51 protein-coding genes and 1 tRNA gene (1 of these 52 running past the window's edge) are annotated in these 57671 nt (G+C 50.2%); 15 read left to right on the top strand and 37 right to left on the bottom strand.

The annotated features are described in order from the left end of the window. Window positions 1-330: the end of an acyl-CoA dehydrogenase family protein gene (locus C5S61_RS23700; RefSeq protein ID WP_110519563.1), read on the top strand. 831 nt of this gene lie to the left of the window's left edge; only the last 330 of its 1161 coding nucleotides appear in the window; the start codon falls outside the window, past its left edge; the stop codon is at window positions 328-330. An 83-nt stretch (window positions 331-413) separates the two neighbouring features. Continuing rightward, complete coding sequence (locus C5S61_RS23695) at window positions 414-839, top strand: hypothetical protein (protein ID WP_110519561.1); 426 nt, start codon at window positions 414-416, stop codon at window positions 837-839. A gap of 175 nt (window positions 840-1014) precedes the next feature. On the opposite strand, the gene cobS is transcribed toward C5S61_RS23695, so the two are convergent. Together cobS and topA are read right to left on the bottom strand one after the other, a co-directional pair. Beyond that, window positions 1015-1767, bottom strand: coding sequence for an adenosylcobinamide-GDP ribazoletransferase (cobS, locus tag C5S61_RS23690; RefSeq protein ID WP_164689751.1), 753 nt, complete (start codon window positions 1765-1767; stop codon window positions 1015-1017). A 70-nt stretch (window positions 1768-1837) separates the two neighbouring features. Next, entirely contained in the window at window positions 1838-4219 is a 2382-nt protein-coding gene (gene topA / locus C5S61_RS23685; RefSeq protein ID WP_110519559.1) for a type I DNA topoisomerase, read from the bottom strand. Window positions 4220-4768: 549 nt separating this feature from the next. Between topA and C5S61_RS23680 the strand changes: the two genes are divergently transcribed. The 4 genes from C5S61_RS23680 to C5S61_RS23665 all read left to right on the top strand — a co-directional run bounded on the left by C5S61_RS23680 (window position 4769) and on the right by C5S61_RS23665 (window position 8240). Next, window positions 4769-6844, top strand: coding sequence for a DUF8754 domain-containing protein (locus C5S61_RS23680; protein WP_110519557.1), 2076 nt, complete (start codon window positions 4769-4771; stop codon window positions 6842-6844). A gap of 118 nt (window positions 6845-6962) precedes the next feature. Further along, window positions 6963-7382 (top strand): zinc ribbon domain-containing protein, encoded by a 420-nt coding sequence (locus tag C5S61_RS23675; RefSeq protein ID WP_110519555.1) that lies wholly within the window; start codon window positions 6963-6965, stop codon window positions 7380-7382. Between the two features lie 116 nt (window positions 7383-7498). Continuing rightward, a complete protein-coding gene (locus tag C5S61_RS23670) occupies window positions 7499-7801 on the top strand; it encodes a hypothetical protein (protein WP_110519553.1) in 303 nt (100 codons plus the stop codon). Between the two features lie 61 nt (window positions 7802-7862). Continuing rightward, a complete protein-coding gene (locus tag C5S61_RS23665; protein WP_110519552.1) occupies window positions 7863-8240 on the top strand; it encodes a PH domain-containing protein in 378 nt (125 codons plus the stop codon). A 47-nt stretch (window positions 8241-8287) separates the two neighbouring features. Here C5S61_RS23665 and C5S61_RS23660 read toward each other — a convergent pair whose 3' ends face one another. Then, window positions 8288-10039, bottom strand: a complete 1752-nt coding sequence (locus tag C5S61_RS23660; RefSeq protein ID WP_164689750.1) for a PA domain-containing protein — start codon at window positions 10037-10039, stop codon at window positions 8288-8290. A 23-nt stretch (window positions 10040-10062) separates the two neighbouring features. Then, window positions 10063-10896, bottom strand: a complete 834-nt coding sequence (locus tag C5S61_RS23655) for an alpha/beta fold hydrolase (RefSeq protein ID WP_164689749.1) — start codon at window positions 10894-10896, stop codon at window positions 10063-10065. A 153-nt stretch (window positions 10897-11049) separates the two neighbouring features. Here C5S61_RS23655 and C5S61_RS23650 point away from each other — a divergent pair, with 153 nt between their 5' ends. Together C5S61_RS23650 and C5S61_RS23645 are read left to right on the top strand one after the other, a co-directional pair. Continuing rightward, the gene (locus C5S61_RS23650; RefSeq protein WP_110519546.1) at window positions 11050-11730 is read left to right on the top strand and encodes a hypothetical protein; all 681 of its coding nucleotides are present in this window, start codon (window positions 11050-11052) and stop codon (window positions 11728-11730) included. A 124-nt stretch (window positions 11731-11854) separates the two neighbouring features. Then, window positions 11855-12214 (top strand): single-stranded DNA-binding protein, encoded by a 360-nt coding sequence (locus C5S61_RS23645; protein ID WP_110519544.1) that lies wholly within the window; start codon window positions 11855-11857, stop codon window positions 12212-12214. Window positions 12215-12261: 47 nt separating this feature from the next. Here the strand turns inward: C5S61_RS23645 and C5S61_RS23640 are convergent. Continuing rightward, window positions 12262-12336: transfer RNA gene (locus C5S61_RS23640), tRNA-Thr, on the bottom strand. A gap of 220 nt (window positions 12337-12556) precedes the next feature. On the opposite strand from C5S61_RS23640, the gene C5S61_RS23635 reads away from it, so the two are divergent. Further along, window positions 12557-12772: a KTSC domain-containing protein gene (locus C5S61_RS23635; protein WP_110519542.1), complete on the top strand. Its 216-nt coding sequence runs from the start codon at window positions 12557-12559 to the stop codon at window positions 12770-12772. A 64-nt stretch (window positions 12773-12836) separates the two neighbouring features. Here the strand turns inward: C5S61_RS23635 and C5S61_RS23630 are convergent, their stop codons facing one another. Both C5S61_RS23630 and C5S61_RS23625 read right to left on the bottom strand, forming a co-directional pair. Then, the gene (locus C5S61_RS23630; protein WP_110519539.1) at window positions 12837-16403 is read right to left on the bottom strand and encodes an ATP-binding protein; all 3567 of its coding nucleotides are present in this window, start codon (window positions 16401-16403) and stop codon (window positions 12837-12839) included. A gap of 11 nt (window positions 16404-16414) precedes the next feature. Beyond that, window positions 16415-17368, bottom strand: a complete 954-nt coding sequence (locus tag C5S61_RS23625; protein ID WP_124033499.1) for a hypothetical protein — start codon at window positions 17366-17368, stop codon at window positions 16415-16417. 527 nt (window positions 17369-17895) lie between these two features. On the opposite strand from C5S61_RS23625, the gene C5S61_RS23620 reads away from it, so the two are divergent. Further along, on the top strand, window positions 17896-18774 hold the full coding sequence (locus C5S61_RS23620) for a CPBP family glutamic-type intramembrane protease (protein ID WP_164689748.1): 879 nt from the start codon (window positions 17896-17898) through the stop codon (window positions 18772-18774). Continuing rightward, window positions 18774-20324: a PP2C family protein-serine/threonine phosphatase gene (locus tag C5S61_RS23615; protein ID WP_110519533.1), complete on the top strand. Its 1551-nt coding sequence runs from the start codon at window positions 18774-18776 to the stop codon at window positions 20322-20324. Before C5S61_RS23620 ends, C5S61_RS23615 begins: the two co-directional genes overlap by 1 nt. Here C5S61_RS23615 and C5S61_RS23610 read toward each other — a convergent pair. The 26 genes from C5S61_RS23610 to C5S61_RS23485 all read right to left on the bottom strand — a co-directional run bounded on the left by C5S61_RS23610 (window position 20321) and on the right by C5S61_RS23485 (window position 49330). Further along, a complete protein-coding gene (locus tag C5S61_RS23610) occupies window positions 20321-22837 on the bottom strand; it encodes an ATP-binding protein (RefSeq protein ID WP_110519531.1) in 2517 nt (838 codons plus the stop codon). The two genes, C5S61_RS23615 and C5S61_RS23610, sit on opposite strands and share 4 nt — an antisense overlap. Window positions 22838-22846: 9 nt before the next feature. Beyond that, window positions 22847-24631 carry an ATP-binding protein gene (locus C5S61_RS23605; RefSeq protein WP_124033498.1) on the bottom strand — a complete coding sequence of 595 codons (1785 nt, stop codon included), beginning with the start codon at window positions 24629-24631 and terminating at the stop codon, window positions 22847-22849. A gap of 3 nt (window positions 24632-24634) precedes the next feature. Then, the gene (locus C5S61_RS23600) at window positions 24635-25720 is read right to left on the bottom strand and encodes a tetratricopeptide repeat protein (RefSeq protein ID WP_110519527.1); all 1086 of its coding nucleotides are present in this window, start codon (window positions 25718-25720) and stop codon (window positions 24635-24637) included. Window positions 25721-25790: 70 nt separating this feature from the next. Next, window positions 25791-26309, bottom strand: a complete 519-nt coding sequence (locus tag C5S61_RS23595) for an adenine phosphoribosyltransferase (RefSeq protein WP_110519526.1) — start codon at window positions 26307-26309, stop codon at window positions 25791-25793. Beyond that, complete coding sequence (locus C5S61_RS23590; protein ID WP_012191904.1) at window positions 26306-26743, bottom strand: hypothetical protein; 438 nt, start codon at window positions 26741-26743, stop codon at window positions 26306-26308. Before C5S61_RS23590 ends, C5S61_RS23595 begins: the two co-directional genes overlap by 4 nt. A gap of 65 nt (window positions 26744-26808) precedes the next feature. Then, the gene (pxpA, locus tag C5S61_RS23585; RefSeq protein ID WP_110519524.1) at window positions 26809-27549 is read right to left on the bottom strand and encodes a 5-oxoprolinase subunit PxpA; all 741 of its coding nucleotides are present in this window, start codon (window positions 27547-27549) and stop codon (window positions 26809-26811) included. Further along, on the bottom strand, window positions 27546-28334 hold the full coding sequence (locus C5S61_RS23580; protein ID WP_110519522.1) for a mechanosensitive ion channel family protein: 789 nt from the start codon (window positions 28332-28334) through the stop codon (window positions 27546-27548). Before C5S61_RS23580 ends, pxpA begins: the two co-directional genes overlap by 4 nt. Window positions 28335-28354: 20 nt before the next feature. Continuing rightward, window positions 28355-29011 carry a DUF4230 domain-containing protein gene (locus tag C5S61_RS23575; protein WP_110519520.1) on the bottom strand — a complete coding sequence of 219 codons (657 nt, stop codon included), beginning with the start codon at window positions 29009-29011 and terminating at the stop codon, window positions 28355-28357. Between the two features lie 21 nt (window positions 29012-29032). Further along, window positions 29033-29734, bottom strand: coding sequence for a DUF4230 domain-containing protein (locus tag C5S61_RS23570; protein WP_110519518.1), 702 nt, complete (start codon window positions 29732-29734; stop codon window positions 29033-29035). 133 nt (window positions 29735-29867) lie between these two features. Then, window positions 29868-31544, bottom strand: a complete 1677-nt coding sequence (locus C5S61_RS23565; protein ID WP_110519516.1) for a C40 family peptidase — start codon at window positions 31542-31544, stop codon at window positions 29868-29870. A gap of 453 nt (window positions 31545-31997) precedes the next feature. Beyond that, window positions 31998-33134, bottom strand: a complete 1137-nt coding sequence (locus C5S61_RS23560) for a glycosyltransferase family 4 protein (protein WP_164689747.1) — start codon at window positions 33132-33134, stop codon at window positions 31998-32000. A 64-nt stretch (window positions 33135-33198) separates the two neighbouring features. Beyond that, the gene (locus C5S61_RS23555) at window positions 33199-33513 is read right to left on the bottom strand and encodes a hypothetical protein (protein WP_110519512.1); all 315 of its coding nucleotides are present in this window, start codon (window positions 33511-33513) and stop codon (window positions 33199-33201) included. A 59-nt stretch (window positions 33514-33572) separates the two neighbouring features. After that, entirely contained in the window at window positions 33573-34340 is a 768-nt protein-coding gene (locus C5S61_RS23550) for a 3-hydroxyacyl-CoA dehydrogenase (RefSeq protein WP_110519510.1), read from the bottom strand. 192 nt (window positions 34341-34532) lie between these two features. After that, the gene (locus tag C5S61_RS23545; RefSeq protein WP_110519508.1) at window positions 34533-35687 is read right to left on the bottom strand and encodes a thiolase family protein; all 1155 of its coding nucleotides are present in this window, start codon (window positions 35685-35687) and stop codon (window positions 34533-34535) included. A 404-nt stretch (window positions 35688-36091) separates the two neighbouring features. Beyond that, window positions 36092-37363, bottom strand: a complete 1272-nt coding sequence (serS, locus tag C5S61_RS23540) for a serine--tRNA ligase (RefSeq protein ID WP_110519506.1) — start codon at window positions 37361-37363, stop codon at window positions 36092-36094. 19 nt (window positions 37364-37382) lie between these two features. Further along, a complete protein-coding gene (locus C5S61_RS23535) occupies window positions 37383-37964 on the bottom strand; it encodes a hypothetical protein (protein WP_110519504.1) in 582 nt (193 codons plus the stop codon). Next, window positions 37961-38422 carry a hypothetical protein gene (locus C5S61_RS23530; protein ID WP_110519502.1) on the bottom strand — a complete coding sequence of 154 codons (462 nt, stop codon included), beginning with the start codon at window positions 38420-38422 and terminating at the stop codon, window positions 37961-37963. The genes C5S61_RS23535 and C5S61_RS23530 overlap by 4 nt, the downstream gene beginning before the upstream one ends. Further along, window positions 38419-38934 carry a hypothetical protein gene (locus C5S61_RS23525; protein WP_110519500.1) on the bottom strand — a complete coding sequence of 172 codons (516 nt, stop codon included), beginning with the start codon at window positions 38932-38934 and terminating at the stop codon, window positions 38419-38421. Before C5S61_RS23525 ends, C5S61_RS23530 begins: the two co-directional genes overlap by 4 nt. A gap of 508 nt (window positions 38935-39442) precedes the next feature. Continuing rightward, window positions 39443-40054 carry a 5-oxoprolinase subunit PxpB gene (pxpB, locus tag C5S61_RS23520; RefSeq protein ID WP_164689746.1) on the bottom strand — a complete coding sequence of 204 codons (612 nt, stop codon included), beginning with the start codon at window positions 40052-40054 and terminating at the stop codon, window positions 39443-39445. Window positions 40055-40557: 503 nt separating this feature from the next. Beyond that, window positions 40558-42450, bottom strand: coding sequence for a glycosyltransferase family protein (locus tag C5S61_RS23515; RefSeq protein WP_110519496.1), 1893 nt, complete (start codon window positions 42448-42450; stop codon window positions 40558-40560). After that, window positions 42444-43601 carry an iron-containing alcohol dehydrogenase gene (locus tag C5S61_RS23510; RefSeq protein WP_110519494.1) on the bottom strand — a complete coding sequence of 386 codons (1158 nt, stop codon included), beginning with the start codon at window positions 43599-43601 and terminating at the stop codon, window positions 42444-42446. The genes C5S61_RS23515 and C5S61_RS23510 overlap by 7 nt, the downstream gene beginning before the upstream one ends. A 326-nt stretch (window positions 43602-43927) precedes the next feature. Continuing rightward, window positions 43928-44875: a CpXC domain-containing protein gene (locus tag C5S61_RS23505; RefSeq protein ID WP_110519492.1), complete on the bottom strand. Its 948-nt coding sequence runs from the start codon at window positions 44873-44875 to the stop codon at window positions 43928-43930. Window positions 44876-44887: 12 nt separating this feature from the next. Further along, window positions 44888-45520 carry a CpXC domain-containing protein gene (locus tag C5S61_RS23500; RefSeq protein WP_110519490.1) on the bottom strand — a complete coding sequence of 211 codons (633 nt, stop codon included), beginning with the start codon at window positions 45518-45520 and terminating at the stop codon, window positions 44888-44890. Window positions 45521-45540: 20 nt separating this feature from the next. Beyond that, window positions 45541-47277, bottom strand: a complete 1737-nt coding sequence (locus C5S61_RS23495) for a long-chain-fatty-acid--CoA ligase (protein WP_110519487.1) — start codon at window positions 47275-47277, stop codon at window positions 45541-45543. A gap of 66 nt (window positions 47278-47343) precedes the next feature. Beyond that, the gene (locus tag C5S61_RS23490) at window positions 47344-47532 is read right to left on the bottom strand and encodes a hypothetical protein (protein WP_110519485.1); all 189 of its coding nucleotides are present in this window, start codon (window positions 47530-47532) and stop codon (window positions 47344-47346) included. A gap of 364 nt (window positions 47533-47896) precedes the next feature. Next, on the bottom strand, window positions 47897-49330 hold the full coding sequence (locus tag C5S61_RS23485) for a glycosyltransferase family 39 protein (RefSeq protein ID WP_110519483.1): 1434 nt from the start codon (window positions 49328-49330) through the stop codon (window positions 47897-47899). 218 nt (window positions 49331-49548) lie between these two features. On the opposite strand from C5S61_RS23485, the gene C5S61_RS23480 reads away from it, so the two are divergent. From C5S61_RS23480 to C5S61_RS23465, 4 genes are all read left to right on the top strand, one after another. Beyond that, a complete protein-coding gene (locus C5S61_RS23480) occupies window positions 49549-50502 on the top strand; it encodes a TIGR00266 family protein (RefSeq protein ID WP_110519481.1) in 954 nt (317 codons plus the stop codon). Between the two features lie 372 nt (window positions 50503-50874). Continuing rightward, window positions 50875-51318: a GNAT family N-acetyltransferase gene (locus tag C5S61_RS23475; protein ID WP_110519479.1), complete on the top strand. Its 444-nt coding sequence runs from the start codon at window positions 50875-50877 to the stop codon at window positions 51316-51318. Between the two features lie 83 nt (window positions 51319-51401). Further along, window positions 51402-52436 (top strand): hypothetical protein, encoded by a 1035-nt coding sequence (locus tag C5S61_RS23470; RefSeq protein WP_124033497.1) that lies wholly within the window; start codon window positions 51402-51404, stop codon window positions 52434-52436. Window positions 52437-52632: 196 nt separating this feature from the next. After that, complete coding sequence (locus C5S61_RS23465) at window positions 52633-53076, top strand: hypothetical protein (RefSeq protein ID WP_110519475.1); 444 nt, start codon at window positions 52633-52635, stop codon at window positions 53074-53076. A gap of 100 nt (window positions 53077-53176) precedes the next feature. On the opposite strand, the gene C5S61_RS23460 is transcribed toward C5S61_RS23465, so the two are convergent. The 4 genes from C5S61_RS23460 to C5S61_RS23445 all read right to left on the bottom strand — a co-directional run bounded on the left by C5S61_RS23460 (window position 53177) and on the right by C5S61_RS23445 (window position 57595). Continuing rightward, window positions 53177-53773, bottom strand: coding sequence for an ANTAR domain-containing response regulator (locus C5S61_RS23460; protein ID WP_054532812.1), 597 nt, complete (start codon window positions 53771-53773; stop codon window positions 53177-53179). A gap of 744 nt (window positions 53774-54517) precedes the next feature. Continuing rightward, entirely contained in the window at window positions 54518-55054 is a 537-nt protein-coding gene (locus tag C5S61_RS23455) for a bifunctional nuclease family protein (RefSeq protein ID WP_110519473.1), read from the bottom strand. Window positions 55055-55220: 166 nt separating this feature from the next. After that, complete coding sequence (locus C5S61_RS23450) at window positions 55221-56291, bottom strand: quinone-dependent dihydroorotate dehydrogenase (RefSeq protein WP_110519471.1); 1071 nt, start codon at window positions 56289-56291, stop codon at window positions 55221-55223. Window positions 56292-56656: 365 nt separating this feature from the next. After that, window positions 56657-57595, bottom strand: coding sequence for a 5-oxoprolinase subunit C family protein (locus C5S61_RS23445; protein ID WP_164689745.1), 939 nt, complete (start codon window positions 57593-57595; stop codon window positions 56657-56659). Window positions 57596-57671: the final 76 nt, after the last annotated feature.

The following is a 57671-nucleotide window of genomic DNA, read 5'->3' as shown; positions in this document are numbered from 1 at the left end:
CAAGCAATTCAGATTAAGCTGGCTGAAATGCGAACCAAAATCTATGCGATGGAGCAAATGGTGTATCACTGCGCAGCATTGGTTGATGCCAAAAAACCAGCCACGCTTGAATCATCAATGGTCAAGTTGTTCTGCACCGAGGCAGCTTCGCAAATTATTGACGAAGCGATTCAAATTTACGGCGGCATGGGCTTTAGCCGCGAAGTACCGCTCGAACGTATGTATCGCGATGCGCGGGTCACACGGATTTTTGAAGGCACCAACGAAATTCAAAAATATGTGATTGCTAGCGAAGAACTTAAAAAACTGGGCCATAAAATCAAGATGTAGTAACCCAGTTGGTTGCTCGTAACGCTACAATGCCACCATGAATTGAATCATGGTGGCATTTGTTTAACCATAGAGGAGCAGGAATGCGTCGAAGTTGGCAGTTGGGATGCTTGTTGGCGCTTGGTTTATTGGCGAGTTGTGGCGAGACAACTGCCGTGAGTTTTGCTGATGCCTGCCAAGCAAGCAATAGCGGCAAACGCATCAAAACGGAAGGCTATTTGGCGGTTAATTCGTCTATCTTTTGCTCGAATATCAGCAGCAGCCACGTTCAATGTGGGTTGGAGTTTGTGGCTGAACCGAGCCAAAACGAGGGTTTTACAGCAGATATTAACGAAGGCACTGGCAAAAATCAGATTTTAGTGCCAGAAGATTACACCAAAGAGACCATTGTTGTTCACGATGCAACGGGAGCGGTCGTCAAGCTCGGCGAAAAAGTACAGCTTGAAGGCAATATGTTGATTGGCGAGGCTTGTCTGATCAAGGTTGACACCATCACCAGCATCCCATAAGCAGCGAACCATAGCTCAAATTAGCCAAATCTCTCAATCGTAGCTTGAAAAGTTATGGTTTTTTGAGTTTGCTGCAACATTTGCTAACAAAGTCCGTAGATATATCCGAGCAGAAGCGGGTTCAGCAATGAATTCTCGCACTTACCCGCGCCACGGTTTTTGGCGCGGTAGTATTTTAAAGCACGTGATGATTAACTAAGGCTGCAACCACGGCCAAAACCAGCATTTCGGCAATTTCGCAGAGCGCGCCATAAGTATCACCAGTGAGGCCGCCAAGCGAGCGCACCATCCAGCGGGCAATAATGATTGTTGCCACAATCACCACGCCAAAAATCAAGCCAGCCCACCACCAGAGCAAGCCCGCAGCAACCAAACCAGCCCAAATCGTCGCCCACCAAAAATCGCTACGCCGCGTATGATCGTGGAATGTACGCCCAAGCCCACCTTCAGCAGCAGGCGGAAACCAAAAAATGCCAATAATATCGACCCAACGGCCAAGCGTTGGCGCAACAATCAATGCCCGCCAAGCAAGATCGCCACAGCCAAGTGCAAATAGCCATTTCAGCAACAAGATGCTAATTAACGCAATTGCTCCCATCGTGCCAATGCGGCTATCTTTCATAATTTCGAGCTTGCGCTCACGCGAACGCCAGCTAAACAGCGCATCAGCACTATCAGCAATGCCATCTAAATGCAAAGCGCTGGTAATTGCGCCCCAAGTTAAAATTGCAGCCAAACTGCCAGTTGTCGCGCCCCACAGCCAAGTTGCACCAAACCATGTCGCCGCCACCAAGCCACCAATCAGCGTGCCCGCCAAGGGAAAAGCCACCATCGAACGCACAAGCGCTTGTTCGCTCATGGCTGGTTTGCCGGGCACAGGCAAGATGGTAAGAAAGCGCAAGGCTTCGGCAAGATGCTTGAGCACCATGATCTCCTTGGTTAAACAGCAACGCAAGGCTTTATCGAACAACGATAAAACCCTGCGTCAAACAAAAAGCTTAGGCTACTTCTTCCGAAACGGCAACTGGCAGCGCATTGCTGGCATAGGTGCAATCGGGGTAGCGGGTGCACGAATAGAAAGTGCGGCCACCACGAGCACGCTTGGCAACCACTTTGCCCTCGCCACATTGCGGGCAGGTTGGCGCATCGTTGGGCGTTAGGCGCACAATCGAACGACATGTGGGGTAGCCGGTACACGACAAGAATGGCCCGAATTTGCCCTCTTTTTGGACCATTGGGCGGCCACATTTGGGGCATTTTTCTTCGGTTGGCTTGGGCGGCGGAATCACCACAAAATCTTTGCCTTGAGCGCGAACTTTGCGAATGCCTTTGCAGGTTGGGTAGTTGTTGCAGGCCAAGAACGGGCCAAAACGGCCTTTTTTGAGGCTCATCGGGTTGCCACATTCTGGACAGGTAGTGTTGCCGAAGATTTCGGGCTGTGTGGCAATGTGAATCCCACCTTCGCCATCACGCTCCAAATCACCAGTCCAACTACATTCGGGGTAGTGCGAACAAGCCAAGAATTCGCCATTGCGGCCCCATTTGATCACCAAATGATTGCTACATTGAGGACATGGCAGCTCGGTTTTGATTTCTTCGCGCTTGACATTGCGCATCTCGGTTTCGGCAGCGTGCAAGCGCACTGCAAACGGATCGTAGAATTCGCGCAGCACAGGCACCCAACGGCGCTGGCCTTCAGCAATATCATCAAGCCGCTGTTCCATATCCGAAGTAAAGTTGTAATCGACAATATCTTTGAAGTGCTCGACCAGCAAATCGGTGACCACGCGGCCCAAGGTGGTTGGCAGCAATTTCTTTTCAACCAACTCAACATACTCGCGAGCAACAATCGTCGAAATCGTTGGTGCGTAGGTTGATGGGCGGCCAATGCCTTCGCTTTCCATCTGCTTGACCAAGGTTGCCTCGGTGTAGCGCGGTGGTGGCGTGGTAAAGTGTTGCTCGCCAAATAAATCGTGCAAATCGAGGGCTTGGCCTTCGTTGAGTTGCGGCAACAAGGCCTCTTTGTCTTCGTCCTCGTCACCTTCATCAAGGCTCACGTTATAGACCGCCAAAAAGCCATTGAATTTGAGCACCGAGCCAGTTGCACGAAAAGTAAACGGCGCGCCAGTAGCGGTTTTGATGCCAACCCCAGCGCCAATATCAATGCTTGTACTATCAAAAATTGCCGCAGCCATTTGCGAAGCCATAAAGCGCTTCCAGATCAAATCGTATAAGCGCAGCTCATCGCGGCCAATCGTGGCTTTTAATTGATCAGGGCGACGCATCACGCTGGTTGGGCGAATTGCTTCGTGAGCTTCTTGCGCCCCTTTGGCCTTAGTTTTGTAGATATTGGGTTTGGCTGGCGCATATTCCTTGCCATACAGCTCGGTGATTAGGCTGCGAGCCTCATTTTGCGCATCGACCGCAACGTTGGTCGAGTCGGTACGCATATAAGTAATCAAACCAACTGTGCCATCCTTGCCGCCAACATCAACCCCTTCATAGAGCTTTTGAGCCACTTGCATGGTGCGTTTGGAGCTAAAACCAAGCTTGCGGCTGGCCTCTTGTTGCAAGGTACTGGTGATAAATGGCGGCGAAGGCGAGCGGCGTTTATCTTTGCGCGTAATCGCCCCGACAATATAATTTGCGCCTTCCAAGGCATTCAACACAGCATCAGCATCGTCTTTGCTGGGAATTGCAAATTTATCGAGCTTTTTGCCATTGCGGGCATGGAGAATTGCGCGAAAAATATCGTTTTTGGCCAGCTTTTTCAAGCCAGTTGGCGATAAATCGGCTTCGATCGTCCAATATTCTTTGGGTTCGAAGCTTTCGATTTCGCGTTCGCGCTCGACGACCATGCGCACGGCAACCGATTGAACGCGACCAGCCGAAAGCCCGCGGCGCACTTTCGCCCACAAAATCGGTGAAATTTTGTAGCCGACTAAGCGGTCGAGCACGCGCCGAGCTTGTTGGGCATCGACCAAGTTAGCATCAATTTCGCGTGGATTACGAATTGCGCTTTGAATCGCATCCTTGGTAATTTCATTAAAGGTAATCCGATAGACTGGTTTGCGTTTGCCAATATTGGCTGCTTGCAAAATATGCCAAGCAATTGCTTCGCCTTCGCGGTCGTGGTCAGTTGCGAGGTAAATTGCAGTAGCCGCTTTGATTTCGCGCTTTAAGTCGGCAATGAGCTTATCTTTGCCCGCGCTAATTTCATAGACCGGGGTAAAATCATTGTCAATATCAATGCCAATTTTACTCTTGGGCAAATCGCGCACATGGCCCATGCTCGCGGTGACGCGATAGCCAGCGCCCAGATATTTTTGAATCGTTTTTGCTTTAGCTGGCGACTCAACAATCACCAATTTAATATCCATAGGGTTTTCCTTAAAAGTTCACACTGTGCCACCAACCGACGCATTCGAAACGCGGCGAATCAGTTCAAAGTTGACGTGTACTGGAGCAGCGTCGCTTAGGTGGCCTCGTTGAGGCACGAGCGGGAATTCGTGCGGCGTGAAGTACAGTGCCACAACTATCCACTTCTGTCAATATAGCGCAGAGCGAAAGTATGAAGGATGAGGGATGAGGGATGAAGGATGAAAGCCAATAGCCAAAAGCCAAAAGCCATGAAATTTTGAGCCACAGATTGGCACAGATTTTCAGGATTAGGTTTATGCTGCCCGATAGCCAATAGCCCAAAGCCCGATCCCCGATCCCCAGCCCTTGATCCCTACAACTTAATTTCTGCCTTTTGACTTTTGCTTTCTGACTTCTGATTTGTGACTTTTCCCCTTGCATTGCCTTGGCAAGCAATAATCGGCTATAATCCATCTATAAACATTGCTGTACTTCGCTATGCTCACTCCCTAATCTCAAGCGCGATAGATCCAACCTCCGATTCGCTAGGCTTGCAATGAGGATTCACTATGAAAGAAGTAGTCTGTATCACGCTCGGTCGTTCGCGGCGTGACTTTAGCTTTACAACAACGCTGTTGGGCGAAGAAATACGGGTGCGCCGCATTGGAGCCGATGGCGATGTCGAACGGGTCAAGCAGTTGATTCGCGAACACGATGGCAAGGTCGATGCAATTGCGCTTGGCGGGGTGATTGCTGATTTTCGGGTTGGCAAGGCCAGCTATCAACACAACCAAGCCTATACCATCGTCAATCAAGCTCGCACCACACCAACCGCCGACGGCGTACTCCTCAAATCGACCCTCGAACGCTGGACGGTTGCCCAAGCAGTTGCCCGCGAACCAGGCCGTTTCAATTATCGGCGGGTTTTGGTTTTTTCGGGCATCGAACGCTATTCGTTGGCCGAATCGCTGAGCAACCATAACGTCGATTTGCGCTTTGCCGACCCCAAGGTGCATTATGGCTTGCCGTTTACCCTCAGCTCGCTAAGCCAATTGGAGCGCTACGCCAAATTTGCCATGCCCGATTTGGCCAAAAAGCCCTATCGGCGGATTCACCCAATTGGCAAGGGCGCAACCCACGATAGCCGGCTTGAAAAAGATTGCGCTTGGGCCGATGTGTTGGCTGGCGATTTTGCCTTCATTCGGCGCTACGCCCCCCAAGATTTGCGTGGCCGCACGATTTTGACCGACGATCCCTCGCCTGCTGAGATTGAAGATTTGCGCCAACGCGGAGCGCATACCTTAATTACGCTTACGCCAAAAATTAGCGAAGAGCATCCGTTTGTTTCAGCAGATGTACTTGAGGCCATGATTTTGGCGGTGACGGGCAAGCGCGAGCTTGATGAAGCCACCGTTTTGCAAATTACTGCCGATGCCAATTGGGAGCCGCACATTCAGCGCCTCACCAACGACGAAGAATTAGAAAAATTTGCCTTTGTGATTCACCCACTTTCGACCAAATTTATCTATAAAGATCCGCGCTTCAAAGTGCTCAAATATGTGCCGCAACGCTTGGTCGAACGCGCTATGGCTCATTTGCCACCAATGTATCTTTCGAAAATGAAGGGCATCAAATCGACTGGCACTGGCAAAGAGATTGAGGGCATTTTGCTGACCTTGGGCGCTACGCCACGCGAATTAATGCGCCGCCCGACTGCATTTACCTATCGCCGCTTGATCAAAGCAGCGCGCATGGCCGAACGCATGGGTGCAAAGCTGATGGGCTTGGGCGCGTTTACCTCGGTAGTTGGCGATGCGGGCATCACAGTGGCCCAAAAATCCGATATTGGCATTACCTCGGGCAACTCGCTGACCGTTGCCGCAACCCTCGAAGCTGCGAAACAAGCAGTCATTCTGATGGGCGGGCGGGTTGATCAAGGTACTGCTGTGGTGATTGGGGCAACTGGCTCGATTGGCGCGGTTTGTTCGCGCTTGCTGGCTCAAGCCATTGGCGATGTGGTACTGATTGCGCCACGGCCTGAGCGCTTGATCGCCTTGAAAAAGCAAATTGAGGCCGAAACGCCCAATGCCAAAGTGACAATTGCCACCAAGGCTGATGATTATGTTGGCAGCGCCGACTTAATTGTTACCACCACAACCGCCCTCAACACCAAAATTGTCGATATTGAACGCCTAAAACCAGGTGCGGTGGTCTGTGATGTGGCTCGCCCACCAGACATCAAAGAAGATGATGCTGCCAAACGCCCAGATGTTTTGGTGATCGAATCGGGCGAAATTACCTTGCCCGGCGAGGTCGATTTTGGCTTTGATATTGGCTTGCCAGCAGGCACAGCCTATGCCTGCCTTTCTGAGACAGCACTCTTGGCGCTTGATGGTAAGTTCGACGATTATACCCTTGGCCGCAACATCGAAATGGATCGGGTCAAGGAAATGTATCGTTTATTCAAAAAGCATGGTCTGAAATTAGCTGGTTTGCGCACCTTCGACGAGTATGTCACGCCCGAAATGGTTGCCGAAAAACGCCGCTTGGCCGATCAGCGGCGCAGAGATTTGGGCTTGCCAGTAACCACCGAGGCCGAAACCCTGACCAGTGAAATGCCACTCGAAGTTGGTGGCAGCAGATAATGACCGTCAACGGCGTAAGCATTGAGCTTGCGCCGTTATTTTTGCGCATTGCAACACTCGCTTGCTGGCAGCGTATGGTTTTTGCTCGAAACAAGCATCTACTAGCGAGAGATTGATCATGCAAGCATGTACCTATTGTGGCAACGATGTACCCGACGATTGGGAAGAGTGTAAAACTTGTGGCTGGCTGCGCGATGGTTCCTTGGCACTGCCGCTTGAGCCTGCCAAATGCCCGTATTGTGGCGATGAAGTACCAGAAGATTGGGAAGAATGCCCAAGTTGTGGCTGGCTGCGCGATGGCTCGCTGAGCATTGCTCCGCCAGAACCGCCACCGCCAAGCGTGCGCCAATTGGTTTGCCTGCGCTGTCAGGCTCAAATGACATTTTTGGGCTTCAAACAATTTCGCGAAAGCTCGAATTCAATGGATATTTTGCAAGGTCGGTTTGGCTCGTTTCGCCACGATTTTCAAATTTTAGAATTACACGGCTGTGGCTATTGTGGCTACGCAGAATTGGCCTTGCCGCATATTGGTAGTTAATTACGAATTAGCAACCGCAAAGAACGCGAAGGCGATCCATCGTAGTGAAAAAGCCATCTTTTAATAATACCAAAGAGCGATTCACAAGAATTTAATTGCGTTGAAGGGAGTTGAGAATGCAACATTGTAGTTATTGTGGTGCTGATGTCGCCGACGATTGGCAAGAATGCGCAACCTGTGGCTGGCTGCGCGATGGCTCGTTGGCCTTAGCAAGCCCAATTGGCGAGCGCCAAGTCGCTTGTTTGCGCTGCGATACGGCGCTCGAATTTCGCGGCGTAAAGTATTTCCACGAAGGTCTATCCTTAGCTGGAGCCTTGGTTGGCGCAGTTGGCAACTTCACTAAGCGCGAACGGCTGGAAATGTATGTTTGCCCGAATTGCGGTAGCTGCGAATTATTCGAGCCTGAGCTAGGCCGCTAACGCAACAATCGCCAGCTTGCGGCGTATAAACCCATAGCGAACCACAACAGGAGGAACTACTATGGGCTTATTTGATGGATTAATGGGCAATGCTTCGGAAGTCGATCCGCAAGTAGCGCAACGCGATTTTGCCCAACTGCTGGCGTGGGGCGAACAAGTTCAACGAGCCTATCAACTCATTCGGGATTTCTTTATTTTTACCGATAAACGCTTGATTTTGGTCGATAAACAGGGTATTACTGGCAATAAGGTCGAATATCATTCGATTCCTTATCGCAGTATCACCCACTTTAGCATCGAAACCGCTGGCCATTTTGATCTCGATGCTGAGTTGAAAATTTGGATTTCGGGCAATCCTGTACCGATTCAAAAACAATTCAACAGCCGCATTAATATTTATCAATTGCAAGCTGTTCTAGCAGCTTTCGTTGCTCGTTAAATCAAAAGCTGCTGGCATAAACATTCATGCCAGCAGCTTTTGTTAATTTATTCGGCGTGAAACTCCAAAATATAGAGGCCATAACTAAAATCGCTAACATAGACATAGTGATCACGCACTTGCACACCCCACAGATTGACACTCGGCGAGTTGCCGTTTGGCCAAGCGGCAACCTCTTTTGGCTGGCTGGGGTCGCTAATGTCGAGCATGCGCAAGCCATCGCGATACCACGAAGCATACAGATATTGGCCCTGCACCTCGGAGTTATGCACGGTTGGATTGGTAGCGCGCTTCGCATCGATTGAATTTGGCGTGTTATAACGGCCAATTTCCACGGGCTTGCTCGGATCGCTGAGATCAAAGAATTGAATTGCCCCGCCACCATCAAAATACTGTTCGATTGTGGCCTTGGCCTCAGGCTGGCTCAACAAAGCCGCAGCGGTTGTGCTGCTCAGCAAATACATCGGCAAATTAAACTCAGTGACCAGATCAATATCATCACCAAATGCTAACTCCTGATAAGGCTTGTTGGCGTAGAGCAACAGCCCTGCTGCCTTGCCATTTTGGGCCACGATAAACTTACGCTCAATCGAACAACCAGCCATGTCGACTAACACAAAGCGGCCAGCAAAATCTGGATATTCAGCCTTGGGATCGCATGCTTGCTCAAGCGCCACAACTTCAGCACTCAATGGTGCAGCAAGCTTTTCGCTAAAAGGCAATTTACGGGCATAAGCTGGCTCAGCAAGGGCTGGGTGGCTAATTTTCACCTGGGCATTGCTAAAATCTTCGTTATTCAAGGCCAAAAATTGCCCATCATTCCAATCGACAACCGAGTGCGCATCGCCCTCAGCAAGCGCTGGATAGGGCGTTTGGCCAAGGTAGATTGGTTGCGCTGGGTCTTGAATATCCAAGATAATCACGCCTGCATCCCAATACGAGAGATAGGCGCGTTGGCTATTGCTGCTGGCTCGCACGCTATGCAAAAAGATTCCAGAAAAATTACCACGCGTCAGGTCGGCATAATCGAGCATTTGCCAATCAGGCTTTTGATCAATGCCCCAGCGGCTGAGCTTGGTTGGTTTGCTCGGCGTGCTCAGATCAACAATCCACAATTCTGCCCGATGCTCAGCCATAGGGGTTGAGCCAAACAAGTTGTTGGTTGGGGCAGCAAGCAAAGCCAAGGCTTGGCCGCTTGAGTTGACGGTCAGATCAAGCTCATGCACGCCGAGGGTGGTTGCAAAACGAGCCAATTCGACAGGCTTGCTTGGATCGGTAATATCTAAAATTTGAATGCCTGGCTTGGTTTCGCTGCTACACGGCTGCATTCCCACAATTGCAATATCCTGCTCGCCAATCCGTGCCACATCCATATCTTCGAGCGACACATTTTTGACGACCGGCGAATAGCCAGCAACTTCCGGCTGGCGGGGATCGCTCACATCAATCAGGGTGATGCGATTTTCAACTTGGCAGGAGCCTGGCTGCATGCCCAACAAAATCAAATCGTTGTAAAGAGTAAGATCGGCGTGGCGACCTTCGATTGGTGGCTTGAGCCGCAAACCACCAACTTGCTCAAAGTGGGGGCCGCTGATCCTTGGCGTTGCTGTGGCAGCCGGACGCGGCGTTTTGGTTGGGTTTTGATTTGCAGCATCTTTATCGCTGCGGGTTTGCACCGCAGTTGGCTTATCTGCAAGCTCAGTTGGCGTAGCAGGAGTGGCATTTTGGCTGGCGCAGGCGCTGATTAAGCTTAGGCAGATTGCCAAACTAAAACAGCGCGTTAAACGTTGAAATAACATTCGTTCTCCTCTCAGCATAATGGTTATGCGTGGGTTGCTCGTTGTTGGTGCATAAATTGATAAATTGTGCGAATGAATTTAACTGGTTCCTCGAACGGTGGGCAATGGCCGCTGCGTTCGAAATGAATCAAGGTTGATTGGGGCAAGTGTTCATGCAAATATTCGCCAACTTTGCCTGGGTAAAGCCAGCTTTGCGCGCCATAGCACAACAAAATTGGCACATCCATCGTTGCCAACAAATCGCGATAATCACGATCGGCCATATCTTCGGCCAAAGGCAAAAGCGCCTTGGGATCGTAGTTGCGGCGATAGGGCGAGGTAAACCACGTAGCAAAGCGCAACAGCGAACGATTAGGATGCACAACACCCATCGCAAAGCGGCGCAACACGCGGCGTTGTTGGCTTTCAAATAGCTGGCGCATACTGGTGATATGGTCGGCAGTATAGGCCCCAAACAAACCCATGGTCCATTCTGTGCTGGTTTGCATACACGGGGTTTGATCGACTAAGACAATACTTTTGAGGTTATCGACCCCAAATTGGCGCACATATTCAAAGGTCGTCAAACCGCCCATCGACCAACCAACGATCGTTGGTTTTTCAAGCTTGAGGTGCTCGATTAATTGCTGTAAATCTTGAGCCAAGCGCGCAATTGTCAGCGAGCCTTGGCCTGGAGTACGCCCATGGCCCCGCAGGTCGATCGCGATACAGCGATACCAACGGCGGAGCGCTGTGGTAATGCCAACCCAGTGTGAGCCAGCACTTGTCCAGCCATGAATAAAGATAATTGCTGGCTTTTGGCCGCCAGTGTCGGTGTAAAAAATCGGGTTTTGATCATCGGCTAAAAAGCTTGACATAGCATCCTCCATAGTTTAGGGGTGTTTCGCGGCCAGCAAGATCGATTTGTGACGTTATTTGACACAACTGTCAGCTATACTCATCTCAAAACCAAGCGGGTCGTGATAGTAAACGCTGGGATGAGTATTAACGATTGAACTGGAGTACAAACGATGGAACAGGAAGCTTTAGTAACCCGCACCTACCGCGCTGCAATTCGCTCTGGAGATGATTATATAACGATTGAAGAAACAATTGCACTCCCTCCAACGGCTGATGATGCAGCAATCAGTCAAGCTGTCGAAACCGGCTGGCGCATCTTTCGCGCCCAACAAGCAGCGGTTGAGGCCCAAATTAATGCCTTGCGTGATGCTCACCCGGCGATCAATACGCCACGCATCGCCGACCCCGATTCGCCTGCAAGCGAAAAACAACGCTCGTACTTAGATTATTTGATCAACGCGTTGGCAATTAACGATGGCCAGATGCAAGCAACCTTGCAAGAACACAATGCAAGCTATGAAACCCTGACCAAAGGCCAAGCTTCGGAAATTATCGATGGCTTGAAGCAGCAATTAGATCAAAAGCCAGCAACCGGCCAAACGAGCGCTGCGGCTCCGGTTGCTACCAGACCAAGTGCCAGTAGCACAAGCAACATGCTCGAATCGACGGCAAGCGAGCCACCTGCTAGCACGCGCCAATTGGCAGCGCTGCAACGAGTTGCCGGTCAGCAAGGCGTTGATCTGAACGCTGAAATTCGCCAACGCTTCGGCGCGCAACAGCTCGATGATCTTTCGGTCAACGAAGCAGGCGCACTGTTGCAAGAACTGCAACAACGCAGCTTGCGCCGCTAAAAGTCCTAGAGCTGGCTAGCCCATGTGCAAGCAAAACCAATGACTATTGGCTAGCCAAAAATTCGCAATCTTCGTCTCTAACTATGGGCAACTGAGTAAGTACACTAAACCAGAGGAGTTTCAAATGAACGTTAAAGGAACCGTAAATCGAGTTGAACTGATCGGCTGGCTTGGCGGCGAACCAACCCAACGCTTTTTGCCATCGGGGGTTGGGGTCTGCGATTTCAACGTAGCGACCAAGCGCTTTGGCAGCAAAGACGAACAAGGCGAGCAAACGTTCGACACCGAATGGACCACGATCGAAGCTTGGAATGGGCTTGGCGATATTTGCCAAGATCGCTTGCACAAAGGCAGCCGAGTCCGCGTCGTTGGCAGCCTCCACACCCGCTCGTGGGAAGACAAAGACAGTGGTCAGCGCCGCTCCAAAACCGTCGTCCGTGCCGATGAAGTTTTGTTTCTCGATAGCTACGGCAACGACGAGTAGCCTAAAAAACCAAAGCCCTCAGCAAATTTGCTGAGGGCTTTGATGTTTGGAGCCGCATGTCGGACTTGAACCGACGACCTACCACTTACAAGGCGGTTGCTCTACCACTGAGCTAATGCGGCTTAACGCGAATTATTATACGCATGAATCGTGGTTTGGTCAAGACACCATAAAAGAACATAGAACATAGAGCATAGAGCATATGGTTTTAGGATACTAAAGATCTTTATGGATCTCTGCAAACTAGCCCCTGCTAACTGGCACCTCGACCCTTGATATAGTAGCCAAACTGGGAGAAAATTTATACAATGAGCCAACTATCATGCTTAACGGAGGCAGTGTATGAAACGAACTCCCGTTGATTCATCAAATTTGGCTTCGGTTGGCTATGACGCAACAAACCAGACCTTAGAAATTGAATTTCAAAACCGCTCAATCTATCAATATTCCAATGTTCCTGAATCGGTCTATCGTGAGTTGATGCAGGCAGATTCTCACGGGACGTACTTCAACCAAAATATCAAAGGCGCATATCTCTATCATAAAGTTTCGCGCTAAACCAAAACAGGGCTAGCAAATTAATGCCAGCCCTGCCTTGATTTTGAGTGGCTATTTGAATAGCCTAGACATCCAAGTTTTTCACGTCGGCGGCGTGGGTTTGGATAAAGCGTTTGCGCGGCAAGACGATTTCACCCATCAACATTGAGAAGGTTTCATCGGCAGCCAGCGCATCTTCAATCGTCACCTGCAAAATCATGCGATTGCCCGGGTTGAGCGTCGTGTCCCACAATTGGTCGGGGTTCATTTCGCCAAGCCCTTTAAAGCGCTGAACAATGACTTTGGTGCCAGCTGGCAATGAACGAATATATTCATCGCGGGTTGCTTCATCGTAGACATATTTGTAGGCCTTGCCATGTTGCACACGGAACAATGGTGGTTGGGCAACATACAAGTGGCCATTGGTGATCAAATCGCGCATATGGCGGAAGAAGAAGGTCAACAACAAGGTGCGGATGTGACTTCCATCCACGTCAGCATCGGTATTGTGGGCATACAAACCACCAGTGCCACACAAGAAGTTTTCGTCTTCTTCGACCGAGAAGTCATAGACAAACTCACCAGTTGGGGCTAGTTCTTCAACCGCTAAGACTTCTAAGCCAACCATATCATCGCTAATTGGCGTGAATGCTTGGGCTTTGGTCGTTGGTTTAGCCAAATGCGCTTCGACCTTGGCAGCCAGATGATGGCGTTGCCAAACGCTACGCAATTGCTCTAGCTGTTGCTTGCCGCTGATGGCAATGTTGTAGTAGTCGTGCACGGTTTGAATTGGTGCATCAGTTGGCAAGTTGGGCTTGATATTGCTCACGCCAGCAAAAATGCCAAGTTGACCAAACAAATAGAGTAAGCCATCTTTGAGTTCAGGCGAGTTGGTTGTCATGCTAATGGTGCTATCGCAGAGCGTGCCATCACCAAGGAAATAGCCTTCGAGATAGCTGCGTTGTAAATCGCTGCTCAAGCTGAAGAGCATATCGGGCACTTGTTTTTGATGAGCAACAGCACCCAAGCCCAAAGCACGAATCAAGCGGGCGGCCAAAACGCTATGGAAATAACATTTGATCCCACCATTATCGGGCGATTGATAGAAACGTGGCGTTTCACCAAAAAGCTGCTCAATGGTCGTTTTTAGCTCAGCGAAGAAGGCTGCATCTTTTTGGCCTAACGACAAACTAACTTGATGTTTGCTCAAGGAACCTTCGGCGGTAAACCAGCCCAAGAACCACAGCAATTCTGGCGTGATTGCCAACATGCGTGGGAAAGCTCGATCATCGTGGGCTTGCGGTACAAGTTCAACATCACGATCAAGCAAATCAAGCTCATCGTTGTTGAAGCTATTAAAAGCCTTGTAATTGCTGACTTCACGCCAGCGTGCGTTGGCACTGCTATCATCTTGCAGCAACAAACGCTCTAATTTTGAAGGCACAAGTTCATAGCTAATTGGTTCTTCCCAGCCAATCGTTGCCAAGTAGTTATCGAATTGCGATTGAATAGGTCGCAGCATGCCACGTTCCCATTGGCTAATCGTAATTGCTTGCTTAACTCCAAGCCGTTGAGCGACGGCTTTTTGGCTTAAACCATTGGCTTGGCGATATTCAACCAATCGTTCCCACGCAGCAGTATGCAAGCTGATGCGGGCTTCATTCCATTGTTCAGGCTGCGAAACATTGTTCAGCACGCGCTGAGCAGCAATTGTCCGCACACTTTCACCACGCAGATAGAGATTATCAATCAAGCCTGCTTCAGCAAACAGCTTGATCAGGTCAATTTCGCGAGGTTGGATTGCTGGCCGTGGAATCCGACGGCTGGCAACCAATTGATCACCAAGTTTGATCTGATCGCCTTTTTTCAAGACTGGCTGGCCATTTTCAAGCACAAACACACTATGCGAGGCGGTTACTTTGACTGAACGGCCATAGCGCGTGCTGAGTTTGTACATTGGCTCGTGGTTAGCATGACGCATGACTGCTTTGAGTGGGCGGAAGCGCGCAACATTGCGTTTTTGGTCGAAGCTAATTACTTCGTACTCGCTTGCTTGGCGTTGGCCAGCAATACATTGATCGATAAATTCGCCAATGCGTACAAACTCAGTATGGCCTTGACCATTGCGAATCAAGGTTGGTTCATCGCCAGCAACGCTCATAATCAAAATACGATGGTAGCGCAAGCGCGAAATATCGAATGTTTCGCCGATGCCTGTGCCAAGTGCGGTGATTAATGCACGAACTTCGTTATTGGCAAGCATTTTATCCAAACGTGATTTTTCGACGTTCAGAATTTTACCGCGCAAGGGCAAAATTGCTTGGAAACGACGATCGCGACCTTGCTTCGCGCTTCCACCTGCACTATCGCCTTCGACGATGAAGATTTCGCAGTGAGCTGGCTCTTTATCCGAACAGTCGGCGAGCTTGCCGGGCAAGGCAAAGCCTTCGAGTGCGCCTTTGCGTTGCACCAAATCACGGGCCTTGCGAGCTGCATCACGCGCACGCGAAGCCAAAAGCGATTTTTCGATGATCCGGCGGGCTTCGTTGGGATTTTCATCTAAAAAGCCCGACAGAGCTTCATTCAGCACCGTTTCGACTGCGGTTTTGGCTTCTGGCGTGGCCAACTTCGATTTGGTTTGGCTCTCGAATTGTGGGCGGAACAGTTTGATGCTGATAATTGCGGTCAAACCTTCGCGCACATCTTCGCCAGAGAGCGCATCGCCTTCTTTGAGCAAGCCTTTGCTGCGGCCATAGGCATTGATCGTGCGGGTTAGGGCTGCGCGATAGCCAGTAACGTGCGTACCACCATCGGGATTAGCAATGTTATTGGTAAAGGCCAAAAGATTTTCATTGAAATCGCCAGTGTATTGCATGGCAATTTCCACATTAACATTTTCATGGGGTTTTTCAACATAGAACGGTTGCGCGAGCAATGGGCCTTTTTCGCGGGTCAGATGACGCACGAACGAGACAATGCCCCCATCGAAATAGTAGGTTACTTCGCGATCGTTGTTATAATCGACCAGTTTGAAGCGCAAGCTCTTGTTGAGATAAGCCATATCGCGCAAACGGTTGGCCAAGGTGCGATAGTTAAATTCGACGGTGGTAAATAATTGGGCATCTGGTTTGAAGATAATCGTCGTGCCAGTACCATCGGCATCGCCAACCTGATGGACTGGAGCTTGGGGCATGCCTAAGCGAAAATCTTGGGCCCACAATTTACCATCGCGTTTAACTTCGGCGCGCAAGAATTCGGAAACGGCGTTAACTGCCGAAACCCCGACCCCGTGCAAACCACCTGAGACTTTATAGCCTTGCGAGCCTTTGAATTTACCGCCAGCGTGCAGCTCGGTCAGCACAATTTCGAGCGCTGAACGACCTTCGACGGGGTGAATATCGGTAGGAATCCCGCGCCCATTATCGACGACAGCAATGGAACCGTCAGTGCGCATTTCGACGATAATTGTATCGCAGTAGCCAGCTAACGCCTCGTCCACCGAGTTATCGACAACTTCATAGACCAAGTGATGCAAGGCCGATGTGTCTTGGCCACCGAGATACATCCCCATGTTTTCGCGTACTGCTTCCAAGCCGCGCAACATTTGAATCTGAGCGGCATCGTATGTACTCTGATTAGGATTTGTCGCCATCGAATCGAACCTCACTTTTGTGTTAGGGCAACAGGAAAACGGTGGGCAAGTGAGCCAACACGTTCGTTATAAAAGACTAATTTGGCTGCTTGTAAACTACAGCTGAGCAACCCAAACAGGGCACTTGCTGCAAGAATGCTGATCATGTTGGTGGCCAGTGGCCGTAGCAAAAAGGCCGTCCCATGAATCAACACCCCGCTAGCGATAATTAGCGGGAGGGCTTCGCGTGGTTGTTGACGCACCAAGTTGTAGCTCTGATAGAGCGCAATCAAGGCTGATTGTTGACCAAGCATAATTGCTGCTGGCGCAAGGCTGGCATAGACCCAGAGGGCAATTAGCACAAGGCCAAAAGCGGCAAGCACTAATTGCGCCCCAAAAGCGCTGGCAGAGAGCAAAAAGCTTGCTGTAACAAAGGCAGGGATGCCAAATAACAAGCCTAAGCCAACAATAATCAGGCTGAGTTTGGCCAAATTCCAGAGCTGTTTGGGCAGGGCAGCCCATGCAGGCTTCGCCTGATCAAGATTACGCCCCAGCCAGAACAAAACGATTGCGCTGAAGCCAAGCCCAAGCACATTCAACCCAAGCACCAAGAGCAAGGTCAACCAGCCATTGAACAGCCATGGTGCGCCACTATACAGCGAGGGCGTGCCAGCGCCGCTAAACAAACTTGGCACAAGGTAGGTTCCGACTGCGCTCGAACGCAAATCGATAGTTTGCAACAGCTCGTTGGCCTGCGACCAAAGTTGTTGGCCTTGAGCGCGGCTAAATCGATTGACCACGCTGCTCATGGTGGCAAGCCATCGATTAGGCGCTAAAGCTGGCATTAACGTGAGCCATAGGTCAAGCAAAATGGGCATTAAAATAACCCAAGGTGCGCGACGAACGATGCGAAATCCTTGGCTTAGACGTTCCGGAAGATTACGCCGTTGTGGCTCTTGGGCTTGTGGTTGTAAACGTCTATTCATGGCTTTATTATACCACAAAAGCCCTATTCTAACATAATATTTTAGCACATAATTGCTATATCAAGAACATAGAGCATAGAGCATAGAACATAGAATCGAGGGCTAGTGTTTAGCCACAGATTGCAAAGATTATTTTTGATTATGTTCTGCCAGCCCAACGCCAACAGCCGATAGCCATCATTGCTCTGCGCCGCTGCGTTAAACCTACGAGCCATGGGGCTTTTTTAACGACGAAGAACACGAAGAGCGCGAAGGTTTCGTTTTTTGCCACAGATTGCACAGATTATTTTTGATTATGTCCTCCTAGCCCAAAGCCAATAGCCAAATCCCCGACCCCCAGCACCTAATCCCCGATCCCCAGCCCTCAATCCCCGATCCCGAACTGCTGAACCTTGGTCTCTATGTTCTATGCTCTGTGTTCTATGTTCTTTTTGGCTTCAACCCTCATAATTCATCCTTCATCCTTGCTCTATGTTCTATGTTCTTTTCCCTATGCTACAATAGCCCTCACGACCAACGGAGGCCCTATGTCGCTGCTTGCTTTTCATCAACTTGAAACCCCAGAACGCCGTTTGTTGCAACGCCCACCATGGCGCTATGGGCTGACAATTGGATTGACGCTGCTTGGTGCCGCGGCCATGATTTTATGGGGCGCGACGTTTGAAGGCCAAGTAGCACAAGGGATTGTGACCGAGGTTGGTTCGTGGGTGCTGTTTACGGTTGTTTTTTGTGGGCTAGCTTGGTTTCGCCAGCCACACGCCAAACGCCGCACAGCCCTGCTTTTCGGATTTTGGGCGGCGGTGGCAATTGTGGTCAATGCTGCTGCCAAACATGGCCTAAACCAGCATTTTTTGGCAGCAGGCTTGGGCGATTCGCCACGCTTGTATTGGGCTGGCTTATTTTTTATTCCCCCAATTTTACTGCTTTGGTACTCACAACGCGATCAACACTTGCAACAGCATGGCCTACACCTGCGCAAATGGCGCGATCAAGTGTCGCTTGGCTTGTTAGCAGGAGTGTTTATCGCGCTGCATTTTTTATCGACGGTGCGCTTTAGTGGCATCGTTGGCCTCAGCATCAAACCTTGGCAATATATGTTTTGGTCACTAGGCTTCGAGGTCTTTCAATCACTGGGCGAAGAATTATTTTTTCGTGGCGTGCTCTTGCGTTCGTTGCAAACGATTTATAAGCTCAATTTTTGGCTTGCCACTGCCATCACCACGCTTGCCAATTTGAGCATTTATTTGATTCGCAGCCAATGGCAAAATCCGATTCAAATGGCAGGCGTGGTCATTTATTTGTCGATGATTTCGATTGCTGCTTCGCTCTTGTTTCGCCGCTATCAAAGCGTCGTGCCAGGCTACCTGTGTAATATCGTGTTTAGTTTTAGTGCGATTTTACGCTGATGAATCGTGCCCACCGCCAGCGTGATGTGATTAGCATCAGCCTTTTGCTCTTGGCCATTACGATTGTGATGTACCTTGGCGAAGGCCGTTGGGCAGCTGCGCCAGCCTTGCGCTACCTGTATTTAATTCCAATTGCCCACGCAGCGATGGGTTTTGGCGTGATGGGCAGCATGGCCGTAGCGATTTTGGCCGATCTGCTGTTTGCGCCGCTTGTTGCAACTTCACTTGCTAAATATGGCTTAGTTGGTGCGCCAACAATTGAAATTATTGTAACTTTGGTTTTGATGCCGATCTTGGCTTATTTTGCTGGTAGCGGCTGGGGTCGGCTGAGTCGTCAGCGCGAGCTATATCAATTTTTGAGCCGCATGGGCGATTTATTTGGTCGTTCGCTGCCGCGCGATCAACTGCTTGGCGAGATTTTGCAACAGGGCGGCACGTTGATCGATGCCCAGGCAGGCGAGATCATTTTGCTCGAAAAAACTGTAGCACGCATTGCCGCTAGTTGGGGCTTTGAAGCCCAAGCCACTGCTGCCTACCAAACCAGCTTGGCTGCCTATATTCTCAAACGAAACGAACCATGGTCGGCGACCAGCCTCGAAAATAACAGCGATTTTCAGCGGGTTGGCTTTGGTCAGCGCATCGATGCAGCCTTGGCCGTGCCGCTACGCTTAGAAGGCAAACCAATCGGCTTATTGGCCTTCTACAATCGGCTTGGCGGCTTTAGCAAACAAGAGCAAGCCACGGTCGAAGCTATGGGCAGCAAAGTCGAGGTTGTGTTGGAGAACTTTCGCCAAATTGAGGAGCGCTCAGAGCGTGCCCGCTTGCAACGGGAGTTTGATTTGGCGGCTGAGGTACAGCAACGCTTTTTGCCCCAGCAATTGCCAACCATCAGCGGCTACGAAATTGCTGGCTTTACCCAACCAGCTCGTGAAGTTGGCGGCGATTTCTTTAATGTCATCGATTTGGCCGACGATCGTTGGTATCTTGGGGTTGGTGATGTTTCGGGCAAAGGCGTAGTCGGAGCGTTTTTCATGGCCATCGCCATGAGCGTGATCGATTTATATTTGCACGACAGCCCGCCCAGCAACCAATTGAGCCTTGCCAATCGGCTTAATCCGCTGTTTTATCGGCGTATGGCCCAGCAAAAAATCAATACTGGCTTGGCCTATGCCATGCTCGATGCCAAAACTGGCCAGTTGCAATTGGGCAATGCAGGCTTGATTTCGCCCTTGCATGTGCGCAAAGATGGCCAATGCGAGTATCTCGATTTGACTGGGTTTCCCTTGGGCGCGGTTGCTAACGCTCAATACACCGAAGCAGCCTTGGAGCTTCAGCCTGGCGAGAGCTTGATTTTCGTCAGCGATGGTGTAGTTGAGGCCGCCAACAGCGAGCGCGAATTATTTGGCCTGAATCGGTTGCGCAATTTAATTAGTATGCTCAGCCAACGCCCAGCAGCACAGTTGGTCAACGAAATTATGAGCGCCGCCAACCATTGGAGCGACGGCCAATATCAAGACGATATGACCGTCGTCGTGCTACGCCGCAACTAAGCACCGCGATCTTCGTGCAGCGCCCGTTGTAATTCCTCGATTAAGCCCAACGGCGCTAAGCGCACACCCAGCAAATTACTAACTTCCGCCGGATCGGCGTTCAGCACTTCGTCGATGCTGCGAAAATGTTCGGCCAAGGCTTGAGCCAAACGCTCGCTCACAAATTCGTAGCGCAGAAAATCGGTTGCACTCAGGCGGCTCGCTGCTTGGGCGAGATTTAGTTCCTGCAAAGCGCCACGCAACGCATCACCCCGCACGCCCAAATCATACACCGCATCAATCGCCGGAATTGCCAAGCGATCGGCTTCGCCAGCACGCAAGGCGATAATTGGCACATTCGGGGCAAGCGCCCAAACCGCACCCAACGCCAACAAACTTGCTTGGGCTGGTTCGCTGGCATCGACCACAATACACGCCGCCTGTTGCAAGCTTTGCAAACTATGCTCAGTCAGCGAAAGTGCCGCATCAATTCCTACCACGCGCAAAAAGAAGGGCGCACTCTCCAGCACAGCACGTAATTCTTGATTAACTTGGGCATTACCAAGCGTGTTAATCAACAACGCATAAGGTGCGACGGTTGATGCAGGCAGATCAATCGCGCCAGTCGTGCCAGTAATTGCATTCATCAAAGCGCTGGCCACCCGATTATTAGCATCGAAAATTTGCTTAGCATGCTCAGGCTTGACGATGCGTTGCGCACCTTGGGCACTCAACATCAGCGCGTTATTGTAGAGAAAAATCAGCACATCGCGCATTTGAGGATCGCTATAGTGATTTAATGTTGCTACTTGATTAATCACTGGATTGCGTGCATTCAAATAGAGCATGCCTTGGCTAGCAGAATTTTTACGTTCAGCTTTGCGCTCATCAAGCATTGCCCGCAGCAATTGCTTAATCGATTGGCTCAAATTGGGGTCGGCCAACAGCGTATCAACTTGCTCGGTCGTTTCGGAGTTTTCTGAGAAGATCAAGACCGCAGGAATCGATTCGGGCAGATATTGCGCAACTTTGGCTTGCACACCCATCTCGGCGTAGCGTTCTTCGAGTTCCAACCAACGCTCATCTTTGTTGGGCATCGCCTCGAAGATAAAATCGCCGCCAACATCCAAGCGCCGCAGGCCAATATGTTCGGTTAGCTCAGCGTAACGGCGCAAAAACGGCTCATCGGGAAAATATTGGGCATCGATCACCCGCAACCCTTTGGCCGCAAATAACACCGCATGTTGGCCAATCCCGCCAGGCGTGGTGAAATAGAACAACAGCCGTTGATGCGGATCGTCGCTGTTGATGCCGCTGCGCGAAAGTTGCGATTGCTCAAAATAGCGCGGCAAATTCATGCGCCCTGCATCGGTATCAAATAGCACAATATCTTTGATGCGAGCAAAAAGCTCATCGGAAATCAACGCCCACGATTTAATTACCCGATTATGCTGGGTAACGATCTCGCGGAACAAGCGTTGATCGTTGAGCGCTAGTTGCTCAAGATAATTGAGAATCACTTGGCCAAGTGTGCGCTGCACCCGCTCGAAATATTCATCGCGGCGCAAAGCCTCGCGCGAGGTGGTTTCGCGTAAATTGGGGCTTTCGACCACACCTTTGACGAACTTTGCCCACTCTGGCAACAGGCTGCGCTCGCCACGACAAACAAACATGCGCCGCACATAGATAATCAAATCGCCATGTTCGCGCACATTCAAATAGGGCTGCTTGGGAATGAACAGCACCCCGCCAAGTTTGAAGGCTCCGTTATCTTCTTCGATATTCAGCGGAATCACCGCCAACACCGATTCGCTGGGATACAGTTCGTTCAAATAGCGAATATAGTCGCTATCGCTGGCTTCACTATGCCATGGCGCTTGCATCACATTCACTGGGCGCGGCGATGGATCAAGGTAAATCGGCACGCTAAGCAAATCAGCAAACAACCGAATCAGCCGACTAAGCTCATCTTCGCGCAGCAAATGCACTTGGCCCGGCTTTATCGCCACGGTGACGGTTGTGCCAGCAGTGGCGCGGGTGGTTTGGCCCATACGGTACGATTGCTCGCCGGTGCATTCCCACCAAACCGCCGCCTCGCCTTCGCTACGAAACGAACGGGTCACAAACTCAATGCGCTCGCCAATGATAAACGCAGCCAGCATGCCCAAACCAAAGCGCCCAATCAAGCGCTCGGCCAAACTGCGCTCGCCAAGGGCCTCAAGCCGCGAGCGCACAGCATCGGTGTTGCTAGCGCCAATGACCGAGAGAAATTGCTCGACTTCGGCCTCGGTCATACCTGTGCCGTTATCTTCAATCGTCAGGCTGCGGCCAAATGGATCGTAGCGCACATGAATTTCGGGCAACGGCGCATTGGGATCATCTGCTTGGCGCACAAGGCAGGTATCGTGGGCATTTTGCAGCAACTCACGAATTGCCACATGCGGATCGGCGTATAAACTTTCGCCAAGCGTTCGAATCACGCCAGGCACATTAATCGTCATTTGACCTTGGCGAATTCCATGGGGTCGTTGCATACCAACTCCTTAGCGTTGAGTAAGTGCCAGTTCCAGCAGCGACGTTTGGGCATGTTGCACCGCCTCGCCTAGCTCTGGGGTTAGTTCGATGCCGCTAGAAAGCAAGGCATAGCCCCATAAGGCCCGAACAACAGTTGCCCAGCGTTGGTCGCTTGGTTGGCCATCGCGCAATTGCTGAACCAGTGGATTGAGCGTGTTGAGACACAGCACATAATCATCGCTGCGCTTGCGCCCCACCGATTGGACGAAATTGAGCAGGCTTCCACTACCTTTCAACAGGCTATCCACAACTTGTTCACGTTTATAATCGCTGTCACGCATCGCCAAGGCAGCCAAATTGCTCGGCTCGAAGCGCATCGCATAGACCTGCATGCCCAATTGTTCGCAGTGTTGTTCGAGTTTGCGCCATTGGGGGTCGGTTTCAGCTTCGAGCAATTCGGCAATTCCTGCGGTGAGCGGCTGAAAACTTACGCCATGGCGGGCAGCACAATATTTTTTCAGAAATTTTTCTTCGATCAAATTAACGTGCAAAACTGGTACGCCGCGTGCGCCGACAATCGCTCGTTGCTGGGCACTGGGCGGCAAATCATTGAGCACATAAAAAATCGTGCGTTCGCCAGCACCACGCAGCGGAATCCGCTCAAGATAGCGGGTCAAGGTAATTGGGCCAATATCGCTCTCGAAGGTCAACAAATCGGCAACTGCAGCAAAAAATTGGCTATCCTGCACGGCTGCTTGCTTGATGCCGCTGTTATATTGTTTGACCACTTGCAAAAATGTGGCAGGCTCGCGCTGAGCCAAGCGAATTAAAAAGCCACGCACAGCCTCGGCCAAGGCTTCGCGCAAAGCCCGATAGTTGGGCCGATCGATCATAAAGCCTTCGCGGCTGGCAACCAATTCGAGCAACGGCGCATCGATAATCCCACAGACAAATGTCGCCCAATCAGGCAACAATTGCAGATCTTCGCAAACATACATGCGCCGCTGAAACACATCGAGCTTGCGTGGGCGGATTTTCAGGGCTGCTGAACTTGGCATAATTGCCAAAACCCCGCTACATTCTGCATTCTGCTGCTTGATGACGATTGGCTCAACCGCCAAAGGCACAGAGCCAAAGCGATGCTTCACATAGTCGATATATTCATGCTCCGAGCCATCCAAATGCCATGGCCCGTTCATCCGATTGATCGGGCGCGCATCGTCGCCAAGATACACCGGAAATTGAATAAAATCGGCATAGCGAATGATCGTTGCGCGCAACGTGCTTTCATCGAGCAAATTGTAGAAGGCTGGCTCCAGCTCAATCGTGACCGTAGTGCCGATGGTTTGGCGCGTGCCCAGCTCAAGGCTATAATCGGCGCTACCCTGCGAGCGCCACAACACCGCTTGCTCGCTGCCTTCGGCCAAGGTATCGACGGTTACTTGCTGGCCAATCACAAAGGTCGAGAGAAAGCCAATGCCAAATTGGCCAATTAACATTTGAGCAGCGTTCTGATCGGCGGTTGAAAATTTGACTTGGCGGGTTTGGCTAGCCCCAATTGTGGCCAAATAGCGCACCACATCGTCGCGAGCCATGCCAGTGCCATTATCTTCAACAATCAACAAACGTTGGTTTGGCTCGATCCGCACATGAATTGCTGGCTTAAACAGCGCTTGTTGGGCAATCCGCCGCACACACGAATCGCTGGCATTCTGAATCAGCTCGCGAATCGCAACGTGCGGGTCGCTATACAAATTTTCAGCCAACAAACGAATGAGGTGTTCAAAATCAACCTGAAATGTTCCAGTACTCATCACTCAGCGCTTTCCGATTAGACGATCAAACCATGAGCCTTGTTTGTTGGCGATGGGCGCTGATTGTTTTTTGGTCAGCGTTTCGATCCATTCGCGGGCCTCTTTCAGTCGCTGCTCAAGCTGTTGGGTTTGGGCAAAATGATAAGCTTCGTTGGCAAAATACCACGCTTCATCGCTGCGATTCAATTTGTACAAAGCCCGCACATTGGCTAACAACGCCCAAGCCTCATCGCGCGCATGCAAGCGTTGGCGCGCCAAGGCCAGCGCTTCGCGGGCAAACTCCAAGGCTTGTTCGCCCTTCTCTAATTGTAGGGCAATTTCTGCGCGCCACATGGTTGCATCTTGATGATCGTTGGCGCAATCGTAGGCTAAGGCGCTGGCAACATTTTCGCTAAATAAATTAAACGCTTCTTGCAAATTACCTTGTTGATAGTGGAGATGGGCCAAATAGCGCCGCGCCAGCACAACCCAAGCGGGGTTGCCCTCGCGCTGAGCATACTCAAACGAGAGCAAGCCATAACGCAAGGCATCGGCATGGTCTTCCCGCTGCGAATGCAAGCGTTGCAGCACGCGATAAAAGACATAGCGGTAGAAATCGGCGGAGTAGGTATCGTGGCGAATGATGCTCAAGCCTTGTTGGGCATAGCTCAGGGCATCATCATACTCTTGCATGGTCATGGCGTTGCCAGCAAGCAAGCGTAAACAATCGAGTTGCCAAGCGCTGGTATTGCGGGCTTGGGCTTGCTGCAAACAATCGAGCAACAAGGCCTTAATTTCAGGCCAACGACCTTTGAGATCAAGGTCGATCAATGCGCTACACAGCCGAATCGTCGCGACTAATTCATAGTGTGGCTCGTTGAGCTGCCGCGCGCGCGCCAACATCGTGGTGGCCAACTCCAAGGCCTGCTGACTTTGGTCTAAGTTCATGAGGGCTGCGGTAAGCTTTTGGTAGCACAGCAATTCATTATCTTTATCGGCTTCCTGCCGCGCGATGACGATTCCCTGCTCCAACAAACTCGCAGCGCTGCGAAACTGGCCTTGCCGAAAAAGCTGAGTTGCTTGATTACAAAGATCGGCGGCGTAACCCATCGCACCAACCTCCCGCCATTGGACAACCTAAGACCAGCATGCTTGGGCGCGTGCTGGCCTCATTGTCGGTTTAGTATTGAATTTGGGCGTAATATGGCCGATCGCCAAGTTTTTCGCCCCCACCTAAAAAGGTCAATTCAATTAAAAATGCTGCCTCAACCACCTCGGCCCCAAGCTGATTGAGCAAATCGCAGGCCGCGACCACGGTTCCGCCAGTTGCCAAAAGATCGTCGATAACAACCACGCGAGCGCCAGCTTGCAAGGCATCGTGGTGAATTTCCAAGCGATTAGTGCCATATTCCAAGCTATAATCTACGCCGATGGTTTGGGCTGGCAATTTGCCCGGCTTACGAATGGGCACAAAGCCAATCCCCAAGCGCAATGCTAATGGCGCACCAAAAATAAAGCCCCGTGATTCAATGCCGACAATCGCTTGTAATTGCTGGTTGGCATAGCGCTGGGCAAAGTGATCAATCGCTGCATCGAATGCTGCTGCATTGCCCAACAACGGCGTAATATCTTTAAATTGAATCCCTGGAATTGGAAAATCGGGGATATTGCGAACAAACTGAGTTAAATCGAGGCTCATTCAATAATTTCCTTGGCCGCACCCGGCCCAGCTTCAATATAACGACGAGCAGCCGCCACCAATTGGGTTAGCCGACCATCAACAATTTTGCGCCATTCAGCTGATTCTTGATCAGTTAATGCGCCGCCGCCGTAATGCAACTCCATGGCCAGCTCCCAGCCACGGCGTAAGGCAAATTTTTCGATAATCGCTTGGCGATCTTCGGGCCAGCGCTTGATATAGCGTTGAAAGGCGGTTACTAATTTTTTGGAGCCATCAGCGTTGAGTGCGGGCAAGTCGAAATAGTTGTTATTGGCATCTTCCGGCGCAGGGCTTTTGGCGCTCGAAAAGTAAATTGTTTGGGTAGTAAAACAATAGCGTGCCTGACCTGCCTTCTCATAATCGCCGGGATTGCTGGCAATTGCCCCAATCAACATGCGATCAGTGATTGTCATAGGCTACTCCTGTCTGGATTGTGCTATAGCGAGTCTAGCATAGCCAACACGCCATCGCAAGTTGCTCAGCATGCTGCCCGAATCGTCATAGCTTCGGCTACTAGCGCAGTACGAACCGCTTGGGCAAAAGCTAGCGCTTGCGGCGTATCGCTATGCAAGCACAAACTTTGCACGGTTAACCTGATTGGTACATTAGTATAACTTGGAAATGGCATGCCTTTGGCAAGCGCTAAAGCCTGTTGGAGTGCCACCGTCTGGTCGTGATGCACGGCCCCTGCCAAACTACGCGAACGCAATTGGCCATCAAGTTCATAGGCTCGGTCGATAAAGCCTTCGGCGATCGTCTGCACGCCTGCCGCTGCCGCTTGTTCGAGCAATACGCTACCAGCCAAGCCCATCAAGGCCAGCGTTGGGTCAAGCTGCTTGATGCTGGTGATCAGCAATTGAGCCAAATCGGGATCACGTGCAGCCTGATTATATAAAGCACCATGCGGTTTAACATAGCGTACCTTAGTCCCCTGCTGGGCTGCCAAATGTTGTAACTGCGCAATTTGCTCAATTATGCTGGCCTGTAGTAGGCTTGGCTCAATTGCCAACACCGCTCGCCCAAATTGCGCTTGATCAGGGTAGCTTGGATGCGCCCCAACGCAAACATTGTGCTGCTGGGCCAAACTCAAGGCAACGAGCATGCTCTGTTCATCACCAGCATGGCCGCCGCAGGCAATATTGCACGACGAAAGCAACGGCATTAATTCAGCATCAAACGCGCTGCCTTCGCCCAAGTCTGCATTGAGATCGATGCTCATGCCAGCCAATCCTCAGCCAGTGCTTTGGCCCGCAAGCGTTCAGCCAAATTCGAGCGCACGAGATTACTATCCACGCCCTTCGATGGCAGCCAAAAACGGGTCTCAACAATCAGGCCATCGGATTTAACCGCAGTAATTAGCACTTCGGCGGCTGGTTTTTCCAGCACATGCTCAGTAGTACGGGCAATTTCAGTTAAGGCTTGTAAAACTGGCGCAAAATCAACATCACGTTTGAGTGTTAGCTCAACATTGTGGCGGCGTTGCACATAGCGAGTCAAATTAGTGATTGTACCAGTGTAAATCGTGGCGTTTGGCACCATCACCTCACGGCCATCGGCAGTGCGCATGGTCGTAGCGCGTACCGCAATATCGGTCACAGTGCCCTCATCATTGCCAATTAAAATGCGATCGCCAACCCGAAACGGGCGTTGAAACAACAACAAAATGCCAGCTGCCAAGTTTTTGGTGATGTCTTGCAAGGCAAAACCGATAATTAAACCGCTCACGCCCAAGCCAGCCACAAACGAAAGCGCTAGCTGGCCCCAGCCCATCACCAACAACACAATCACCAAGCCAGCAACAATCACCAAAATGCGCACTAAGCGCAAAATCAAGCTTTCGGCTTCGCTCGGCAGCTCAACCCGCTTTAGCACACGATTGGTCGCACCGTTGGCCAGCCGAATGCCATAGCGCAAGGTCAATAAGATGACGATTGCAGCCAGCACCCGTGGCAGCACCCGAATCGCAAATTCTTGCGCTTGCTGCCCCCATAGATTCCAATCCATAGACGATCCTCATACTTGGCTTATTGCGGTTTGGTTGAGTAGAGAACCGAGCCATTCGAGGCCCGAATAGTGATATTTGTATAACCAACATCGGTGAGTAAACGGCCAAGCTCTTCGCTCGCTTGTTGTTGGGCTTGCGAGAGAATACCTTTTTCGAGCGCATCTTTGGTTACTGACTCTTTGAGCATTTGCTGAGCTTCAAGCGTCATATTCGCCATATCATGGGAACAGCCAGGTACAAAAACAGGTCCATCTTGTTCAAGGATTCGGCTATTTTGGGTATCTAACTCAACACTGAGAATTTCGGGATCAGGCAATTGAATTTCAACAACAGCACTATCAAGATTCCCATCATTTTCTACTTGCAGCTTATCTTCTTTAATTTGTTGAAGATCAATTCCAGCCTGAATATTGAACGAGGCAAAATAGGTCACCTTCTCAGTACATAAGCCTAAGAATCCCTTTTCCTTTTCGATATCAATATTTTTACTTAAATACATATTCATTGTTGATAATTTAGCTTGACGACGAATTGCTTCAATAACGGTTGTGCCATTATTGATAGTTACTTTTGGTTCAGGCGAAAAAAGATTCATCCCACCACTAAAAGCACTATAAGCACCAAAAACGATCAGGCCGAATAAGACGAGGTAAAGCACTAACTTTATCGTTTTCATGAGTTACTCCTTCGATTACTATTATTGGCCAATCTTCCGAATTTGCGTCCCATTATGATCGAAAATCGTAACATTACGATAGCCAACATTTTGGAGAATTTTAAGAATTTCTTCTGCTGAATTATATTCGGCATTCTTTAAGATTCCTCCATCCTTAGCATCTTGTAATGCTTGTTCTTGGAGCTTCTGTTGTAACTTAGTAACTAATTCAGCAGTATTATCATTACATAAGGGTACTGATGCACCATCTTTAGTAATAATGCCACTATTCTTCAAATCTAACTCATTACTCACAATTGTTGGTTCTGGTAAATAAATTTTAACATTTGCCTCTTGAGGATAGCCATTTTTGGTAATTTCATAGCGAAATAAATTCAGGTTCACTCCAGCCTTAATATCAAAATAGGCGCGATATTGAACATCATTTTGACAAAGATCCAGCCATCCAGATTTACTACTTTCTACGTCAATTTTGGGTATTCGAGTTGATGCAGCCAAGAGCATTGATTCACGCTGGAAAATTTGTTGCACGGTTGGGCCAGGAGTTGGGGTGGGAAGTGGAGTAGACGTTGGAATAGCTGTATTCGTTTTAGGAATTGTCGTTGGGATAGCAGATTGAGAATTGTTTGCAAAGAATGCAAATCCTACTCCAATTAATATAGCTAAGGCAACGAATGCAAAAATCATGGAAAGGCGGCCCGAAGATCCTTCTGTCGAAGCCATAAGCAATTCTCCTTTTGATATGGAATTCGAGCATATGTAGGGATATAGTAGCCGAGATTAAGCCAAAAAACAAAAGAAGCGTCCCACAAATTGTGGAACGCTTCTTGCTTTACGTATGTCTATGGAACAGCAACTAGCGATAAGGCCGCAGCGCGCCGTAATAGTGATTGAGCCAGTAGCTGCTGTAGATGCTGACTGCACCAACACCCGAAGCGGGAGTCATTGCATTGACCATAACGCCGTCGCCAACGTAGATGCCTACGTGAGTGATGCCAGGGCCAGCAGTGCCAGCGTAGAACAGCAAGTCGCCTGGTTGCAAGTTGCTCATGCTACCGATGAAGGTACCATAGGCGCTGCTATATTGGCCAGCAGCACTGTGAGGCAAGCTCACACCAACTTGGCGATACAAGTACTTGGTCAAGCCGCTGCAATCGAAGCCGCTACCTGGGCTTTCGCCACCCCAGCGATAGTTGTAGCCAACATAGGCCCACGCCATCGAAGCAACATCACCACTAGCAGTACCACCACCACCGCCACCGCCGCCACCAGCAGGTTGAGGCTTAGCGGGATTGCTCTTTTTAGGAGCAGGCGCAACAGGCAGTGAAGGAACATTATCGGTAAATGGCACCCGGCGGAACACAAAGTTGCTCACATCAACCAGATCTTGTGAAATCCAGCCTTTGGTACCTTTGGCTGTTTCGACTTTGACCCATTCTTTGTAACGAGCCAACAAACCTAATTCAGCGCCTTTGCTCAGCTTACCCAATGAATCGAACTTGGTGCTTGGGCCAGAGCGCAGGTTGACACCTTCGTCAGTTGCCCAACCAACCAAAGCTGGGTTGGCTGATGGAATCGATTCAGCTTCGGCGATGCGATCAGCTACGCCAGCTTCAAGATTCAGAAATTCTGCTGAAACCCAACCAACAGTACCTTCACCAGTTTCAATTTGATACCAGCCTTGATAGCGGGCCAACAATGAAACTTGGCTATCGATGCCCAGCTTCTTCATACTGATATAGTCAGTACCAGGGCCGTCACGCAAGTTCAAATTGTCTTGGGTGATTTTGCCCACTTTAGCTGGTGGTGGGGTTGGCACATTTGGCGCATCGGGCAAGGCATCGATCACTGCTTGATCTAAATCAAGCAAATCAGCAGCGAGCCAGCCTTCTTGGCCACCTTCGGTGCGCACTTGCACCCAATCGGCGTGGCGAGCCACAACCTTTACTTTGGTGCCAGTATCTAATTTATCTAAGCGATCGAATTCAGTGCTAGGGCCATTGCGCAAATTGGCAATATCGCCACTAATCACTGCTTCGGGATAGGTCGGAGTATTATTAACTGGTCGGCCTACGGGAATAACCAACGAATCATCAAAGTCTGGGCTGCTAATTGGCCCATCGCCAACACCTGGATCAGGCGTGGCCTCTGAATCATTGAGGGCTGTCAACGGTGCTGGTTCGTTACGGTGGGTCATGGTCATCAAACCAAGCGCTGGCCGAACTTGGCGTTCAGCAGTTGGCGATGCGCTGACCAGAATTGCTGTATCGACCTGCGGCGTGGTGGCATTTTTGTTGACCACTAACCCAACAGGCAACAGCGAAAGCACCATGAGATGAAGTAGGTAGCGACGTGGGGCTTTGCGCAGGTACGATGGAACCGCACGAAGTGCAGAAACAGAACGGGCATTTACGCGTTGGCGTAAACCGGTCGTTCGTAAAAGCGAATTTTCGTTGTTCACAGCCCGCTGCTGGAAGTCTTGCAGATCATGATCTTCTTGGATCAGATCATTCGAGGACTTAGCATCTTGCATGCAGCTGTAACCTCCCTATTATCGAACGCGGCTTAATGATATCGCGCCGACAATTAATAATTAACGTTTATGCATCGTGCAATGCCGAAAGGGAAGTTAACATATTTGTTCCATGTTTGCAAATCTCAGCTATTTTTCAGACTCCTAGCTTAAGCTTTTCAGCTGCTTGTCAGATAGGACTTTTAGCCCATTCCAAAGCCATAAATCAGCTGATTTTCGTTCTTTTTAGCACATATTTTCTTGAAAATGGATGAGAAAACTCTAATCATTATGTGATGTTAAGCACAAAGTTGACCATAATTTCGTTGTAAAATTAAGCTCATTTTTACCATTTTTCGTCACATTATTAATATTATTTAACTCAAATAAGCAGCTTTTTGGCCCCACGTTAAGCGGAAAAAGTGGCAGTTTAAAGGATTTAGGGCTTTGCAAGCATCCAAAAACGATCAAACCCTAGGCTTTCTCATAAACCTTAATCATCTGGGCTGCAAAGCTGTGCCAATTAAATTGGCTGGCGCGTTGCAAACCACGTTGGCGATATTCGGTATTTAATGCTTGATCATTTAACATTCGCAGCATTGCCATGGCCCATGCTTCGGTATCGTGCGGCGGCAGCAAAATTCCAGCTTCGCCAACGATTTCGGGCATGCTACTGGTATTTGAAGAAATGACTGGCGTGCCACAACTCATCGCTTCTAATGGTGGCAAGCCAAAACCTTCATAGGTCGAAGGCCAAACAAATGCATGCGCTCCAGCAAATAGCGCCGCATTTTCTGTATTCGTCACGCGACCAGTAAAAATAATATCAGCAGCTAAATCTTCATCGAGAATTGTGGTTTCTAAGGCTGGAAAAAATGCTGAAGTTACTTTAGGGCGATTGCCAGCAATGACTAATTTAATTGGTTGCTCGATTCGACGACGCACACGGCCAAATGCGCGCAGCAGTGTCGTGAGATTTTTACGCACATCAAAGCCGCCAATATAATAAAAATAGGGCTGGGTAATATTAAACCGTTGCAAGGTTTGGCTAATTTGTGCTTCGCTCTGCGGTTGATAATCAGGCGCAACGCCTTCATAAATCGTATGTACTTGTAAGGCATTGACTTTCAAAATATCAATAATATCATCGCGGGTATGGTCGGAGACGGCAACTAATTGGCGGCAACGCCGCACAGCGCTGGTTGCGAGCGCAGTATAAGCCCGCATCACCATTGAGCCACGGTAGACAGGCAAAATTAATGGAATCAGATCGTGCACCGTTACCACGGTTGGCACTAATTGGCGGCGTGGCGGCGCATAATAAGGCACGTGCAACATATCAACCGCCAAACGCAGGGCAGCCCGTGGCAACTCAACTTGCTCATACCAGATTTTGGCCAATTTTGGGTGCAGCTTATCGAATGGAGTTGGCACCAAATCGACCGCAATATGCGGAATTTGGGGAACTTCGGCATGGGTGTAGGCGGGCAGGAATAGCACATATTCATGCTGTGGCCCAACGTGGGGCAAATGTTCAATTAAATGGCGTAAATATTGGCCGCTGCCCACCATTGGTTCAGCCCAGAACGTGCCACTAATCCCAATCCGCACAATAAATACTCCCATTGCTGCTAGCGATCAGGCTGCATTATACCAGTGCTCACGCCGATTGCCGCTAGTTGCCAAACATTGCCACAACCCAGGTGATTAGAAAAATCGAGAGAATGGTTGGAATCGCTGTAATTAATGGAAAAATACTTTGCAACACTTGAAAGCTCGCCCGCTTGCCGGTGCTCAACTTGGCAGCATCATTGGGATGAATTTCCCATGTTTTGCCTTTAAAGCGCTCGCTCCGCCGAATTTCGACCTGCCAACGCTGGCTTAGCCATTCGCCAAAGAACCAATTTTCGCTGGTACGAACCCCACGCAACCACCACAACAGATTGCCTGCCAAAATTAAGGCAGTTAAGAATAATTGGCTGCCATTCATCAGCATGCTCCTAAAAAACCAAGGCAGTGGTAGATTGTACCACTGCCCACGTCCAACATTTACTTATAACCCATACGCAGGGCACCATCCAAACGAATGGTCTCACCATTTAACATTGGGTTCTCGAGAATATGCTGGGCCAACATGGCAAACTCAGCAGGGTCGCCCAAGCGTGGCGGGAAGGGCACTTGAGCCGCTAAAGTTTGGCGCGCAGGTTCTGGCAAGCCAGCCAACAACGGCGTATCAAACGTGCCTGGAGCAATCGTCATCACCCGAATGCCATGGCGAGCCAATTCGCGGGCGGCAGGCAAGGTCAAGCCAACAATCGCGCCTTTCGAGGCACTATACGCTACTTGGCCAATTTGGCCATCGAAGGCAGCAATCGAAGCAGTGTTGATAATCACCCCACGTTCGCCAGCGGCGTTTGGCTCGTTTTGGCTAATGCGTTCAGCACCCAAGCGCAGCGCATTAAACACACCATTGAGATTAACTTGCATAACCCGATTGAATGATTCGAGGCTATGCACACCATTACGGCCCAGAATTTTCTCGGCACTACCAACGCCAGCGCAGCTAATCACTGCTTGCAAGCACCCATTAATCGCAATTGCTTGATCCAAAGCTGCGGCCAAAGAGGCTTCATCGGTTACATCGCAAGCCACAAATTGGGCATTTGCGCCTAATTCATTGGCCAGTGCTGTACCAACTTCTGCATTGCGATCGGCAATCACAACCTTGGCTCCAGCGCTATGCAAGCGGCGCACCGTCGCGCCACCCAAGCCCGAAGCTCCACCAGTCACCACCACACTCAAACCTTGAATTTCCATTGTGGTTCCTTATTTATATGGGGCTGGTTGTTGGGGGCTGGGGATCGGGCGCAAGGTGGCTATTGGCTTTTGAAGCATACCAAAACGTTCCGATAGCCATGAGCCAAATATGCTCTATGCTCTATGCTCTATGCTCTATGTTCTATGTTCTTTGCTCTACTAATCCCCGATCCCCAACAACCAATCCCCGCGCTATACTCGCTCAATAATCGTGGCGGTTGCTTGGCCATGGCCGATGCACATCACTTGCAGGCCAAATTGGGCATCGCGGCGTTCGAGTTCGTTGAGCATTTTGCTCATCAACACCGCGCCAGTTGCGCCCAAGGGATGACCATGGGCAATCGCGCCGCCATTGGGATTGACCCGATTTGGATCAAGCTTGAATTCGCGCAGCCATGCCAACACCACCGAAGCAAAAGCCTCGTTAATTTCAACCAGATCAATATCGTTGATGCTCAAACCTGCTTTGGCAAGCGCTTTGTGGGTTGCAGGAATTACTTCGAGCAACTGCATGCGTGGATCGCCAGCGGCAACCACCCGCGCACGGAATTTGGCGCGTGGCTTGAAACCATCGGCGAGTGCTTGTTCACGTTCGCCAATTAATACCACCGCAGCACCATCGGAAATTTGGCTAGCATTGGCGGCAGTAACCACACCATCGGCGCGAAACACGGTTTTGAGCTTGCCCATTTTGGCGCGATCAGCCTCAAAGCGAATGCCTTCATCGTAGAGCAATTCGTGGGCATTGCCAGCTTTATCGCTGCCAACAATTGGCAGAATTTGGCTGCTAAACCAACCAGCTTTGGTTGCGGCGGCGGCACGCTGATGGCTCTCGAAACTCCAATCATCAAGCTCAGTGCGCGACAATTGATATTTCTCGGCAATCAATTCGGCGGATTCGCCTTGATGCACAAGCTGGTGTTTTTCGTTAATCGCAGGATTAAAGGTGGCAAAATCGCCAGTGACATCGCTAAACATTGGCACGCGGCTCATCGATTCAACGCCGCCAGCAATCACGTAGCGCACATCACCTGCGGCAACTGCTTGCGAGCCAAAATGAATTGCCTGTTGGGCCGAGCCACACATGCGGTTGAGGGTAACCGCAGGCACCGTAATTGGTACGTTTGAAAGCATCACGCCCAAACGGCCAATATTTGCGCCTTGTTCACCAGTGTTGGTAACGCAACCAGTGACCACATCTTCGATTAACGTTGGATCAATTCCAGTGCGTTCAATCAGGGCATTGAGCACATGGGCATACAAAACATCGGGGCGCACGTCGCGCAAGCTGCCCTGTTGGCGACCAATCGGCGTGCGAACTGCATCAATTAACACTGCTTCAGCCACGAGGCTACCTCCTTGGAGCTACTGACCACCTGTGTTATCAGCGAGTATAGCAGATTCTAGCGCGAGGATTAGATGCCCTCACCCCAACCCCTCTCCCGTGGCGCGGGCGAGGGGCTTTCACTGCGTGGTTTTTCCATGATTTCGGGTGAAAACGGATGCTCCCCGTGTCCAGTGGGAGAGGGGCTGGCTTACAAGGGTCGGTTGTGAAGATCCCCTCACCCCAACCCCTCTCCCGTGGCGCGGGCGAGGGGCTTTCACTGCGTGGTTTTTCCATGATTTCGGGTGAAAACGGATGCTCCCCGCGTCTAGTGGGCGAGGGGGCTGAGGGGTGAGGGAATTCCATTCAGCAACAGCTATGTTCTATGTTCTATGTTCTTTGCTCTATGTTCTATGTTCTTTGCTCGCTACTTAACAATTCGTTCGATGCCGCCCATATATGGCCGCAGTACCTCGGGAATTGTCACGCTGCCATCGGCATTTTGGTAATTTTCGAGAATTGCAATAATGACGCGGGGCAACGCCAAGCCCGAACCATTCAGCGTATGCACAAACTCTGGTTTTGCCCCAGCTTCTGGCCGATAGCGAATATTGGCGCGCCGCGATTGATAATCGCCGAACAAGCCACACGACGAAACTTCAAGCCATTCGTTCATGCCAGGTGCCCACAATTCCAAATCGTACTTGACGGTGGCAGTGCCCAAATCGGCGGTACACAATTGCAACAAACGATAGGGAATATTCAAGCCTTTGCACACATCTTCGGCGTTGCTAATTAGCGAGAAAAGCTCATCGTAGCTGGTAGCAGGCTCGACCAATTTGACCATTTCGACCTTATCGAATTGATAAAGCCGCTTGATGCCACGGACATCGCGTCCAGCGCTCATTTGCTCGTTACGGAAACATGGCGTATGCGCAACGTAGCGCAATGGCAACTGAGCTTTATCCAAAATTTCTTCGCGATGCAAGTTGGTTACTGGCACTTCAGCGGTCGGAATCAGCCATAAATCGGTATCTTCGATATGAAAAATCGTGTCAGCAAATTTGGGCAAGTTGCCAGTGCCAACCATGGCATCAGCCTTCACCAAGTAGGGCACGGCCAATTCGGTATAGCCATGCTGATCGACGTGCATATCGATCATCCAGCTGATCAAGGCTCGCTGTAAACGCACGCCCAAGCCCTTCATCACGAAAAAGCGGGTTCCGCTCATGCGCACGCCACGCTCAAAATCGAGAATCCCTAGCTCTTCGCCCAGCTCCCAGTGTGGCTTCACCGCAAAATCGGCTTCTTTGATGCTGCCTTCGACGCGCACCACCACATTATCGTGTTCATCCTTGCCAACTGGCACTTCGGGCAAAGGCAGGTTGGGCAAATCGAGCATCAACGTATTTAGCTCAAGATCAATCGCGTTGGCTTGGGCATCAAGCTCGCTAATTTGATCGCCAACCAGTTTCATGGCAGCAATTTTAGCATCGCGTTCGGCTTTATCTTTGGTGCGCGCAACATCTTTCGAGCCAGCGTTGCGCTCGGCTTTGAGCCGTTCAACTTCGGTAATCGCCTCGCGGCGTTTCACATCCAAGTCGAGCACTTGATCGACTAAGCCTGGATCGCGGCCAACTTTGGCAAAACCTTCACGCACAACATCGGGCTGTTCACGAAATAAACGAATATCAAGCATAATAAAACTCCTTGAATAGCTATGCGTCGCTTGACGCGGGAACTTGATCTACTGCTTCAATTGCTACGACAATCCCTGGCCGAATCACGCCAAATGCCACATAGAAGCGATAGGCTTGCTCGGGCTTGGGCAGCGTTTTGCTGTGTTGATCGTTGAGCAAAAACATATATAAACTATCGCGGTGCAAAGTGGCCGAAACGGCCTCCGAGCGATGCACCTTAACCTGATTAACGCTGCCTTCGATGGTTTCAACTTTGGCCTTTTTCAAGCGTTGACGAGCTAAAGCGCCATTAATTGCGCTAATTAATGGAAACAATGCGATTGCCAAGGGAACCCAAAATTGCCAAGAGTTGGTGCGTTGGGTCAGGGCAAAAACCAGAAAAAAACCACCAAAGGCCAAGCGAATCCAAATATCAAAAATCGAGATTTTCAAAATGCGCTTGAGTTGATCAGGGTGCAACTCACCACGGCGATTGCTTTGCAACTCGTCCTTGATGCCCCAAACCAGATCGCTCGTTTGCTGCGGCGCAAGTTGGGCGTTGTGTTCGAGAATTTTGGTTAGTGCTTCGCCGCTTGGGCGTTTGGATTGACGCTTGCTCATGCTGTTTCAACCGCCACAATAATGCCCATGCGCGAAACGCCTTTGGCGACATAAATTGTATAGTTTTGGCCGACGGTCAGCGGCTGCTCGCCTAATTTGGCCAAAAGCGCATACGAGCGTTTGTTGATTACCAACTCTGATTCAAACATGGCAAAGGGCACTGGCCGAATTTTTTCCAGCTGGCCGCTAATCGCCTGCACAACGCCAGTTTTGAGCGCAGCTTGGCTTTGACGACGTGTCCAAGCATTGAAAAGCAGCACCGCACCTAAAGCCACCACAACCCAGCCAAGCACATCGGCGCGCGATATGCCAACCCCCATCAAGGCTAAACCAACAAACAGCATTGGCAAAAATGGCACGCGAAATGCTCGCATTGCTTGGAGCTGGCTTTTTTGGTCGGGGGCGAGTCGTCCTTCGCGATTATGGATTAAATTGGCTGCATCGCCACGAATAATCATACAGATTCCTCTGGTTCTGGCTCATTCAGCGCTTCTGCTGCCAAGCCCCGCTGAGGCTGGGGAATTTCGCCCAATGAGCTATAGATAATTGTTTCAATTTCGTACAAGCGGCGTTGACCGCGCCGCAAGACTGCAAATTCAAGCACTTGGTGGCTGCCTTGATGCACAATTGCTTGGCGAATCCAGCTTTGCAGCACACCTTCACAATGCGGACAGATCGATTTAAGCTCGCCACTTTCGCTACTAGCTTGGGCAACCTCAGCCAAAAAAGCTGGCATTTTGCTAATCTCAGGCAGCGCATGACTAAAATTACATTGTTTACAGCGCACCACAATCGATTCTTGGTCTGGTTGGGCAAATTGGGTGCTGATTGGCCGCTCTTTGGTGGGGTTGAGCAAGTCGTATGATGGTTGTTGCATGCCACCACCCCACGCCAAACGGCTAAAAATCCAGAGAATAATGATCAAGCCAAGAATGCTACCGAAGGTAACTAAGCCGATTTCCCATGACATAAAAAACCTCAAACGCTTGGTTGAGTAAAAATTTCGCCAATTAAAAACGCTCCTCGTCCCTAGAGAAGGACGAAGAGCGTAAACTCTCGTGGTGCCACCTTCGTTCGTCGTTGCATGGCAACAACCTCGAAAAGCTTGCTAACGGAAGCAACCCGAACGCGAGGCGTTAGGACTCGGAAATTGGATAGTTTGGCAATGTTCACCGCAATCGCAGCAGCTGCGGCTCTCTGAAGAACAAAAATACCCAAACCACGGATTTCGTCAACGTCAATAGGCCCATTATACCACGAAGGCTCAGCAGCCCGTGAGGCTTACTGGCGATGCTGGTTCCGCCAAAAGTCCGATATTGCGTGGCTATGGGCTATTGGCTATGGGCTATTGGTTTGATCCTTCATCCCTCATAATTTATCCTTCATCCTTTCCGTTAGCCACAGATTGCACAGATTATTATGATGGGGCCATAGGCTATTAGCATAGAAGCAGCGCCCGATCCCTAGCCCCTGATCCCTCATCCCTCAGCTATCGGTTCAAAATAAACTATATCGCCAGCATTGAGCAGAGCAGCTGGCGTAGCAGCCGCATCAAACAAGCGCAAAGGCGTTGTACCCAAAATATGCCAGCCACCAGGCGAGCTTTGCGGGTAAATGCCGGTTTGATCGTTGGCAATCGCAACCGAGCCAGCAGCAACCTTGGCGCGTGGTGTGGCGCGGCGCGGCAAATGCAAGGCCACCGGCAAGCCATCAAGATAGGGAAAGCCAGGCAAAAAGCCAACCATTGCCACCCGATATTCAGCCTGCGAATGCAACGCAATCGCCTGCTCGATGCTCAACGAGCAGCGTTCGGCAACCTCGGCCAAATCAACGCCATCGTAGCGCAGCGGAATTCGATGAATAGTTGGGGTTGGCAAGGTTTGTTGGGTGATGTGGAGCCGATGAATCGTGCGCCGCACTTGGCGAGCATTGGTGTGAGCCAAATCAAACCCAACAGTGACGGTTTCCAAGCCTGCAACCACATCAAGAACCCCAAAAACGTGGGCATTGCGCAACGCCAACGCCAATTGGGCTGGCTGCGCGGTTGTAATCAATAAGGCACTATCGCCAAATACTTCAATCTTTAGCATAGTTAGAACATAGAGCATAGAACATAGAACATAGGAATTGTTGATCCACGAAGGGCACGAAGGCACACGAAGATCGCGAAGGCTGAGTTTTAGCCACAGATTGCACAGATTAGCTCAGATGATTATGTTCCCAAAACCCATAGCCAAAAGCCAACAGCCGATAGCCATCGTTTCTCTGCGCCTCTGCGTTAACATCCCAATCGACGGAAGCCAACAACCGCGAAAAACGCGAATGTTTTTTAGCCACAGATTGCACAGATTAGCTCAGATGATTATGTTCCCAAAACCCATAGCCAAAAGCCATCGTTTCTCTGCGCCTCTGCGTTAAAATATCTGATTCACGAAAGTCAGCAACTGCGAAGCTTATTTTTGCCACAGATTGGCACAGATTTGTATGATTTCAATTTAATGCCCAACTAGCCGATCCCCAATTCTGACTTCTGACTTCTGACTTCTGACTTCTGACTTCTCTTTCATCCCTCATAATTCATCCTTCATCCTTCTTAAAACGGTTCCGGTGGGCGAATTTTATAGACCATGGCTGCAAACCAAATAATCATGCCAAAAATTGCACAACCGCTGGTAATGAGAATTGCAGGCCAACGGCCCCAGCGCGTGCGTTGCCACAGCCAATCGAGCGCAATCCCCGTGGTGAGGGCAATCGCCCAAGCGCTAAACATCAACCAACGCGTGGTAATGGTCGAGCCATTGATAATTGGAAAGGCCGCCAAAACGAGGCTAACCACAAAGGTTGCGCCAGCTACCAACTGCAAACCACGATGCTTGCGCGCCAGCCACCAGCCAAATGGTGCAATCAACACCGGCAACAAGCCATAGTGTCGCCAAAAGCCAAGCTCAATCATATCCCACAGCAATTGCATGCGCGGCACAGCTTCGCGCTGATTGACTGCGTTCATGCCGCCTTCGGCAAACGATTGGCCTTGCTGCAAAAATAGCCCGATAAAACTTGAGTAATAGACCGCCCAGACGAGCACTTGGGTTGCCACAAGGCTGGCTAAAAGTGCCCAGCCCTGCGAACGTGGGCCACGCCACCAGAGCCATAGCACCAACAAACCGCCCATCAAGCCAGTGTTGAGATAAAAGCCAAAGTGGCCGAGGGCAATCGTGCTCAAGCCAAGCGTTATCCAAAGCCAATTCCGCCGCTCGTGCCAATGTTCCCACGTCCAAACCATAAACGTCGCCAGCAGCAAGGCCACAAATTGGCTAAAAATATGTGAATCAAACGACCAAGCGTTGGTCATAAAGCCAGCTGGCACTAGCCCATAGATGATTGCGCCGATCAGCGACCCACGATATGAGCCAGTTGCCCGCAAGCCCAAGCAAAACAACACAGGCAAGGCCAAGGCTTCGCAAGCAGCAGCGGTTAATTGCAACAACCACTCAGCCGAAATTCCACTCAAGGTCAATGGTTGCAACAAGGCATACAACACTGGCGGATAGGGAAAATCGATACCACGGTGGCGCGATGGTCGAAACAAATCGCCAAGATTGGTCGCATGAATGCGGTTGCGATGAAAGCCAATATCGCCTGGCATATGTTCGAGCAGCAAACGCCCGCCCAACTTGAGCGACCACACCAGCACGGTCGCCAAAATGAGCCAACGCAACACATCGCGATTTACTTCTAATCCCAAGCGCTGCAACATTGGCGGCAAGGCCCAGCGCAACAGCAAAAGTGCAGCCAAGCCATATAAGGTTGTTTGGGCAACCGCTGGCGCTGCATAGCTCGCGCGCAATGGCGCAAACCACGTCGCCGCCACAATGCCCAAGCCCGTTAAGCCCACCGCCAAGCCAATTTCAAGGCTCGAACCACCAAGCCAAAGAATGCTTAGGCCAAGCGTTGTGAGCAAAAACAGCCATGCCAAGGTTGGCCAAAGTGCAGGCCAAGCCCAGCCGCTGCTGCTCAATTGGCCACCGCTAAACGCCGCACCCAATTCACGCGGGTCGTCGCCAGCAATCGGCTGATCAACCTTGATCGCCACGTTGCCAGCAGCATCTGCAGGTAGCAGCACGTGCAAAACCCGCCCAGCAGTGCTGGAAAATTGGCTGGTGCCGATGATCAAATTTGCTGGGTTGCCGGTGAGTTGTGGCAAATCGAGCCAATAGTTGCGTTGCGCCACATACGGAAAGCGCAATTCTGCATTCAGGCTTGACCAACGATAGCGCGCTGAACGGTCGGGCAATTGTTCGCCAGCATTAAAGCCCACCACAAACGGAGCATCGTTATTAATGCCCTCTTCCAAGCCAATATTCAACGGCACTTGCCATTGGCGATTGGATACAAGCCCCAAGCCAATTAATAGGCCAATTAACAACGTAACCAGCGTCAACCACTGGCGACGCTGGCTTAATACATTCAGTGTATCAACTACCATGCTGCTTGCAAAATCCCCAGTAAATCTTCAACTGATGGTGCCAACGGATTATGATAGACCGCACCATCGCTAAATGCCTGTTCCGCCAACATTGGCAAGGCCTCTTCGGGAATGCCCAAATCGCGCAATTGGGTAATCAGGCCACAATCACTAGCCAATTGGCGTAAGCCTGCAATCAAATCGTCGATTACTTCTTCGCGAGGCCGCCCGCCAGTGTTGATCCCAAAGGCTCGCGCAATCCGCGCATAGCGATCGGGCACGGTGTTGGCGTTGAATGCTACCACATGCGGCAAGAAAATTGAATTCAGCAAGCCATGATGCAAAGGAAAATGGCCGCCAGTGGCATGAGCCAAGGCATGCACCGCGCCCAAATATGAGTTGGTGAAGGCAATCCCCGCCATACACGAGGCAATTAACATTTGGCCGCGCGCTTCTTCGTTGGTCGGGCCGTGGTGGGTTGCATCACGCAGATAATTAGAAACGATCTCGATTGCGCCCAAGGCCAAGGCATCACTCATTGGCTCAGCTTCGGTCGAGACATAGGTTTCAAAACAATGGGTCAGCGCGTCCATGCCCGTGGCGGCGGCCAAATGCGGTGGCAAGCTTTGGGTTACGTGCGGGTCGAGAATTGCCAACTCTGGCGCGAGATATGGGCTGGTAAACGAGAGCTTGACGTTATTAACTTCATCTTTGATCACGGCAAAGTTGCTGGCTTCGGAGCCAGTACCAGCCGTCGTTGGAATCGCCACCATCGGAATTAAGCGCCGTTCAAGCACATTAATCCCTTCGTAATCGAGCAGGTTGCCGCCTTCGGTGATCACAATCCGCATCGCTTTGGCGGTATCAATCGGCGAGCCGCCACCAAGTGCGATCAACAGATCAGCTCCCGCCTCGCGGGCTTGGGCAGCAGCAGCTTCGACGACCGCAACTGATGAATTCGGTGGCACATCGCTATACACGCCAACAATCTCGATCGTTTCGGCCAAGGCTTGTTGTACTTGCTCAACCAAACCAGATTTGACCAAACCAGCATCGGTGACAATAAACCCTTTGGTTGCGCCAAGCGAGCTTAATTCAGCGCCCATTTCAGCCACCAAGCCAGCTTTATACAGCACCCGTGGAATTAACCGAAATTCAAAGAATTCTTGCATAATCAACTCCTTGTAGATGGGGATCAGTTGTTGGGGGCTGGGGATCGGGAGATTTGGCTATTGGATCGCTGATTTGAACATCACACCATGTTCCGATAGCCTAAAGCCCAAAATCTTATTCTACGATATGCTATCAGTTCCCGATCCCCAACAACCGATCCCCAGTCCCTATGTTCTATGTTCTTTGCTCTATGTTCTCCCTCTCCCGATCCCCAACAACCGACCCCCGACCCCTATATTCTATGTTCTTTGCTCTATGTTCTCCCGATCCCCGATCCCCAACAACCGATCCCCGGCCCCTATGTTCTTTGCTCGATGTTCTTAATTTAGCGTTCGCCGCGCAAAACGGCTCGAGCTTCGCCAATCAGTTGTGCGCCACCCAAATCGCCAACATCGCGCAGCGCTTGTTGCTCTTCGGCCAACCACGCATCTGCATCTGCACTGGCCAAAATTGGATATTCGGCGCGCAAGGCAGCCAACTCGCTGGCATCTTCACAAGCCAAGACTGCCCGCCGAATTGTATGCCAATTGGCTGGTGGCGGAGCGCTTGCTTGTACAACCGTAGCAGTTGGCTTCTGGTTGGCGCGGCTTTGGCTCGATTGATCAAGGGTTTGGCGCAATTGCGTTAAGCTAATTCTGGCGCGCTCAAAGGCTTGGCTAATTTCAAATTCGCCAGCGTCAACCGCTGCTTCAGCCAAACCAGCCAAGCCCTCGTCCATCGCTTCATCAAGCAAGAAGGGATATTCATGCAACACAGCTTGCAATTCTTCGGGTGTATCAGCAGCCAGCATGCGCATAATCGCCTCGGCCAGAGGCGGCAAATCTTCTGAATCATCGGAGCCAAGCGCATCGCCAATCGCTTCGGCAGCCGATTGTGGCGTGTAATTGAGCAGATCGAGGGCCTCGGCCACGCCAGCAACGCCAGCTTCTGCTTGCACATTGCCAAGGTAGGGCAATTGATCTTCGCGCGGCAAAGCGCCAATCAACATCCACAACAAGCCTTGGGCCAATTCATTCCATTCGGCTTCGGGCATTTCGTAGGGCACGCCAAACAACACCGCCCGCGCCCGCCGATCGTGGAGCAAAACAGGAGCAGGCACAACGCCAGTTTGGCCACAGCTTGGGCAACGGGTGTCGTGCAAGGTTACATCACGAATCGCCTGCACCAAATCAGGCCGTTCCTCGGCATCAACAATCAACCAAGCTTCGGCCACAAACGGCGTTTGGCAGGTTGGGCAAACAAGTTCATAGGGTTGGCTATATGAAATTGGCATATGCGGCTCTCGCTAGGCTATGAATCGACGCAAAAAATCGCCAAGCCCACTGTCAATTGGCACAACTGTGGCTAAGCGATCGAGCATCAACGTTAAGTCAGAGTGTTGGGCAACAGTTAAGCTTTGCCAGAATGCTTGGTGCTGCTCAGGGTCATGGCTTTGCAGCAAGTCTTTTAACAAATCGATCGTTGCTGGTTGCGGCCACGACCATGCTGATGTCGCCATAAAAGCCAGCAATGCGCGCTGTTTGGCAGCATGATCAAGCATCGATTGCAAATCGTCAAGGTCAGCAGCGAGCTGCACATGACCCAAATAATCAGCCTCAGCCAGTTGTTCAAGCAGCAATTGCTGATGCAACAAGCCAACCAAATGCTGCGCCAAAGCTTCGGCCTCGCTAGCACTCGCAACCGACAATGGCAAAGCCAAAATCAATTGCGCATAGCGTGCATCGTGATAGAGCAGTGGCGCAATTAACGAGCCAATCGCATCGCAATAGGGGCATTGGGTTTCACGCAAACGGCCATCAAGCAGCTGTTGCAACAAACCAGGCTGCTCCTCGCCATCGAGAATCAGCCAAAGGGGCGCATCGAATTGCGCCCCACAAGCGGGGCATTGCACCACGGCAACTTCATGGCGAGAACGCATATCCCAACGTTAGGTTTAGCCTAACTTGCCTCCTGTTGAACTTGCTCAGCCTGCTTTTGCTTTTCCATCTCGACCAACACCCGCCGTAGCACTTTGCCAACTTGGGTTTTGGGCAGTTCCTCGATAAATTCTACTTGAGTAGGAACTTTATAGGGCGCAAGATTTTCTTTGCAAAAGTCGCGAATTTCTTTCGCCGTGGCTGCTGCATCTGGTTTGAGCACCACAAAGGCTTTAACTGTTTCGCCACGATAGGTATCTGGAATGCCTGCCACCGCCGCTTCGAGCACGGCTGGGTGCATAAACAGCACTTCCTCAACTTCGCGTGGCACAATATTATAGCCCGAAGCGATAATTAAGTCTTTTTTGCGATCCACGACATAGAAGTAGCCATCGCTATCGGTTTTGACAATATCGCCAGTGCGCAGCCAACCATCTTCGGTCAGCACCTTGGCAGTTTCATCATCACGACCCCAATAGCCCTTCATAATTTGCGGCGCACGAATCAGCAATTCGCCTTCGCGCTCTGAGCCAATCGCCAGTGGCTCTTCGGTCTCAAGATCCAAAATTTGCACTTCGACATCGGGCATTGGCACGCCGATTGAGCCAGATTTACGCACACCGAATACTGGATTACAGTGGGTAACTGGCGCTGCTTCGGTCAGGCCATAGCCTTCGACCAAACGCCCGCCCGTCAGGTCGCCAAATTTCTCTTGCACTTCCATTGGCAAGGCTGCCGAGCCACTGATACAAGCTTTGATCGAGCGCAAATTGTATTTATCAATATCTTTGTGGTTGATAATGCCAATGTAGAGTGCTGGCACGCCCGGGAAGATCGTCGCGCGCTCGGTATGCAAGGCTTCGAGTACGCCATCGACAGGGCGCGGATTAGGAATGATGATCATTTCTGCGCCGATTGCCACCGCAAAACACATGCCAACCGTCATGCCATAGACATGGAAAAACGGAATTGCACACATCACGCGCTCTTGGCCTGGCTTGAGGCCATTCATCCAATTCAACAATTGGCTGGTGTTGGCCATAATGTTGTAGTGGGTTAGCATTGCAGCTTTTGGTGCGCCAGTTGTGCCGCCGGTATATTGAAACAGCGCCACATCTTGGCCCTCGACCACCACTTTGGGCGGGGCTGGTGGATATTCAGCCAACAACGTGCTAAATAAGAGCGTCGTGCGATCGGGCGTAATTTCAACCCACGTTGGGTCTTTTTGCTGGGTGCGACGCACAAGCATGCTTTGGGGAAAGGCTAAAACATCGTGAACATAGGTCACAATTACCCGCTTGAGCGGCGTTTCGGCCAAAATTTCTTGCACTTTGGGGTAGAACGAGCTGAGCACAAAAATCGAATCGGCTCCAGAATCGGCCAATTGGTGTTTGAGTTCGCGGGGTGAGTAGGTTGGGTTAATATTGACGACGGTCGCACCTAAGCGCAGTGCAGCAAAAAAGCCAATCACAAATTGTGGCGTATTGGGCAGCATAATCGCAAACCGATCGCCCTTGCGCACGCCCAACCCATGCAATGCCGTCGCGAATCGATCAACCGCTTCCTTCAATTGCCGATAGGTCAGCGAACCGCCAATTGCCACCCGACCACCAAGTACATATTTCAGCACAAAGTTAGTAGCCACCTGATTGGGATAATTGGCAACGGCGTTATCCAATAACGAAATCAACGGCTCGCTGGAGTATTGCAATGAGGGCTTGACCGTTGGCTCGTAGTGTGTTGTCCATGGCGTATCCACAATGATACCTCCTCAACAGCGGACAAGCAAAAGATTTAGTGAGGCAACTGGGCGAACAGGGTGGGTTTAGGATGCAGGTGTTTCCCCAGCGTTGGCTTCAAACCAGCCCCGTTCTTGGGCAATGAATTTAATCGTGGCATCATCGGGGGGATACAAACCCGCCACCTGATACGCATAGGCCAAGAGGGCCGCGCCGCCAACTAAACCCACAACTGCGCCAATTAAAAAGGCCAGAATTGCTCCAAAACGCCGCATGCTGGAAACTCCTTGTGTGTCGGTGGAGACCATTGTGATGGCAGATTCTGCCCATCCACAACGGTAGAAACGCGCTACCATCATAACGCATAGCAGCATTAAGCGCAACCAGTGCCCCAAATTTAAGCCCAAAGCTCAATTCAAATCGGGTTTGGCCAAAAGCCTAGCTGTATTGGTACATTGGATTGACAACGAGGAGCATGCCCTCACCCCCAGCCCCTCTCCCACTGAACGCGGGCGAGGGGAGCCGTTGTTTTGCCGAAGCATTGGTGCAAAACCACCACATGAACGCCCCTCGCCCGCGCACGGGAGAGGGGTTGGGGGTGAGGGGGCAAAACGCAGTTAACCTAATGAACCGTTACACCTAGCGATTCGGCGCTTTGATTTCATACTCACCAAGGCAATCAATCCGCGCTATTTCGTGGTAGCTGCGATCAGTTGCTTGCAACACATCAAGATCATACGCCTCGCCTTGAAAAATAATCAAATCGTAGGTTTTGGCATCGATTGTTTGAATAAAATTATCAACTGGAGCATCCCATCCTTTGCGCCGAAAAAACTTAAGCACTGCCGCATTACCAATCACCTCTTTGCGATTGATCACCGCAAAGCCTGGGTTTTCAACCAAAATCGGCCCTGTAGCTGCTTGAATATACGCATTGAGTTGATCGCATGCTTGACGATCTGCTTGGCTTGGATTCAGGCCAAAGTCTGGCGTAGTTTTATTAAACCAGCTAACCGGTTTGATATTTGGCAAGGCAAAAAAGCCAATTTGTAGCAGAATCAGCATCGCAAAGCCAGTTTGTAATCGCAGGTTGGAGTTTTCTAAAATATCCTTGCTGATAATCCCAAGCAAAATCGCGGTAATTGCAATCGACTCAATAAAATAGTTGGTCGAAGCACCATCGCGGCCTGTTGAAATCGTCGTTAGTAATACAATTGTTGCATAGATGAGTAATAGTTGCTCGCGTTTGAAATACTTAATCGCAAACCAGACATAAGCCAATACGAAGATAAAATGGGTGGCTACAAAATTTTTGGCTTGGCCAAGAAACACGCGCGGATACCATTCCAATTGGTTATAGGTGATGATATGGCGCAGAAATTCGCCGTCGGTACTGGAATTCAACCAAAGGATTGATGGAATGAGCAGGCTTGCCCAAGCACTCAAAAAAATTAGCAGGAGCTTGCGATCATTAATCAGCAGATATAGCGCGATTGCTGCAACCGCAGCTAAGGCACTTTGTTTGGTAGCAACTGCGGCAAAACACACCAGCGCCGCCAAAAGCACCGAACGCGTATTTAATTTAATCTCAAGCGCAATAATTGCGATCAAACTAAAACAAACCGCCAAGCCATCAACCCTGCCCCAAGCGCTCCAATAAAAGACATAGATCGAATTAAAGAAGAGCAATCCAGCAAGAATGCAATATCTCAGTGAAATATTCTTTTTACGCAGCACATAGAAAATTAACCCTGTGGTAGCAGTAAAAGCGAGTGCTGAAAGCAATCTGGTTGCAATAAATGTCGGTCCTGTGAGCAACATAATTTTCGAGGCGAGCCAAGCAAAGAGTGGTGGATAATTTGAAACCAAAAACGGGCTTTGTTCAATCGGTTGATAAATTGGAGAGCCCTGGGCAAGCAACGCAGCATCACGCAATACAAAGCCTTCGCCATTGGTAATATCATATGGAAACGAAATAACCGCATAAATGTGATACAGCCCACGCAGCGCTAAAATAACCAAAAGGCCGTTAATCGCGATCAAGAGCCAATCTACAAATTTTACTCGGCCCATTGCAAGCTCCTTCTCTCAGATTTGCGTGCTATCTTACAATAGTTTGCGTGATTAAGCTTTAGCGGCAAGCGGCTGATTACTCAAGGCATGGCAATTGCCACCTAGACCAGTAACCAAGCTAGCAACCTTTGGCCAAACCCGAACGTACTAGACGAAGGTTGTACAATGAATTTACCTATCGTGTTGCACTTTTTTGTGCTAGCATTGAGGAGCGTGTGATGTCTGAGAACGACTATCGGCCTAAATTTGATCCCCAAACGGGTCAACCAATTCCAAACCAGCCCAACTACAATCAACCACAAGGTGGCTATCCACCGCCACCACCGCAGCCAAACTATGGCGCACCCCCAGAAGGTGCATACACCGTGGCCAGCGAACCAGGTCGCCCACTTGATTTGCCCGAACCACAAGTTGCTTTGAGTGGCCGTGGCATGACCACTGGTTTGCGCTACAAAGTGATTGGCTCTGTGCTGCAAGCGGTGATCATCGAACTTGATCCAGGCCAAATGATCTTCTCGGAAAGTGGCGGCATGTCGTGGATGAGCGGCAACGTGCAGATGAACACCAACTCTGGTGGTGGCATCGGCAAGATGTTCAAACGCGCCTTCTCTGGCGAATCGTTGTTCATCGTCGATTTCACGGTTGCTGGTGGCACTGGCTTGATCGGGTTTGCCAGCGAAATGCCTGGCAAGGTTGTGCCATTGCATCTCGCACCTGGCCAAGAAATCATCATGCAAAAAGACTCGTTTATGTGTGCCGAAAAATCGGTTCAGCTTGATATTCACTTCCGCCGCAAATTAGGCGCAGGCTTGTTTGGTGGCGAAGGCTTTATTATGCAACGAGCCACCGGCCCAGGCGTAGTTTTTGCTGAGCTTGATGGCGAAGTAGTTGAATACTACTTGCAACCAGGCCAAGTGATGAAGGTCGATACTGGCCACGTGGCGATGTACGAGCCAAGCGTCCAATTCGATATTGAAATGGTGCGCGGCTTCAAGAACATGCTGTTTGGTGGCGAAGGTTTGTTCCTTGCAACCCTACGCGGCCCCGGCAAAATTTGGCTGCAAACCATGCCAGTCATGAACGTTGCCAAGAAACTGGCCGAATATATGCCAGCTAGTGGCGGCGGCAGCGCTGGTGGCAACATCATCGGCAGCCTGCTTGGCGGCGACTAAATTAGCAGCACGGTTCCAGCGATGAAGGCCCACCAACCTTCATCGCTTTTTTTTAAGCCTTTGGCTCTTGGCTTTGGGATTTTGCTTTAACGCAGAGGCGCAGAAAAGTGAGGGCTATGGGCTATGGGCTTTGGGCTAGGAGAACATAATCATACGAATCTGTGCCAATCTGTGGCTAAAAGACATTCTCTTTAACGCAGAGGCGCAGAGAAGTGAGGGCTATGGGCTATTGGCTTTGGGCTAGGAGAACATAATCATACGAATCTGTGGCTAAAAATAAGCATTCGTGCAATTCGTGGCTCAACATTGGCTTTTGACTTTTGACTTTTGCTTTTGGCTTCATCCTTCATAATTTGGAACAGGAGTTTTAGCATGGCGACGATTCGCTTAGAACCAATTACCGAGGAAAACTTTCGGCCTGTACTTAAACTCAAAGTGCGCGACGATCAAACTCAATTTGTGGCCCAAAATATGTTTTCGGTCGCCGAAGCCTATGTTCACCCCGATTGGGAGCCACGGGCGATTTATGCGGATACCGATTTGGTGGGCTTTGTGCTGATGGGTCGCGATCCCGAAACAGGCCACGATTGGATTATTCGCTTTATGATTGGCGCTGAACACCAAGGCAAGGGCTATTCTAAACCAGCGCTGCTGGCAGTAATTGATCATCTCAAACATAAATCGTATCGCAGCGAAATTCGCCTGAGTTATGTGCCTGGCAATGCGGTTGCCGAAAAGCTCTATCAAAAAGTTGGCTTCGAGGCAACCGGCGAATTTGAAGATGGCGAAATCATTATGCGTTTAGTCGAAGCATAATCACTCTATCAGCATAGCATCATAGCAATCTCACCCCGAACGAATCGCAGGCGGCGTATACTGCACGATGAAAGGAGGCCATCGTGCATCGTTATTCACGTCTGATGATTATTTTGGGAGTTGTATTGCTGACGGCCTGTAGCAATAGCACCCCCACACCGATACAACCCCTGCCAGAACAAGCAACCGCCAGTATTCCTGCTGCCAGCAGCGAGCCAACTCAGCCAATCCCAACCCAAGCTGCTGTCGCTCCTGCAGTGGGGGAAACTGCGGTTGTCGTTACCGAACCAGCACCACCAAGCAAAGCAAATGTAGCTGTTTTCGACGATCAGCAAAGCCCATTGAGCTTGTTGGCCAGTTTTTACAACGCCGTCAATCGGGCCGAATATCAACGCGCCTATGGCTATTTTGAGCTTGAGCCAATGCCGTTTGATCAATTCGAGCAAGGCTACGAGCAAACGCTCAGCGTCGATGTGTTGGTCAATCCCAATGTTGTGATTGATGTAGGAGCTGGCAACCAACATGCGCGGGTTGCAACTGCCTTAATTGCCTACGATCGCCAAGCAGGTTGGCAATATTTTGTTGGTTGCTACGATTTGCATCGAGTTAATATCAATGGCCCAAGCGAGCCATGGCAAATTCGCGGCAGCCAATTCGAGCTGGTCAACGATCTACAAACCCTGAGCCAGCGCATTGGCCAAATTTGCCCAGCAACCAGCCCACCAAGCGCAGCCCAAACCCCAGAACAATTGCTCACGCTCTACACGAATGCGCTCAATCAAGCAGATTATGCCCAAGCATTCAGCTATTGGCGCGAGCAACCAGCCAGCGATGTGGCGGCTTGGAGTCAACAATTTGATTCCAAACAGTTCAACCAAGCCTTGATCAACCCGCAAGCCTTAAGCGATGCTGGCGCTGGCAATATTTATTATTCGACCAATCTGGTTTGGTTTAGCACCGATAAAACCGGGCAATTGCAATTTGAAGTGGGCTGTGTGACCCTGCATCGCAATAACACCGAGCCAGATCAGCCTTGGCAAATCCAACGTTTTGCGCTGGAAGCGCTTGAACAAAGCCCTGCCGTGATTAACCAAGCCCTAGCTACAAGCTGCCAATAAATCAATTGCACAAACAGCGTTTGGCATCAGAGCCACGGAACCACGAAGGACACGAAGAGCACGAAGTTGATGGTTAAAGCATAACAACAATCTAGGAATCACAGGTGGTTTTTAGCCCCTGTGGTTCCCTCAAACAATGCAGAATCAGCTACACTATCGCAAATGAAGCAAATTTAAATGCTGAGGAATGCTATTTATGCCAGTTGCCAAACGCCTACGCGGCTTGTGGGTTGATGTAGTGTTGTTAGTGCTCGCGATTTCGCTTTTTATTCCCGCAGTCGGCGCGGCCCAAATGGCGGGCTTTTCGCTTGGCCTCACTATGACGCTGCTGCTAGCTCTGATTGCAGGTTTGATATTCAAGGCAATTCGCCATGGAATGCACTTATACAGCCCACCAGCAGAACGCGAGGCCAAGCTCAACGGCCAAATTCAAACCGCAAAGGTGCTGAGCGCAACGCCAACCGGTTGGTTGCGTGGCACGTATGGCCGCCGGATTTTCGAATTTGAGCTTGAATTACAACTCGAACAAACCACGCTCAAAATCTATCCCTTCCTCGAGCTGCTCAAGGCTCCCGATGCTGGCGATACAGTTCAGGTCAAAATTCATCAGCAAAACCCCACCGTGGTTGTGCTCGATTAATCGCTTGAAGCGCCTTTGTTTATTCCAACAAGGGCGCTTCAAACCTAGTTGAATAGCGCAAAAAGACCAAATTCAAACAACAACAACAATGCTGGGGCAATTATGAGAGCAAGGCTTCAGCATCGATAATAGTTTGGGCTACATCTTTGAGTTTAACCCGTTTTTCACGAGCACGATGGCGCAAACGCTCATAGGCATCGTGTTCGCTAATATTCAAGCGCTGCATCAAAATACCCTTGGCTCGTTCAATCAATTTGCGTGCTTCCAGCGATTCGTGCAAGGCATCGACTTCTTGGCGCAAGGCCCGAATTTCGGCAAACCGCGCTAAAGCAATATCGATCGCTGGCGTTAGAGCTTCCATCGTTACTGGTTTGACTAAATATCCCAAGGCCCCAGCGCGTTCAGCTTTGCGAATTGTGTCGCGGTCGGTAAACGCGGTAACCATCACAATCGGCATTGGACGCTCAGCATACAGCCGTGCGGCAACCTCGGTTCCTTCCAATTCTGGCAACTTCACATCAAGAATCGCCATATCTGGGTCTAATTGGCGCGCCAGTTCCAAGGCTTGGGTTCCGGTGCGGGCAACACCTACAACCTGATAGCCCAAATCGGTCAGATATTCTTCCATGGTTAAGGCCACAAGTTCGTTATCTTCGGCCAATAAAATCCGAATCGTGGCTCGCTGCTCGTCAGACATAACAAAGCTCCGTCTTCACTAGAAATGGCTAACTACATCCTAGCATACTTTAAAAAGCATTTACACAGATTAAATACAGGCAAATAAGCATCTAAATATATAGATAAAGCCGAAAAATTATGAATTGAGCTAGGTTGATGTTGTTGATTTGAATCTTCAGTTGCGTTTTTTCTGTTGGGCTTAATCCAATGCGTAGCATTGGGGATTTCCCCAATATATTATTTAATTAGGATCATGAAATAGACGTTAACAGTAGAGCATGTGGATTTGTGGAAAGATCGCGTTTCATGCTCTTCTAATGCGCCATATTTGATCGGGATAGATCGTGGAAGAGTTTCCCCATGTTCCCCATGCTTTTGGGGATAGCCTCATGCTGTGGATTCTTGTGCACGATCTGCCAACATGGTTTCCCCATGCTTGTCCACATGTTGGCTAGTTTTCCACAGCAAAGGGCTAGTTATCCCCAATTTGTGGATAATTTTGGGGATAACTAGCGAATAAACAGGGATAACGCTATATCTAGGATATTCAGCAGATACATGGCCCTAGATATAGTAGATCCTGATCGTGGATGGTTTGTGGAAAAGCTGCTGATAACGCGGTGGAAAACCTCTGGATAACATGAGCGCTGCATGAGCCTGTGGATAGCTGTGGAAATCTGTGGATAACATGCAGGCCCGATTTGGGCCAAAAAAAGCCGCCACTGAAGCTTCAGTGACGGCAAAAGGAGCGGGTAAGGGTTTCTTATTGATCAGATTCTGGATCGATTGAGTCGATGAATTTGCGGAAGATCGAAAGCTCTTCTTCATCGGTCGTTGGGGCAGCCTCAGGCTCTGCCTGCGAAACCGATGTGGTTGGAATATCTTCGCTTTCGTCTTGGTCGTCCATCATATGGCCCAATTCGTCCATCACATGGTCGGCCACGAAAATAGGGGCTTCGGCGCGAACTGCCAAGGCAATTGCATCGCTAGAACGTGAATCAAGCTCGATCGCTTGGCCATTGTTATCGATTACTAAGCGGGCGAAGAAGGTGCTATCGCGGAAATCGCTAACCACAACTTCGCGAATCGTGCCACCCAGTGATTTGACGGTTGCCAAGAGCAGGTCGTGGGTCATTGGGCGAGGTGGCTCATGGCCTTGGACGGCTAGTGCAATTGCATCGGCTTCAAACGGGCCGATCCAGATTGTCACATAGCGACGGCTGTTCAGCTCCCGTAGGACAACAATCCGTTGTTGTGTGAGTAGACTAAAGCGTATGCTATCAACCTGGACGCGAACCATAACGCTGAAACCTTTCTATGCATCGTCGTGGTGCATACTTATGAATTAATGCCGCTCCCTTGCGTTGCATCTTACCACGCCCCCTATAGCAGCGCAACCAGTTATGTCATGCTCTGGTGTCATCTTGGTTTTGCCATATGGGTGAGTTATGTTCACCTCTCTAGTGCTAAACTGCTGCCCCAACCGCTGCTTGAATTGAATTAAAGCCATCGCGCCGCAACAGTGCCGCCAGTTCACGGTTGATTTTACTAACCAATTGTGGCCCAGCATAAATTAGGCTGGTATAGAGTTGGATTGCGCTCGCGCCAGCCAAAATCCGTTCGTAAGCATCGTGGCCACTCGCAATGCCACCAACTCCAATCAACGGTATCTTGCCGTTGGTTGTTTGATAGATATATTTGAGGGTTTCCAAGGCTTTGGTTTTGAGCGGCGCACCGCTTAATCCGCCAGTTTCGTTTTGCTTCGCCGAGCGTAGGCCTGCACGACTTACGGTTGTATTGGTGGCGATAATGCCGTCAACGCCTGCATCGAGCGCCGCGCCAAGCGCTGCATCTAAGCCTGCGCGATCTTCATCGGGCGAAAGTTTAACGAACAATGGCGCTTGATGACGTAATTGTTGGCGCGCAGTTTGCACAACCTGCAATAATTTGGTTAATGGTTCGCGCCGACTAAGTTCACGTAAGCCTGGCGTATTGGGCGAAGAAATATTGATCACAAGATAATCGGCATATTCACCAAGCAGATTAATTCCTTGGCGATAATCATCAGCAGCTTGTTCATTTGGGGTATTTTTATTTTTGCCGAGATTAATCCCCAGTGGAATTAAACGCGGCTGTTTGGCTAAACGTAGAGCCAATGCTTCAATTCCTGCATTATTAAATCCCATCCGGTTAATTAATGCCTGATCTTCAATTAAACGAAATAAACGTGGCTGTTCGTTGCCAGCTTGTGCTTTAGGCGTAACTGTACCTAATTCCAAAAAACCAAAGCCCAATTGGCGCATACCACGAATATGTGTGCCATCTTTATCAAAACCAGCAGCTAAACCAACAGGATTATTGAACGTTAACCCACACAAATTTGTTTTAAGGATTGAATCATTGTGATGAAATGAACGGAATAAATTTGCGGAAAATGGTAAATAGGTGGCTAAATCAAGCCCAGCAGTGGTGATTCGATGAGCTTTTTCTGGGGCTAAACGAAATAATAACGCTTTTGCAAGCTGATAGATATGCATAAAAAGCCTCAAATAGATGCGAATAGCAGCGACACTCGCTTGCCTTGGCGATTATACACAATCATTTGCGGGCCATGAACATATCCCACATATCCCAAGTTTCCCACATATCCCACATGGTTATCCACATTTTTGGGGGTAACTGAAGCAATTTGGGGATAGTATTCAGAACATGTGTTTTTATTAACAAGTGGGTTTAATAATTATTTGGAACATTTGTGTTATTATGGCTGTGGAAAAACAATTAATTTGACAAATTCCAAAAAGTTATCCCACATTATCCCACACTTACCCACATTTTAGGGCTATTGTTTCTTTTTGCACAATCTTTTTGGGGGATAGCTGCCTAGTACCTTGGGGGTAAGCTAGATTTGGGCAACCATGAAGTCTGGTTCTGGCGTGAAGTTGGTTTTGAGGAGATTAAGTTGTTCTGCAAAAGCGCGTTCGGCTAGTGTAAGCCCAATCGGCTGAAATTGCAAATGCTCGGAAGGCAAGCGCTGAGCGAGTTTAGGCAAATCGGCCCGAATCACGACCCCAAGCACCGGATAGCCGCCAGTGGTCTGGGCATCGGCCAAAAGCACAATCGGCTGACCATCTGGGGGCAGCTGAATCGTGCCTGATACCACCCCAAACGAACGCACTGCATTGGCTGGGGCTGCTAATGCTTGGCCTTCGCACCGATAGCCCATCCGATTGCTTTTGCTGCTAATGCACCACGTTTCTGCTTGAAAATGACGCTGAAGCTTGCTAGCTAGCTGGCGATTGGGTAGATAGCGAATTGAAGTTTGGTTTGTGCTGCTGGACATTGTGTCCAAACTGCGGCCTGCAAGACTTAGATCTGGTTGGTTATAGCTTAATTGATCGCCGATTTTCAATGGTTGCGCTAAATGGCCCGACCATGGTGCGCCAAGCAAACAGCTTTGCGAGCCAAGTTGTGGCGTAATGTTGAAGCCACCAGCAATTGCCAGATAGCAGCGTGCGCCATTACGGCGTTGGCTAAAATATAACTCGCTATTGGGCCGCACCAACCATGCTCGGCCAAGCGCAATTGGCTGGCCATCAAGTTCTGCGCCTAAATCGGCACCAACCAAGGCAATGATTGTTAATTCGCTGAAATACAGCCGTGCGCCTGCGCCAGTTATTTCGAGGCTCGCCAGCTCGGCTGCATTCCCGACCAAGCGACTAGCAAGGCCATGTGCCAGCCAATCGAGTGCACCGCTGGCAGGCACGCCCCAATGCCGCAGCCCAGTACGCCCCGAATCCTGCAAGGTTATCAACATGCTTGTTTGGCGAATCGTCAACATAGGCCTAAGTATAAGCGAAGGGAAGAACATAGAACATAGAGCAAAGAACATAGGATTTAGGGGTTGGGGATCGAGG

This window comes from Herpetosiphon llansteffanensis (assembly GCF_003205875.1).
GTDB classification, from domain to species: Bacteria; Chloroflexota; Chloroflexia; order Chloroflexales; family Herpetosiphonaceae; genus Herpetosiphon; species Herpetosiphon llansteffanensis.
The sequence above is the reverse complement of the archived record's forward strand: the minus strand, read 5'-3'. Positions and strand labels throughout refer to the sequence as shown.

What these genes read in the sequence shown, in the direction of transcription:
- C5S61_RS23695 (WP_110519561.1), top strand. Translation starts at nt 414, where the DNA reads ATGCGTCGAAGTTGGCAGTTGGGATGCTTGTTGGCGCTTGGTTTATTG.
- cobS (WP_164689751.1), bottom strand. Translation starts at nt 1,767, where the DNA reads ATGGTGCTCAAGCATCTTGCCGAAGCCTTGCGCTTTCTTACCATCTTG.
- topA (WP_110519559.1), bottom strand. Translation starts at nt 4,219, where the DNA reads ATGGATATTAAATTGGTGATTGTTGAGTCGCCAGCTAAAGCAAAAACG.
- C5S61_RS23680 (WP_110519557.1), top strand. Translation starts at nt 4,769, where the DNA reads ATGAAAGAAGTAGTCTGTATCACGCTCGGTCGTTCGCGGCGTGACTTT.
- C5S61_RS23675 (WP_110519555.1), top strand. Translation starts at nt 6,963, where the DNA reads ATGCAAGCATGTACCTATTGTGGCAACGATGTACCCGACGATTGGGAA.
- C5S61_RS23670 (WP_110519553.1), top strand. Translation starts at nt 7,499, where the DNA reads ATGCAACATTGTAGTTATTGTGGTGCTGATGTCGCCGACGATTGGCAA.
- C5S61_RS23665 (WP_110519552.1), top strand. Translation starts at nt 7,863, where the DNA reads ATGGGCTTATTTGATGGATTAATGGGCAATGCTTCGGAAGTCGATCCG.
- C5S61_RS23660 (WP_164689750.1), bottom strand. Translation starts at nt 10,039, where the DNA reads ATGTTATTTCAACGTTTAACGCGCTGTTTTAGTTTGGCAATCTGCCTA.
- C5S61_RS23655 (WP_164689749.1), bottom strand. Translation starts at nt 10,896, where the DNA reads ATGTCAAGCTTTTTAGCCGATGATCAAAACCCGATTTTTTACACCGAC.
- C5S61_RS23650 (WP_110519546.1), top strand. Translation starts at nt 11,050, where the DNA reads ATGGAACAGGAAGCTTTAGTAACCCGCACCTACCGCGCTGCAATTCGC.
- C5S61_RS23645 (WP_110519544.1), top strand. Translation starts at nt 11,855, where the DNA reads ATGAACGTTAAAGGAACCGTAAATCGAGTTGAACTGATCGGCTGGCTT.
- C5S61_RS23635 (WP_110519542.1), top strand. Translation starts at nt 12,557, where the DNA reads ATGAAACGAACTCCCGTTGATTCATCAAATTTGGCTTCGGTTGGCTAT.
- C5S61_RS23630 (WP_110519539.1), bottom strand. Translation starts at nt 16,403, where the DNA reads ATGGCGACAAATCCTAATCAGAGTACATACGATGCCGCTCAGATTCAA.
- C5S61_RS23625 (WP_124033499.1), bottom strand. Translation starts at nt 17,368, where the DNA reads ATGAATAGACGTTTACAACCACAAGCCCAAGAGCCACAACGGCGTAAT.
- C5S61_RS23620 (WP_164689748.1), top strand. Translation starts at nt 17,896, where the DNA reads ATGTCGCTGCTTGCTTTTCATCAACTTGAAACCCCAGAACGCCGTTTG.
- C5S61_RS23615 (WP_110519533.1), top strand. Translation starts at nt 18,774, where the DNA reads ATGAATCGTGCCCACCGCCAGCGTGATGTGATTAGCATCAGCCTTTTG.
- C5S61_RS23610 (WP_110519531.1), bottom strand. Translation starts at nt 22,837, where the DNA reads ATGCAACGACCCCATGGAATTCGCCAAGGTCAAATGACGATTAATGTG.
- C5S61_RS23605 (WP_124033498.1), bottom strand. Translation starts at nt 24,631, where the DNA reads ATGAGTACTGGAACATTTCAGGTTGATTTTGAACACCTCATTCGTTTG.
- C5S61_RS23600 (WP_110519527.1), bottom strand. Translation starts at nt 25,720, where the DNA reads ATGGGTTACGCCGCCGATCTTTGTAATCAAGCAACTCAGCTTTTTCGG.
- C5S61_RS23595 (WP_110519526.1), bottom strand. Translation starts at nt 26,309, where the DNA reads ATGAGCCTCGATTTAACTCAGTTTGTTCGCAATATCCCCGATTTTCCA.
- C5S61_RS23590 (WP_012191904.1), bottom strand. Translation starts at nt 26,743, where the DNA reads ATGACAATCACTGATCGCATGTTGATTGGGGCAATTGCCAGCAATCCC.
- pxpA (WP_110519524.1), bottom strand. Translation starts at nt 27,549, where the DNA reads ATGAGCATCGATCTCAATGCAGACTTGGGCGAAGGCAGCGCGTTTGAT.
- C5S61_RS23580 (WP_110519522.1), bottom strand. Translation starts at nt 28,334, where the DNA reads ATGGATTGGAATCTATGGGGGCAGCAAGCGCAAGAATTTGCGATTCGG.
- C5S61_RS23575 (WP_110519520.1), bottom strand. Translation starts at nt 29,011, where the DNA reads ATGAAAACGATAAAGTTAGTGCTTTACCTCGTCTTATTCGGCCTGATC.
- C5S61_RS23570 (WP_110519518.1), bottom strand. Translation starts at nt 29,734, where the DNA reads ATGGCTTCGACAGAAGGATCTTCGGGCCGCCTTTCCATGATTTTTGCA.
- C5S61_RS23565 (WP_110519516.1), bottom strand. Translation starts at nt 31,544, where the DNA reads ATGCAAGATGCTAAGTCCTCGAATGATCTGATCCAAGAAGATCATGAT.
- C5S61_RS23555 (WP_110519512.1), bottom strand. Translation starts at nt 33,513, where the DNA reads ATGAATGGCAGCCAATTATTCTTAACTGCCTTAATTTTGGCAGGCAAT.
- C5S61_RS23550 (WP_110519510.1), bottom strand. Translation starts at nt 34,340, where the DNA reads ATGGAAATTCAAGGTTTGAGTGTGGTGGTGACTGGTGGAGCTTCGGGC.
- serS (WP_110519506.1), bottom strand. Translation starts at nt 37,363, where the DNA reads ATGCTTGATATTCGTTTATTTCGTGAACAGCCCGATGTTGTGCGTGAA.
- C5S61_RS23535 (WP_110519504.1), bottom strand. Translation starts at nt 37,964, where the DNA reads ATGAGCAAGCGTCAATCCAAACGCCCAAGCGGCGAAGCACTAACCAAA.
- C5S61_RS23530 (WP_110519502.1), bottom strand. Translation starts at nt 38,422, where the DNA reads ATGATTATTCGTGGCGATGCAGCCAATTTAATCCATAATCGCGAAGGA.
- C5S61_RS23525 (WP_110519500.1), bottom strand. Translation starts at nt 38,934, where the DNA reads ATGTCATGGGAAATCGGCTTAGTTACCTTCGGTAGCATTCTTGGCTTG.
- pxpB (WP_164689746.1), bottom strand. Translation starts at nt 40,054, where the DNA reads ATGCTAAAGATTGAAGTATTTGGCGATAGTGCCTTATTGATTACAACC.
- C5S61_RS23515 (WP_110519496.1), bottom strand. Translation starts at nt 42,450, where the DNA reads ATGGTAGTTGATACACTGAATGTATTAAGCCAGCGTCGCCAGTGGTTG.
- C5S61_RS23510 (WP_110519494.1), bottom strand. Translation starts at nt 43,601, where the DNA reads ATGCAAGAATTCTTTGAATTTCGGTTAATTCCACGGGTGCTGTATAAA.
- C5S61_RS23505 (WP_110519492.1), bottom strand. Translation starts at nt 44,875, where the DNA reads ATGCCAATTTCATATAGCCAACCCTATGAACTTGTTTGCCCAACCTGC.
- C5S61_RS23500 (WP_110519490.1), bottom strand. Translation starts at nt 45,520, where the DNA reads ATGCGTTCTCGCCATGAAGTTGCCGTGGTGCAATGCCCCGCTTGTGGG.
- C5S61_RS23490 (WP_110519485.1), bottom strand. Translation starts at nt 47,532, where the DNA reads ATGCGGCGTTTTGGAGCAATTCTGGCCTTTTTAATTGGCGCAGTTGTG.
- C5S61_RS23485 (WP_110519483.1), bottom strand. Translation starts at nt 49,330, where the DNA reads ATGGGCCGAGTAAAATTTGTAGATTGGCTCTTGATCGCGATTAACGGC.
- C5S61_RS23480 (WP_110519481.1), top strand. Translation starts at nt 49,549, where the DNA reads ATGTCTGAGAACGACTATCGGCCTAAATTTGATCCCCAAACGGGTCAA.
- C5S61_RS23475 (WP_110519479.1), top strand. Translation starts at nt 50,875, where the DNA reads ATGGCGACGATTCGCTTAGAACCAATTACCGAGGAAAACTTTCGGCCT.
- C5S61_RS23465 (WP_110519475.1), top strand. Translation starts at nt 52,633, where the DNA reads ATGCCAGTTGCCAAACGCCTACGCGGCTTGTGGGTTGATGTAGTGTTG.
- C5S61_RS23460 (WP_054532812.1), bottom strand. Translation starts at nt 53,773, where the DNA reads ATGTCTGACGAGCAGCGAGCCACGATTCGGATTTTATTGGCCGAAGAT.
- C5S61_RS23455 (WP_110519473.1), bottom strand. Translation starts at nt 55,054, where the DNA reads ATGGTTCGCGTCCAGGTTGATAGCATACGCTTTAGTCTACTCACACAA.
- C5S61_RS23450 (WP_110519471.1), bottom strand. Translation starts at nt 56,291, where the DNA reads ATGCATATCTATCAGCTTGCAAAAGCGTTATTATTTCGTTTAGCCCCA.
- C5S61_RS23445 (WP_164689745.1), bottom strand. Translation starts at nt 57,595, where the DNA reads ATGTTGACGATTCGCCAAACAAGCATGTTGATAACCTTGCAGGATTCG.